General features: G+C 36.7%; 50 protein-coding genes and 1 riboswitch (2 of these 51 cut by a window edge). Of the genes, 21 read left to right on the top strand and 29 right to left on the bottom strand.

Features of this window, described 5'->3' with window-relative positions:
* Positions 1 to 1,034, top strand: the 3' end of a protein-coding gene (gene carB, locus K1I41_RS11820) for a carbamoyl-phosphate synthase large subunit (protein WP_220640542.1). Its footprint begins 1,819 nt before the window's first position; only the last 1,034 of its 2,853 coding nucleotides appear in the window; the start codon falls outside the window, past its left edge; the stop codon is at positions 1,032 to 1,034.
* 54 nt (positions 1,035 to 1,088) lie between these two features.
* Here carB and K1I41_RS11815 read toward each other — a convergent pair whose 3' ends face one another.
* The gene (locus K1I41_RS11815) at positions 1,089 to 2,294 is read right to left on the bottom strand and encodes a T9SS type A sorting domain-containing protein (RefSeq protein WP_220640541.1); all 1,206 of its coding nucleotides are present in this window, start codon (positions 2,292 to 2,294) and stop codon (positions 1,089 to 1,091) included.
* A 132-nt stretch (positions 2,295 to 2,426) separates the two neighbouring features.
* Here K1I41_RS11815 and K1I41_RS11810 point away from each other — a divergent pair, with 132 nt between their 5' ends.
* Positions 2,427 to 3,392, top strand: a complete 966-nt coding sequence (locus tag K1I41_RS11810; RefSeq protein WP_220640540.1) for an ion channel — start codon at positions 2,427 to 2,429, stop codon at positions 3,390 to 3,392.
* Between the two features lie 73 nt (positions 3,393 to 3,465).
* Here the strand turns inward: K1I41_RS11810 and K1I41_RS11805 are convergent, their stop codons facing one another.
* From K1I41_RS11805 to rmuC, 5 genes are all read right to left on the bottom strand, one after another.
* Entirely contained in the window at positions 3,466 to 5,481 is a 2,016-nt protein-coding gene (locus tag K1I41_RS11805) for an FG-GAP-like repeat-containing protein (protein ID WP_220640539.1), read from the bottom strand.
* A gap of 36 nt (positions 5,482 to 5,517) precedes the next feature.
* Positions 5,518 to 6,621 (bottom strand): hypothetical protein, encoded by a 1,104-nt coding sequence (locus K1I41_RS11800; RefSeq protein WP_220640538.1) that lies wholly within the window; start codon positions 6,619 to 6,621, stop codon positions 5,518 to 5,520.
* Between the two features lie 134 nt (positions 6,622 to 6,755).
* Positions 6,756 to 7,847 carry a hypothetical protein gene (locus tag K1I41_RS11795; RefSeq protein WP_220640537.1) on the bottom strand — a complete coding sequence of 364 codons (1,092 nt, stop codon included), beginning with the start codon at positions 7,845 to 7,847 and terminating at the stop codon, positions 6,756 to 6,758.
* A gap of 65 nt (positions 7,848 to 7,912) precedes the next feature.
* A complete protein-coding gene (locus K1I41_RS11790; RefSeq protein ID WP_220640536.1) occupies positions 7,913 to 8,458 on the bottom strand; it encodes an acyl-CoA thioesterase in 546 nt (181 codons plus the stop codon).
* Between the two features lie 6 nt (positions 8,459 to 8,464).
* On the bottom strand, positions 8,465 to 9,850 hold the full coding sequence (gene rmuC, locus K1I41_RS11785; RefSeq protein ID WP_220640535.1) for a DNA recombination protein RmuC: 1,386 nt from the start codon (positions 9,848 to 9,850) through the stop codon (positions 8,465 to 8,467).
* 116 nt (positions 9,851 to 9,966) lie between these two features.
* Here rmuC and K1I41_RS11780 point away from each other — a divergent pair, with 116 nt between their 5' ends.
* The 3 genes from K1I41_RS11780 (at position 9,967) to K1I41_RS11770 (ending at position 11,892) form a co-directional block, all read left to right on the top strand.
* Positions 9,967 to 10,614, top strand: a complete 648-nt coding sequence (locus K1I41_RS11780) for a hypothetical protein (RefSeq protein WP_220640534.1) — start codon at positions 9,967 to 9,969, stop codon at positions 10,612 to 10,614.
* A 109-nt stretch (positions 10,615 to 10,723) separates the two neighbouring features.
* A complete protein-coding gene (locus tag K1I41_RS11775; protein WP_220640533.1) occupies positions 10,724 to 11,422 on the top strand; it encodes an HAD family hydrolase in 699 nt (232 codons plus the stop codon).
* Between the two features lie 32 nt (positions 11,423 to 11,454).
* On the top strand, positions 11,455 to 11,892 hold the full coding sequence (locus tag K1I41_RS11770; RefSeq protein ID WP_220640532.1) for a DUF6526 family protein: 438 nt from the start codon (positions 11,455 to 11,457) through the stop codon (positions 11,890 to 11,892).
* A gap of 3 nt (positions 11,893 to 11,895) precedes the next feature.
* Here the strand turns inward: K1I41_RS11770 and K1I41_RS11765 are convergent, their stop codons facing one another.
* From K1I41_RS11765 to K1I41_RS11755, 3 genes are read right to left on the bottom strand one after another with little or no spacing between them, the layout of a single operon-like run.
* Positions 11,896 to 12,681, bottom strand: a complete 786-nt coding sequence (locus K1I41_RS11765) for an ABC transporter ATP-binding protein (RefSeq protein WP_255566934.1) — start codon at positions 12,679 to 12,681, stop codon at positions 11,896 to 11,898.
* Positions 12,682 to 12,691: 10 nt separating this feature from the next.
* Positions 12,692 to 13,726 carry an iron chelate uptake ABC transporter family permease subunit gene (locus K1I41_RS11760; protein WP_220640530.1) on the bottom strand — a complete coding sequence of 345 codons (1,035 nt, stop codon included), beginning with the start codon at positions 13,724 to 13,726 and terminating at the stop codon, positions 12,692 to 12,694.
* 6 nt (positions 13,727 to 13,732) lie between these two features.
* Complete coding sequence (locus K1I41_RS11755) at positions 13,733 to 14,872, bottom strand: ABC transporter substrate-binding protein (protein WP_220640529.1); 1,140 nt, start codon at positions 14,870 to 14,872, stop codon at positions 13,733 to 13,735.
* A 54-nt stretch (positions 14,873 to 14,926) separates the two neighbouring features.
* A riboswitch (cobalamin riboswitch) is annotated at positions 14,927 to 15,139 on the top strand.
* A 31-nt stretch (positions 15,140 to 15,170) separates the two neighbouring features.
* On the opposite strand from K1I41_RS11755, the gene K1I41_RS11750 reads away from it, so the two are divergent.
* Positions 15,171 to 16,997: a TonB-dependent receptor plug domain-containing protein gene (locus K1I41_RS11750; protein ID WP_220640528.1), complete on the top strand. Its 1,827-nt coding sequence runs from the start codon at positions 15,171 to 15,173 to the stop codon at positions 16,995 to 16,997.
* Between the two features lie 7 nt (positions 16,998 to 17,004).
* Positions 17,005 to 18,078, top strand: a complete 1,074-nt coding sequence (locus K1I41_RS11745) for a YncE family protein (protein WP_220640527.1) — start codon at positions 17,005 to 17,007, stop codon at positions 18,076 to 18,078.
* A gap of 101 nt (positions 18,079 to 18,179) precedes the next feature.
* Here the strand turns inward: K1I41_RS11745 and K1I41_RS11740 are convergent, their stop codons facing one another.
* Positions 18,180 to 19,625, bottom strand: a complete 1,446-nt coding sequence (locus K1I41_RS11740; protein WP_220640526.1) for a GFO_1087 family putative carboxy terminal peptidase — start codon at positions 19,623 to 19,625, stop codon at positions 18,180 to 18,182.
* Positions 19,626 to 19,743: 118 nt separating this feature from the next.
* Here K1I41_RS11740 and K1I41_RS11735 point away from each other — a divergent pair, with 118 nt between their 5' ends.
* The 5 genes from K1I41_RS11735 to K1I41_RS11715 are packed head-to-tail and all read left to right on the top strand — an operon-like array spanning position 19,744 to position 22,244.
* Entirely contained in the window at positions 19,744 to 20,259 is a 516-nt protein-coding gene (locus tag K1I41_RS11735) for a GFO_1088 family ECF-type sigma factor (protein ID WP_220640525.1), read from the top strand.
* Complete coding sequence (locus K1I41_RS11730; RefSeq protein ID WP_220640524.1) at positions 20,240 to 20,692, top strand: PG0215 family putative anti-sigma factor; 453 nt, start codon at positions 20,240 to 20,242, stop codon at positions 20,690 to 20,692. The genes K1I41_RS11735 and K1I41_RS11730 overlap by 20 nt, the downstream gene beginning before the upstream one ends.
* Positions 20,689 to 21,159: a DUF4252 domain-containing protein gene (locus tag K1I41_RS11725; protein ID WP_220640523.1), complete on the top strand. Its 471-nt coding sequence runs from the start codon at positions 20,689 to 20,691 to the stop codon at positions 21,157 to 21,159. The genes K1I41_RS11730 and K1I41_RS11725 overlap by 4 nt, the downstream gene beginning before the upstream one ends.
* Before the next feature lie 21 nt (positions 21,160 to 21,180).
* Positions 21,181 to 21,702: a GFO_1090 family protein gene (locus K1I41_RS11720; protein ID WP_220640522.1), complete on the top strand. Its 522-nt coding sequence runs from the start codon at positions 21,181 to 21,183 to the stop codon at positions 21,700 to 21,702.
* Between the two features lie 5 nt (positions 21,703 to 21,707).
* On the top strand, positions 21,708 to 22,244 hold the full coding sequence (locus K1I41_RS11715) for a GFO_1091 family lipoprotein (RefSeq protein WP_220640521.1): 537 nt from the start codon (positions 21,708 to 21,710) through the stop codon (positions 22,242 to 22,244).
* A 170-nt stretch (positions 22,245 to 22,414) separates the two neighbouring features.
* On the opposite strand, the gene K1I41_RS11710 is transcribed toward K1I41_RS11715, so the two are convergent.
* From K1I41_RS11710 to K1I41_RS11695, 4 genes are read right to left on the bottom strand one after another with little or no spacing between them, the layout of a single operon-like run.
* Positions 22,415 to 22,864 carry a sterol desaturase family protein gene (locus K1I41_RS11710; protein WP_220640520.1) on the bottom strand — a complete coding sequence of 150 codons (450 nt, stop codon included), beginning with the start codon at positions 22,862 to 22,864 and terminating at the stop codon, positions 22,415 to 22,417.
* Between the two features lie 12 nt (positions 22,865 to 22,876).
* Complete coding sequence (locus tag K1I41_RS11705) at positions 22,877 to 23,716, bottom strand: phytoene/squalene synthase family protein (RefSeq protein WP_220640519.1); 840 nt, start codon at positions 23,714 to 23,716, stop codon at positions 22,877 to 22,879.
* An 11-nt stretch (positions 23,717 to 23,727) separates the two neighbouring features.
* Positions 23,728 to 25,212 carry a bifunctional phytoene desaturase/3,4-desaturase gene (gene crtID / locus K1I41_RS11700; RefSeq protein ID WP_220640518.1) on the bottom strand — a complete coding sequence of 495 codons (1,485 nt, stop codon included), beginning with the start codon at positions 25,210 to 25,212 and terminating at the stop codon, positions 23,728 to 23,730.
* A 55-nt stretch (positions 25,213 to 25,267) separates the two neighbouring features.
* Positions 25,268 to 26,167 (bottom strand): MerR family transcriptional regulator, encoded by a 900-nt coding sequence (locus K1I41_RS11695; RefSeq protein ID WP_220640517.1) that lies wholly within the window; start codon positions 26,165 to 26,167, stop codon positions 25,268 to 25,270.
* Positions 26,168 to 26,399: 232 nt separating this feature from the next.
* Here K1I41_RS11695 and typA point away from each other — a divergent pair, with 232 nt between their 5' ends.
* Complete coding sequence (gene typA, locus K1I41_RS11690) at positions 26,400 to 28,199, top strand: translational GTPase TypA (protein WP_220640516.1); 1,800 nt, start codon at positions 26,400 to 26,402, stop codon at positions 28,197 to 28,199.
* A gap of 90 nt (positions 28,200 to 28,289) precedes the next feature.
* On the opposite strand, the gene K1I41_RS11685 is transcribed toward typA, so the two are convergent.
* The 9 genes from K1I41_RS11685 to K1I41_RS11645 form a co-directional block, all read right to left on the bottom strand.
* On the bottom strand, positions 28,290 to 29,081 hold the full coding sequence (locus K1I41_RS11685) for a hypothetical protein (protein ID WP_220640515.1): 792 nt from the start codon (positions 29,079 to 29,081) through the stop codon (positions 28,290 to 28,292).
* 61 nt (positions 29,082 to 29,142) lie between these two features.
* On the bottom strand, positions 29,143 to 32,505 hold the full coding sequence (locus K1I41_RS12495) for an FIDD domain-containing protein (RefSeq protein ID WP_220640514.1): 3,363 nt from the start codon (positions 32,503 to 32,505) through the stop codon (positions 29,143 to 29,145).
* A 35-nt stretch (positions 32,506 to 32,540) separates the two neighbouring features.
* Positions 32,541 to 36,740 carry a T9SS type B sorting domain-containing protein gene (locus K1I41_RS11675; RefSeq protein WP_220640513.1) on the bottom strand — a complete coding sequence of 1,400 codons (4,200 nt, stop codon included), beginning with the start codon at positions 36,738 to 36,740 and terminating at the stop codon, positions 32,541 to 32,543.
* A gap of 38 nt (positions 36,741 to 36,778) precedes the next feature.
* Positions 36,779 to 39,076: a T9SS type B sorting domain-containing protein gene (locus K1I41_RS11670; protein ID WP_220640512.1), complete on the bottom strand. Its 2,298-nt coding sequence runs from the start codon at positions 39,074 to 39,076 to the stop codon at positions 36,779 to 36,781.
* Between the two features lie 16 nt (positions 39,077 to 39,092).
* Positions 39,093 to 39,935, bottom strand: a complete 843-nt coding sequence (locus K1I41_RS11665; protein ID WP_220640511.1) for an ABC transporter permease — start codon at positions 39,933 to 39,935, stop codon at positions 39,093 to 39,095.
* A 17-nt stretch (positions 39,936 to 39,952) separates the two neighbouring features.
* The gene (locus tag K1I41_RS11660; RefSeq protein ID WP_220641883.1) at positions 39,953 to 40,858 is read right to left on the bottom strand and encodes an ABC transporter ATP-binding protein; all 906 of its coding nucleotides are present in this window, start codon (positions 40,856 to 40,858) and stop codon (positions 39,953 to 39,955) included.
* A gap of 96 nt (positions 40,859 to 40,954) precedes the next feature.
* Positions 40,955 to 42,814 carry a hypothetical protein gene (locus tag K1I41_RS11655; RefSeq protein WP_220640510.1) on the bottom strand — a complete coding sequence of 620 codons (1,860 nt, stop codon included), beginning with the start codon at positions 42,812 to 42,814 and terminating at the stop codon, positions 40,955 to 40,957.
* A 143-nt stretch (positions 42,815 to 42,957) separates the two neighbouring features.
* A complete protein-coding gene (locus tag K1I41_RS11650) occupies positions 42,958 to 44,016 on the bottom strand; it encodes a nucleoid-associated protein (RefSeq protein WP_220640509.1) in 1,059 nt (352 codons plus the stop codon).
* 51 nt (positions 44,017 to 44,067) lie between these two features.
* Complete coding sequence (locus K1I41_RS11645) at positions 44,068 to 44,586, bottom strand: IS1096 element passenger TnpR family protein (RefSeq protein ID WP_220640508.1); 519 nt, start codon at positions 44,584 to 44,586, stop codon at positions 44,068 to 44,070.
* A 191-nt stretch (positions 44,587 to 44,777) separates the two neighbouring features.
* Here K1I41_RS11645 and K1I41_RS11640 point away from each other — a divergent pair, with 191 nt between their 5' ends.
* On the top strand, positions 44,778 to 46,025 hold the full coding sequence (locus K1I41_RS11640; protein WP_220640507.1) for a T9SS type A sorting domain-containing protein: 1,248 nt from the start codon (positions 44,778 to 44,780) through the stop codon (positions 46,023 to 46,025).
* Here the strand turns inward: K1I41_RS11640 and K1I41_RS11635 are convergent.
* Positions 46,015 to 46,584: a DUF1543 domain-containing protein gene (locus K1I41_RS11635; RefSeq protein ID WP_220640506.1), complete on the bottom strand. Its 570-nt coding sequence runs from the start codon at positions 46,582 to 46,584 to the stop codon at positions 46,015 to 46,017. The genes K1I41_RS11640 and K1I41_RS11635 overlap by 11 nt on opposite strands.
* 102 nt (positions 46,585 to 46,686) lie before the next feature.
* Here K1I41_RS11635 and K1I41_RS11630 point away from each other — a divergent pair, with 102 nt between their 5' ends.
* Positions 46,687 to 47,184: a hypothetical protein gene (locus tag K1I41_RS11630; protein WP_220640505.1), complete on the top strand. Its 498-nt coding sequence runs from the start codon at positions 46,687 to 46,689 to the stop codon at positions 47,182 to 47,184.
* A 98-nt stretch (positions 47,185 to 47,282) separates the two neighbouring features.
* Here K1I41_RS11630 and K1I41_RS11625 read toward each other — a convergent pair whose 3' ends face one another.
* The gene (locus tag K1I41_RS11625) at positions 47,283 to 47,543 is read right to left on the bottom strand and encodes a hypothetical protein (protein WP_220640504.1); all 261 of its coding nucleotides are present in this window, start codon (positions 47,541 to 47,543) and stop codon (positions 47,283 to 47,285) included.
* Positions 47,544 to 47,936: 393 nt separating this feature from the next.
* On the opposite strand from K1I41_RS11625, the gene K1I41_RS11620 reads away from it, so the two are divergent.
* The 6 genes from K1I41_RS11620 to K1I41_RS11595 all read left to right on the top strand — a co-directional run bounded on the left by K1I41_RS11620 (position 47,937) and on the right by K1I41_RS11595 (position 54,485).
* The gene (locus tag K1I41_RS11620; protein ID WP_220640503.1) at positions 47,937 to 50,126 is read left to right on the top strand and encodes a glutamine synthetase III family protein; all 2,190 of its coding nucleotides are present in this window, start codon (positions 47,937 to 47,939) and stop codon (positions 50,124 to 50,126) included.
* A 96-nt stretch (positions 50,127 to 50,222) separates the two neighbouring features.
* Positions 50,223 to 50,984, top strand: a complete 762-nt coding sequence (locus K1I41_RS11615) for an OmpA family protein (RefSeq protein WP_220640502.1) — start codon at positions 50,223 to 50,225, stop codon at positions 50,982 to 50,984.
* Positions 50,985 to 50,996: 12 nt separating this feature from the next.
* Positions 50,997 to 51,530: an OmpA family protein gene (locus K1I41_RS11610; protein WP_220640501.1), complete on the top strand. Its 534-nt coding sequence runs from the start codon at positions 50,997 to 50,999 to the stop codon at positions 51,528 to 51,530.
* Between the two features lie 65 nt (positions 51,531 to 51,595).
* Complete coding sequence (locus K1I41_RS11605; protein WP_220640500.1) at positions 51,596 to 52,498, top strand: OmpA family protein; 903 nt, start codon at positions 51,596 to 51,598, stop codon at positions 52,496 to 52,498.
* Between the two features lie 297 nt (positions 52,499 to 52,795).
* A complete protein-coding gene (locus K1I41_RS11600) occupies positions 52,796 to 53,974 on the top strand; it encodes an AIR synthase related protein (RefSeq protein WP_220640499.1) in 1,179 nt (392 codons plus the stop codon).
* A 73-nt stretch (positions 53,975 to 54,047) separates the two neighbouring features.
* Positions 54,048 to 54,485 (top strand): hypothetical protein, encoded by a 438-nt coding sequence (locus tag K1I41_RS11595; protein ID WP_220640498.1) that lies wholly within the window; start codon positions 54,048 to 54,050, stop codon positions 54,483 to 54,485.
* Between the two features lie 64 nt (positions 54,486 to 54,549).
* Here the strand turns inward: K1I41_RS11595 and K1I41_RS11590 are convergent, their stop codons facing one another.
* The 4 genes from K1I41_RS11590 to gldI all read right to left on the bottom strand — a co-directional run.
* On the bottom strand, positions 54,550 to 55,101 hold the full coding sequence (locus tag K1I41_RS11590) for a carboxymuconolactone decarboxylase family protein (RefSeq protein ID WP_220640497.1): 552 nt from the start codon (positions 55,099 to 55,101) through the stop codon (positions 54,550 to 54,552).
* 107 nt (positions 55,102 to 55,208) lie between these two features.
* Positions 55,209 to 56,066, bottom strand: coding sequence for a helix-turn-helix domain-containing protein (locus K1I41_RS11585; protein WP_220640496.1), 858 nt, complete (start codon positions 56,064 to 56,066; stop codon positions 55,209 to 55,211).
* Positions 56,067 to 56,182: 116 nt separating this feature from the next.
* On the bottom strand, positions 56,183 to 57,280 hold the full coding sequence (locus tag K1I41_RS11580; protein WP_220640495.1) for a peptidylprolyl isomerase: 1,098 nt from the start codon (positions 57,278 to 57,280) through the stop codon (positions 56,183 to 56,185).
* A protein-coding gene (gene gldI, locus K1I41_RS11575; RefSeq protein WP_220640494.1) for a gliding motility-associated peptidyl-prolyl isomerase GldI crosses the window boundary here: on the bottom strand, positions 57,281 to 57,671 show its 3' portion. Its footprint extends 188 nt past the window's final position; 391 of the gene's 579 nt are visible here — the last part of the coding sequence; its start codon lies off the right edge, out of view — the gene reads right to left on this strand; the stop codon is at positions 57,281 to 57,283.

The following is a 57,671-nucleotide window of genomic DNA, read 5'->3' as shown; positions in this document are numbered from 1 at the left end:
TGATAAACTGTAACCCTGAAACTGTTTCTACTGATTTTGATACGGCTGATAAGTTGTATTTTGAACCTGTTTTTTGGGAACACATCTATGATATCATTCGCCACGAGAAGCCCGAAGGTGTTATAGTACAGCTTGGTGGACAAACGGCACTAAAATTAGCCGAAAAACTAGATCGTTACGGGATTAAAATTTTAGGTACCAGTTACGAAGCACTTGACCTTGCAGAAGACAGAGGACGTTTCTCGGAGCTGCTTTCTGAGTTAGGAATACCATTCCCTAAATTTGGTGTAGCCGAAAGTGCCGAAGAAGCTGTAAAACTTTCGGATGAGCTTGATTTTCCGTTGTTAGTACGTCCGTCGTATGTATTAGGAGGGCAGGGAATGAAAATTGTTATTAACAAGCAAGAGCTTGAAGAGCATGTTATTGATTTACTTAAAAATATACCAGGTAACAAACTGTTGCTAGACCATTACCTTGATGGTGCTATAGAGGCAGAAGCCGATGCAATATGTGATGGCGAAGATGTGTACATTATAGGTATTATGGAACATATAGAGCCTTGCGGTGTACACTCGGGCGACAGTAACGCTACATTACCACCCTTTAACCTTGGTGAGTTTGTAATGCAGCAAATAAAAGACCATACTAAAAAAATTGCACTCGCACTTAAAACAGTAGGGCTTATAAACATACAATTTGCCGTTAAAGATGATACGGTTTACATTATAGAGGCAAACCCAAGAGCATCGCGTACTGTACCGTTTATAGCTAAAGCGTATGGTGAGCCGTATGTAAACTATGCTACTAAAGTGATGTTGGGCGAGAAAAAGGTAAAAGACTTTACATTTAACCCTCAGCTAAAAGGATATGCTATAAAGCAACCCGTATTCTCGTTCAATAAATTCCCAGGTGTAAATAAAAAACTCGGACCTGAAATGAAGAGCACTGGTGAAAGTATTTTGTTTATAGAGGATTTAAAGGATGACCAGTTTTACGAACTCTACTCGCGCAGGAAAATGTACTTAAGCCGATAAATAAAAAAAGCCCCTTTTATAGAAAAGGGGCTTTTTTTATTATAACAATATATTTTATTCTTTAATAAATTTTATAGCTTTTCTGTTATCAATTTGCAATAAGTACACTCCCTTAGCAAGTTTACTTATATTAATAGTTCTATCTGTAATAGTCCCCTCTATAATAGTTTTTCCCGTGAAATCTACTATTTGATATTTGCTATTTTGTAATTCTTCAACGTTATTAATATTGAGCACATTCTTAGCTGGTATAGGATAAATAGCAACTGTATTGTTGGTAATATCTTCAATTCCAGCAGCTACATCAAGCTTATAAATGTATCCGTCTGATGCAATGGCATAGCCTGTTGTAGAATCGGGAAAATTGAAATCAATAATATACTCAATATTTCCAGGATTATCTACAGTATGCATAGCCTGCCAATTATCACCACCATCAAGTGTTTTTAAAATGGTATCATTTGGATGATTTTGCATAAAGTTCCTAGAAATAACAAAGCCAATATTTTCATTTATAAAATATAATTCTGTTCCACCCAATACGTACGTATTTTGCCATGTCTCCCCACCATTAACTGTTTTATAAATCCCGCCGCCTCCACTGTGATATCCAACTTCTTCGTCTACAAAGAATATTGAAGGTGCTCCAGAAGATTCGTAGGTTGCTAATAACCATGTCCATGTTTCTCCGTTATTGATAGTTTTAAATATTCCCCAATCCTTAATCATGTACCCTATAGCTCCTTGGTTATTAATAAAATAGATGTCGTGTATACCAAGACCACCATATTCAAAATTAGCAGGACTCCAAGTAGCACCTTCATCGTCTGATCGTGTCAAATCATAAGTATAGTAAAAGCCAGTACCATCATTTTTAAAGTAGGCTTTTCCCTGAGCTCCTTCGATACCACAATATATTACATTCCAGTTTTCGCCACCATCAGTAGTTTTTAAACTAGTATTAGGATCATCAGTAGTAAGAAATCCTTTATTTTCATCGAAAAAATGAATAGAGGTAATTTTTGTATAATTTCCAGTTTCTGGTACTATTATCTCAGTCCAATTTACACCACCATTTGTAGTTTTAAATAGTTTAGGTAAATCATCATCTATGCTTTTGGTTCCTATATAGCCTATATTAACATCAATAAAATAAATTGAATTCATATTAGGTATTTCCTGTGGCAACTGTACCCACTGTGCATCTGTTTTAAAACTTATCAGTAGTAAAAAAATGTATAGTATATATAATCTCTTCATAACTGTTTTGTAATTAAGCATATTTCAAAAATAAGTCTTTTCTATAAAATTGCTACTTTCTAATTGTTATTTTAATTATCACTTTAAAATACGTTATTTTTGCTATTAACTCATTTTAAAAGCAATCATACTGTGGCTTTATTTAAGCAGATAAACTCTAAGGCAAAGGCAAATAACAATACAGGATTTGGTACTAATCCATCTAGCTATGGTGGTAGGTTTGTTAATAAGGATGGTACAGCCAACATTCAAAAGCAAGGAGCTTCGTTTTTAAGCCGTATCAGCTGGTATCATGTTATGAAAGTAATGCCAACATGGAAGTTTATACTTATACTTTTTGGTTTTTATATTGCATTCAATCTTTTCTTTGCAATGCTGTACTATGCTATAGGGCTAGAATACGTAAACGGTATTGATGTTTATGGCGTTACGGAGTTGGAAAAGTTTGGAAAAGCTTATTTTTTTAGTGCTCAAACATTTACTACGGTTGGTTATGGTAACATGAGCCCCGAAGGTTTTGCTACGAGTGCCTTAGCAGCTACTGAGGCTATGATTGGCTTATTGTATTTTGCCATTGCAACGGGTTTATTTTACGGCAGATTTAGTCGCCCCAAAGCCTTCATCAAGTTTTCTCATAATGCCGTTATTGCTCCCTACCAAGATGGTAGCGCACTTATGATTAGACTTGCTCCTCATAAAAACACTAACCTAATTGATGCTGAGGCGCGTATGACTTTAGGTATGAGTATTAAAGAAAGCGGCAAAATGGTAAACAAGTTTTACTCGTTAGATATGGAAATGACCAAAATAAATGCCTTAACATTGAGTTGGACTTTGGTACACCCTATAACCGAAGATAGCCCATTATTTGGGTTTACAAAAGAAGATTTTGAAACTACAGAAGGTGAAGTTATAGTTTACTTGAATGCTTTTGATGATATTTTTAGTAACACCGTAGCTACGGGTACATCGTACACTTTTGATGAGATATTATATGGTGCAAAATTTAATATTATGTATACTGAGAATGAAGACAATACCAAAACATTACTTCATTTGGATAAGATTAATTCGATTACGAAAGTGTCTTTGCATTAATAACTCTATAATAATGTAATGAAAAAGCAGCCTGTTATTACAGGCTGCTTTTTTAATTAAGATATCCAGTAATTTATTCTTTTATAATTTTTGTAGTATAATGTTTACCGCTTTCTCCTTTAATGATTAGTATGTAAGTTCCTTTTGAAAGTTGTTGTACAGGCATACTATTATTTGTAAGTTTTTCGCTCATTACTAACCTTCCAGATAGGTCGTATACATAAGCCTTATCTGCAGTAATGTTTTCGTTAGTAGTAAATTGCAATACATCTCCCACAGGGTTAGGATATACTGTAAATGCATTACTGTTATTATCAAATCGTCCTAAAGTACTTCCTTCTACTACCATTAATGCTTCGTTAATTGTAGGATTATTAATAATATCAATAATACCCGATGGCCATCTTATAACTAATTGGTCAATCTCGCTTGTTTGACCGAGACCAAAATGGGTGTTTAACGAACTCATATAGCGGAAACCATCGCCACTGCGTACATCACGGATTTGTTTCTCCCAAGTACTACCAGCCTCGTTACTATAAATCTCGATACGTGCACCAATACCATTTTTATTGCTACTTGTTCCTTCTAAATTAATTTTTAACCAGTTGTTATCGTTTCCAGTATTCATTCGTATTCTATTGCCATTTAAAATGTCAAGGAAACCATCGTTATTTAAGTCACCTATAGCCCCAACTGTTGCATCACCTATATCAAGCGGGCTAAAAGTCATGTCTCCGTTATTAATGAGGATGTAGTTACCACCTCCCATAACATCGAGGAAACCATCGTTATTAAAATCGTGGGTAATATGCTCCCTGTTTAATGGTGTAAAGGTGTCAATACCCGATCCTTCGGTAGTATCGGTAAAGGTACCATCGTTATTATTAACCATTAGTTTATGGCTACCATGCGAGGTAGAGTTAGCTCCTACCATAGCATCCATATCGCCATCGTTATCAAAATCGCCAAAAGCTGTAGACCATGTTTGTATAATATCTGCCATACCGGCTTCGTTACTTACATCAGTAAATGTACCATCACCATTGTTTCGATGTAACTCATTAATACCTGCATCGCTACCACCACCTCTACATTTTGCAATAAATAAATCGGGGTCGTCATCATTATCGTAATCTACCCATATAGAGCCATAATTACCGCCTGCTGGGTGGTCTCCAATACCTCCCTGTACGTAGTTAAATCCGCTATTACCATCGTTTAAAAAGTAAACATTAGGCTCTACATCGTGGCAAACAAAAGCATCTAGGTTGCCATCGTTATTAATATCTATAAAGTTGGTACGCTGCGAAAATATAAAATCGTCAGAAACCATGGGCATATAGGCTGTACCATCGCTGTTTGCAAGCATTATTGTTGCTCCGTTGCCCGATCCATACAATAAATCGTTAAAACCATTCCCATCATAATCACCTGCTGCTAGGCTCCATCCAGGCATGTAATTGGTTGCTCCTGCTGTTGGGGTTGCTTCTGTAAATGTACCATCGGTATTTTGGTATAGCATAGTAATACTGTTTTCATTCGGAATTACTATATCATCTAAGTAATCGCCATTCATATCCACAACACACATTATGTACGGACCATTCGCGTTTATGTTTACATTTTCGAAGAAAGGAGTAGTGTGTTCAGATTCGCTTACCTCGAAAACAAAATCATCTGAAGTCCAGTTATTATCAAAAACAATATAATATGTTTCATTGGCTTGTGCGGTAAATGTTACTAACGATGTATACTGATCGCCGCTATCGTCATCCCCTGCTACACAGTTAAAATCGCCACAGCTTCCTGAGTATATGTGTACGCGTGTATCTGTATTTGGGTAGCCTTCCAAACTGGTACTTACAGTAACATTAATTATAGTGGCTGAGGTGTAGGTATACCACAAACCTGATGTAAGTTCGTTATTAGTGCCTAATGTACAAATGAGTGTTGGGACTTCGCTAGTATCAGCATAAGATGCATTGTTGATTCCTATTGTAACAGCCTCGGCTGTAGCACATGTGTCTTGCGCGTTAAGGCTTATTATGCCGACGCTTGTAAGTAATAAAGTAAGAATTTTTTTCATAGAGATTGTTTTTATAATGGTTGTTTATTTTATGTTTTACGGACAAGGTTCATCCATAGCATTTATCCATTCTGCAAATAATTCTAATCCTTCTTCATGTACGAGACTTCTGCCTAGCATTGGCATACGTTCCGATTCGTCTGTAGTACTAAGTCTGTAGTACATAGTAGACCTTCCTGTGTTCTTTTTTGCTACAATGTGTGATAATGAGGTGTTAATAAACTCATTAGGTTCTACGCAAACTCCCATATTGGTGGCACTGGTAGTTTCGGTAAAAGCTAATCGTATTGGCATATAATCGCAATGTGCCCCCTCTGCATGGCAGTGCGCACAGTTAATATCCATGTATGAGCGTACTCGAAGTTCCAACGGTTGTGAAGCGTCTGCCCAGTTTACGGTACTATTAATACTAGCGGGTAAATTATCTTGTAAATAGCCTTCGGTTATCCAACGGCTAAGTTGGTTAGCAGCACCATCCGTGTACGTAAACATTTTGTTTAAGTTTTGTGGTTTCGGACCAATGGGTATAGGGTTATCGTCTGTTTTATGGCATGTAAGGCATTCTGTTTCTGATGGAACTCTGTAGTTGGCACTTTTTTCTGTACCATTTTCCATCCAGCTTATATCGGTATAACTACCATCAAGGTCTAGATAGGCCTCTGTTTGTTCGTCATTCCAAACATATTCGGCAAAAATCCAACCATCAGCTTTTTTTATAAGTAATCGGGTTTCAATAATTCGTGTACTGTTATCGGGCAGTACATTTTCATAGTAAAAGTTTTTTATGATTGCTGTACCTGTTGGGAAATCCAATATTTGTCCGTCTGCTATATATGTTGCTTTTGAGCCTTCGGGCATCCATATAAAACGTTTTTTGTGTGCGTAGTCAGTAAATAGTTTACTATTTAAGTCGTACGGGAGTACTTTATATGCAGGTTGCATATTTTGTAAATCGCCTTCGTAAAATTTATAGTCCGATAATTTGTTATACGGTACGGTAGCCAAATCCATAACTACAGGCGATACTGGTGCAGGATCGGGTACATCAGTATAATCATCATTGTCATCTGATCCGCAAAACGTAAATAAAGTAAAAAGGCTTAAAAAAAATATACTTCGTAAAAAATAGTGCTTTTTCATGGACTTATCATAGAAATTTGTTTAAATCAATGACAAATATAAAATAAAAAACTAAACTTTATTTTTTTTAACATAAAAAGTTTAGTTTAGTTATTATTAACACTAAAAATGGGAAGTCGTTCATTTTTATAACATTACGGGCACGTAGTCTCTAAACTGTTAATCCAATCTTCAACTAGCAATATTGCTTGTTCGTCAACAACAGTACGCCCTAAATTAGGCATCATCTCGCTTCTTACAACGGTACTCATTCTGTAATGCATTAATGATTCGTTTACATCTTGCCCTGCCACAATATAATCTTGTCCGCGTATTGCAAAATCAATAGGTTGCACACAAATACCAAGATTTTCTGCTACATCTGAGGCTTGGAAAGATAGTTCCATAGGCGTATAATCGCACGATGTTCCTGCGCTATGGCAGTGCGCACAATTAATATCGAGGTACGATCGTACTCTTAACTCCAATGGTTGGGTGGTATCCGTCCAATCTATAGTAGTATTTATAGTGTTGGGTTTGCTGTTAAGGTAGCCCTCTGCTATCCATTTGTCCAACTGGTTTTGGCTACCATTGGCATACGGATATGTTTTGTTTAGGTTTTGTGGCTTTACTCCAATGGGTGTATGGTTATCATTTAGGGTATGGCACTCGGCACAATCTATAGTACTTGGTGTCGTGTAGCCCGTGCTCATTGTGGTACCGTTTTGGTTCCAGCTAATATTAATTACGTGTCTTTCAGTAGTTAAAACAGCATCAGTTTGTTCTTCATTCCACACATATTCAGCAAAAATCCATCCTTCTGCCTTTTTTATCATTATACGTGTTTCCATTACTTTAGTGCTATTATCTGGCAGTACTGTATTGTAATAAAAGTTTTTTATTAGTGCTGTACCTACTGGAAATGTGGGTATATGTCCGTCAGTAGTATAGGTTGCAGTTGTGTTTTTTGGCATCCATATAAATCTTTTTTTGAGTGCGTAATCGGTAAAAAGGCTACTGTTTATATCGTATGGTAAAACTTTATAAACAGGTTCTAGGTTTTTTAGCTCCCCCTCAAAAAAATTGTATTCCGATAAGTTTGTATAAGGCACCGCTTCCAGATTTAATACTACGGGAGATTCTTTTTCGGCTATGGGTGTATAATCATCACTATCGTCTGTACCGCAGGAGTACAAACCAAAAACAACTATATACGTTAGTGCTATCTTTAATAAAGTGCTTTTCATAAAAAAGTTTTTTAATAATAGCAAATATAAAATAATTTAACGTTTATTTTGCTTTTGTGCTAAAATCAAAACTTAATTTTTACATCGAACTTTTCTAGTTTCTTAAATGCTTCGGGAGTTGTATGGTCAAACTCTTCTTTAATTTGATAATGTTTCTTTTTCGAATCAATACGTTTTATGGCGTTATGAAAACGTCTTGCCTCCTTTAACGATGTTATAATGGGGCGGGGTACAGTTACACCAACTCCTACATCGTTTTTAGCTACCATAGTAAAATAGGAGGAGTTGCAGTGTTTTACGGCTCCTGTTTGTATGTTTTCGGCCTCTACGCGCATACCTACTACCATAGAGCTATTGCCTACGTAGTTAACTGATGCTTTTAAGGTAACGAGTTCGCCAACTTCTATGGGGTTTAGGAAATCTACTTTATCTACCGATGCGGTAACGCAGTATTTGCCTGAATATTTGGATGCTGATGCAAATGCAATCTGGTCCATCAATCTCAAAATATACCCACCATGTATTTTACCACTAAAGTTGGTATGCGATGGCAGCATTAATTCGGATATTGTTATTTGCGATTCCGTAAGTTTTTTATAGTAAGTTTCCATAATCTTTTAGTTTAAAGAGGTATCCGTGTTATCCTCTGTTTCGTTTTGTAAAGCACGGTTGGTAATGTTTTCGGGTAACGCTTTTTTTGCCTTAGCACCCATTTTTTTAAGTTTACCAATACTTGTTATAATATTACCACGACCGCTAACAAGCTTGTTCATAGCGCCTTCGTAGGCTTTTTTACCCTCGTCCATGCGTTTGCCCACCATAATAAGGTCGTCTGTAAAGCCAACAAACTTATCGTATAATGCTCCTGCTTGTCGGGCTATCTCGTAAGCGTTTTCTTGCTGTTTTTGGTTTGTCCACATACTATCAATAGTGCGTAGCGTTGCCAGTAGGGTACTAGGGGTTACAATAACAATATTTTTCTCGAAAGCTTTGTTGTATAACGTGGTATCTTCATTTAAAGCACTTGCAAAAGCCGACTCTATGGGTACAAACAACAAAACAAAATCAGGACTTTCCATTTTATACAAGTCATGGTAATTTTTGGCACTCAACTGTTCTACATGCCTCTTAATAGAGTTTACGTGCTCTTTTAAGTGATTGGGTTGTAGTGCAGTATCCGCCTCGTTTACATAACGCTCGTAGGCTACTAATGATACCTTACTATCTACCACCATTTTTTTACCATCGGGTAAATTAATTACAACATCTGGCAGTACGCGCAAGCCATCTTCATTAGTATGGTTTTGCTGTACAAAATATTCGCGGTCTTTTTCCAGCCCCGATTTTTCCAATACACGTTCCAGTATTAATTCGCCCCAGTTTCCTTGCATTTTACTATCGCCTTTTAATGCCTTGGTAAGGTTAATAGTTTCCTTACTCATTTGCTCATTCATCTCACGTAATCCTAGTATCTGTTGGCGTAGTGCTGCATGATAGTCAATACTTTCCTTGTGCGTATTCTCTACTTTCTGCTCAAAAAGTTGTATTTTTTCTTGTAGTGGCGATAGTATGTTTTTTATGTTTTCACGATTTTGCTCCGTAAACTTGGTCGATTTCTCTTCTAGTATTTTATTAGCAAGATTTTCAAACTCTTTCGTAAACTTTTCACGCAATTCTTCAGTTTCCTGCCGTTGTTCCTTAACGCGTTCCATCAAGTTATCAAAGTCCGTTTCCTTTTTGGTAAGCTGTATGGCAAGTGCATCTTTTTCGGTACGCAAACTATCGCGTTCCCCCTGCAATTGTGTTAGTTGTTTCTCTAAAGGCTGTTTTTCGGTTATAGCCTGTTGTTTTACTTGTTCTACTTGGTTTATTAGGCTATTGTTACGCTCTTCTAGTACTTTTTTATCAGCTACTGATTTTGAAGAGAAAATAATTTTTCCAATAAAAATACCAATAGCAAGTGCTATTATAAAGGCAAGTAATAATGTTATCGTTTCGGGCATTGGTGAAGTATTTTACGTATTGGTAAAAATAAGTAAAATATGTCAGGATTGTACTTACTCCTGTATTACCTTGAAATCTATTTTTATATATTTGAGCTATACTCAAATATAAATTAATGAACGATACTTTTACCAGCTTCAGAAAATTTCCTGATGCTTCGCAAGCTAAAGGGTTAGAGCAATTTTTAAAAGAAAACAATATCGAATCTCTTTTTATTGATAATTCGCCCCGCTTGGGTAGTGCTTTTGGTGGCGAAATGCAAAAGGAATATGAGATACAGTTAAAACAGCGTGATTTTGAAAAAGCGACATTACTGCTTGAAGAGTTAGCTAAGGAAGAAGTTAACCAGCTCCCTGATGATTATTATTTGCTGGAATTTACTGATGATGAATTAATTGATGTAATAGTAAAAAAAGATGAGTGGAATGAGTTTGATTATTTGCTGGCTATACGACTACTTAAAGAGCGAGGGAAAACTATTGATGAAGAACTCATAAACTCATTAAATAAGAAACGTATTGAAGATCTTGCTAAACCTGAAAGCGACCAGACCGCTTGGATAATTGCAGGGTATGCATTTGCTATTATGGGTGGGCTTTTAGGTTTAATAACAGGCTATGTAATTTGGACTGCTGATAAAACACTACCCAACGGTGAAAAAGTGTATACCTATACCAAACGGGATAGAAAACATGGTAAAAGAATAGTAATACTATCATTAATTGTGTTACCCGTTTTAGTAGCCTACAGAATATTTGGATAAGTTGCTCATGGCTTTTCATGATACTTTAAAACATTATGTATCTATTAACAATTATAGATAATACTCTATAAGTATTGTTTCTTAAATTTGTAAATAAAGTCTTAAATTTATGAGCCTAAAAGTAATAGCGTTTGATGCTGATGATACCTTATTTATAAACGAACCCTATTTTGAAGAAACCGAAAAGAAGTTTTGCGGTATTATGGAGAGCTACCTGTCGCACCAGAGTATATCGCAGGAGTTATTTACTACACAAATAAATAATTTACCATTGTACGGTTATGGTATAAAAGGGTATACGCTTAGTATGATGGAAGCCGCTATAAATATTTCGCAAGGGACGTTGAGCCTGAGTTGTATTCAGAAAATTATTGATTTGGGTAAAGAGTTGATACAAAAGCCTATTGTTTTGTTGGATGGTGTAGAGGAAACCCTTAAGGCACTACAGGGGCACTATAAGTTGGTGGTTGCCACGAAAGGCGATTTGAAAGACCAACACCGTAAACTGCACAACTCTGGTTTGGGGCATTATTTTCATCATATTGAAGTAATGTCGGATAAGAAACCCATTGATTACCAAAAGCTATTAAAACGTTTGGAAATAGAACCCGACGAGTTTTTTATGATAGGCAATTCATTACGATCGGATGTTTTACCTGTTTTAGAAGTTGGTGGGTATGCCTGCCATGTGCCTTTTCATACTACATGGGCGCACGAAATGATAGACCACAATGTAAAGCACGATAATTTTAGCGAAATAGAAAAAATAACAGATGTACTACCGTTTTTACTGCCTAAGGCTGTATAGTGTGCAGTATCAATTTATAAATTCAGTAAATCATGGCACAACAGAGTAATAAAAATCATTTACGGTTTTACGCACCCCACCATTTTGTATTTTACCCGTTTATGCTTGCAGTATTGTCAGGTACAATTTATTATGCTTGGAGTAGTGAAAAAAATCAAATGCTATGGTTGTTTATGGCACTAATTGCAGGTGCAATTATATGGCTATCGTTTATGACTCGCCAGCACTATGCGCTAACCTTACAAGACCGCATTATAATGCAAGAAATGCGTTATCGTTATTTTGTAGTTACGGGAAACCGTTTTGAACCTTTGGAAGAAGAATTATCTAAAGCTCAAATTTTTGCTTTACGATTTGCTTCTGATAATGAATTGGAAACACTTGCTACAAAAGCTGTACAAGAAAAACTTTCTGCGGGTGCTATTAAAAAAGAGATAAGTAACTGGCGTGCCGATAATAATAGGGTTTAGTTACTACAGCACTACAAAACTATTTTTTTCTTTATCAAAAATAATACTGCTATCTGTAAATAAAGTATCAAATGTATTGTTTGCTATTAGCGTTTTAGGTTCGCCCTGTACTGTTTTTTCGGGTGTCATAACAATTAATTCATCACTAAGTTGCAATGCAAGATCCAAATCGTGCGTAGAGTAAAGGATGCTCTTACCCGTTTTTTCAGTAAGTTCCTTTAACAAACGCAGTAAACTTACTTTGTGTACTAAGTCCAAATGGGTAGTAGGTTCATCCAATATTATCACAGGGGTATCTTGCGCCAGCGCTCTTGCTATAAGTACCCGTTGTAACTGCCCATCGCTAATTTCGTAGTGTTTTTTATCGGCTAAATGCTTTAGCTGCGTTAACGCTAATGCCTCGTTTACTTTCTCAATATCTTCAGGCGCTAATGTACCCAACCAATTGGTATAAGGTTGCCTGCCCAATGCTACAAGCTCGTAAACGCTGAGGTTACTCGGCGGTAAGCCTTCCGTAAGTACAATGCTTAGGTTTTGCGCTAATTCCTTACTGCTAAACCGTGTTATATTTTTGTCATTGAGCAGAATTTCTCCCTTTAGTAGTGGTTGTATCCCTGTAAGCGTTCGTAAAAGAGTAGATTTACCAATACCGTTTGCACCAATAAGTGCTACAAAACGTCCTTGTTGTAATGTAACGGTTACATTTTTACCAATAACAGTTGCGCTTTGCTTGTTAGTATAACCAATGCTTATCTTGTTTGCCGATAGTACTACCTTTTCTTTTTCCATAGTCATAACATTAATGGTACACTCCCTTTCTTTTTCGTAAAAGTAGCCAAATAACTATGGGCGCACCTATTGCCGATGTTACTGCATTAATAGGCAACGTTAAATCGCTGCCTGGTAATTGGGTTATAATATCGCATAGTAATACTATTATTGCTCCGCACAACAAGGTAGCCCAAAATAACACAAAATGGTTTCCTGTTTTAAAAATGAGTTTTGCCATATGGGGCACGGCAAGCCCAATAAAGGCTATAGGTCCTGCAAAAGCCGTTATACTACCTGCTAGTATACTGGTGGCTATTATAATAAGTAGTCTCGTTTTGTTAAAATTAATACCCAAGCTCTTAGCATAGCGTTCCCCCAAGAGTAAAGCATCTAAAGGTTTAATGCACAATGCTGCAAGTATAATTCCTATGGTGCAAACTATACCTAAAATACTAATGTTTTGCCATGATATACTGCCCAAACTGCCCATAGCCCAAAAGGTAAATTTTTGGAGTTGTTGCGCCGTACTAAAATACGTTAATACGCTAACTATAGCACTGGTAAAGCTGCCAAACATTAGCCCTACAATAAGTATAGCCATAGTGTCTTTTAAGCGTTGTGCAACCAATAAAACAGCTAATAATACCACAAAACTACCAAGCGTAGCCGCTATAATTATGCCATAGGACGATAAAAAAAGGCTACCTAAAACACTAGGTAAAATGCCAGCCCCAAGTAGTATAAAGGCTACTCCTAAACTTGCCCCCGAACTTAACCCTAAAACATAAGGTCCTGCCAACGGATTCCTGAATAAGGTTTGCATTAATAAACCACTAAGCGACAAACCCATACCTACTATAATTGCTGTTATAGCTTTGGGTAACCTGTAGTTGAGTATAATATACTCCCAACTGCTTTTTGTTACATTACCACCTGTTAAGCTCGCTACTACCTCGTTAAAAGGAATGCTAACTGACCCTAAACTGAGGTTGACTAAAAAAAGCACAACCAAGCCAATAGCCAGTACAGGAAATAGTAGTTTATGTTGCTTTGTGTGGTGCAATTGGGTTTATTTTAGTTGCTCAAAAAAATGAAGTTCATAATCAGGTAACATTTCAGGGTGAAGTATTTTTACGAGGTCTTTTAAAACCAAGTCGGGGCGATTGGGAGCTAATTCGTAATAAATTACGCCACCTGTAGCGCCTGTTTTACTTGCAAAAGAATAAACTTCTTTATTTTGGAAGGCTTTAAATTGTGCGTAATGCGGGTTGCTATCGGTCATTTCCTGTAACGAGGCAAACTGCGCAGGACCAATCCAATACTCTGCATTTTGCGCTTTATCCAAAACGGTTTCGTATGATAGGGTATGGCTGCCCGTTCCATCAGAATCGTTCCATAAATAGTTACCGTGCGCATCTTTTATAAACAGAGCACCCCAGCTACCACCTTGTGGCAAATACCAATGGTCTTGGTACATGGCTCCGCTTAATACGGTAGGGTTCGTAGTTGTATTTTTGGCTAAGCTTTTTACGCTATTATAATCCGTTTCAATTTTCTTAAAAACACTATCAGCTTTTTCCTGTAATCCGTAAAGCTCCCCAAAAAACTTAATCCATTCCGCTTTGCCTAACGGCGATTGTTCTGTCCAGTCCCCGTTATACAGCACTTTAGCACCACTTTTTTCTAAGGTTGTCATAGCGTTGTTATCGCCACTAATACTAAAACCAACAACAGCATCGGGCGATAAATCTATCATAACCTCCTCGTTAAGCTTTTCGTTAGCACCTACTTCGCGTATCTCTCCCGCATCAATTCGTGCTCTTGTCTTTTCAGACGATATATACCGTGTTCCAGGAAAGCCTACTAACGAGTTTTCTACCCCTAACATTTCTAACGAGGGTATGTGCGTGGTAGAGGTTACTACTACCGTTTGTATAGGTACTTGCAGGGTTGTATAGTTGCGTAAACTATCGGGTATAACTGCATTTTCTTGCTGTAATACATAGGTAAAACCTGCCTCGGCGTTGGGCCACGGGTTAGTGACTTTTACTACAGAGTAGCCCTTGTAACGGTATATTTTTAGTCCGTTGGCATACTTTACCGTATTGTTAACCTTGGCAGAAGCTGTAGTTTGTTGTTTTGCCTCTTGTTTACAGCAAACAAAGGCAAGTACTATGGTAAATAATAATAGCGTGTTTAATTTCTTCATAAAAAATATTCAACAGTTGCAAATGTATAAATTAAATATTTCAATATAAATCCTATATTTGCGCCAACTTTAGGTTGTAGCGGTTTTTTACTATCGTTACATTAAAAGGGAATCAGGTTTAATGCCTGAGCTGTTCCCGCAACTGTATGCTTATCTCTTTACTAGGAGAGGCTGTTGTTAACTGCATGCCACTGTGATGAAACATAATCATGGGAAGGTAAACAACAGTACGCGAGCCAGGAGACCTGCCTTGAGTATAACGAATATCGAGCCTTCGGGAAAAAAGGTTCTGGTGCATATGACTTTAAAACAATTTTTATTCATTACGTCGCTATTGTTGTGCCAATACATTTGTGCGCAAAACGATACTATTACCCTGTTGGAGGAAGTAATAATATCCGACACACAGTTGCGCGATTTCTCTAATTCGCAATCCGTACTAAAACTAAACGATTCGGTTATTGCCCGCAACCCAGCATCATTAGGCGCATTGCTTACCTACAATAGCGTAATTTATTTTAAAGAGAATGGTTTGGGCATGGTTTCGTCGCCATCGTTTCGTGGTACTACTGCACAACAAACGGCTGTGGTATGGAATGGTATCAATATCAACTCGCAACTTAACGGGCAAACCGATTTTAATATACTCAATGCGCGCGATTTTAATTCGGTTAGCGTTAGGGCAGGAGGCGGTAGCGTTATATACGGTAGTAGTGCTATTGGCGGGAGTATTCATTTGAATAACGATTTATCATTCGCTAAAAAATTAGAAAATACACTATTACTCAATTACGGTAGTTATAACACTTTTAATGGGAATTACAATGTAAAAGCAGCTACAGACACGTTTAGTGCCGATGTAAGCATTAGCCGAAATAGCTCGGATAACGATTATGAATTTCCTGATACGGATGTAGTAAACGAGAACGGACAGTATTATAATGCAAGCTATAACGCTGCTTTTAGTTATAAATTAAACAACAAAAATATAGTTAGGCTTTATAGTTTTGCCTACGATGGCGAAAGGCATTTTTCGCGTACGCTGTTTGCGCCTTCCAGAAGTAAGTACCGTGACACCAATTCTCGGAATGTATTAGAATGGTTGGGTATATACGGTAAATTCACTTCCAAATTAAAAGCAGGATTACTAACAGAATATTATGAATATTATGCCCGTGCCAGCAATCCTAATTATACCTTTGGCAAAGTAAACACGTGGCTTACCCGTTACGATTTGGCTTACAAAGCTACCAACGCCATTAAGTTAAACACTTTACTAGAATATACGGTTAATGATGGCGATGGTTCTGATATTTTGAACGAGAAACGCAGAATAGGGGCGGGGAGTTTGCTTATGCAACACGCTGTAACCCCTGAATTACAATATGAATTAGGAATACGTAAAGAAGTTACTGATGCCTACGATAGCCCAGTATTGTTCTCCTTTGGAGGTAGTTATGCCCTTGCAAAATTCTATACAATAAAACTCAATGCATCGCGTAATTTTAGAATACCTACCTATAATGATTTGTATTGGCAAGATGGCGGAAATCCTAATTTGAATCCTGAAACATCGTACCAAGCTGAAATTGGTAATGAATTTACTACCAAAAATCTAACTTTTACACTTACGGGGTATTACATAAAACTGCGCGATATGTTACGTTGGGTACCTACTAACACTATATGGCGCCCCGAAAATGTAGATGAGGTGGATACTTACGGAATAGAATTTATACTAAACTGGCAAAAAACCATAGGAGAACACCGTTTTGTATTTGATGGTACGTACGCCTATACCGTATCGCAGAGGGATGGGAGCAGTAACCAGTTAATTTATGTGCCTTTCCACAAAGCTACGGCTTCGTTAGCCTACTCGCATAAAAAAATATCGGCATACTATCGCCACTTGTACAATGGTAAAGTATTTTATACTTCCGATAACCGTTCGGAAATCGAAGCCTACCACGTTGCTACACTTGGTACGGAATACCATTTTAAATTGCTACAAGGGCTAGATGTAGGTATGCAAGTACACAATTTGTGGGATGCTACTTACCAAAACGTTGCAACACGCCCAATGCCAGGCAGAAATTACACGATGTATCTTAACCTTAAATTTTAATATAATAATGAAACTCAACAAACTTATTTTAACAGCCATAGCAGGAAGCTTCTTTTTTGTTTCCTGTAGTAGCGATGACGATTCGACAACTAATGAGCCACGAGGTGCTTACGATAATGGTTTACTAATACTAAACGAAGGGGGTTATAATGCGGGTAATGCATCGGTATCATTCCTTTCAGAAGAAAATATTTTAGAAAATAATGTTTTTGCTACCATTAATAGTGGGGCAACGTTAGGCGATACGGGGCAAGATATGGGCATGCATGGCGAAACGGCTTACATTGTAGTAAACAACTCGCATAAAATAGAAGTAGTAAACCGTTTTACTTTTGAACGTATTACAACCATTACTACCGATTTAGATAATCCGCGTTACATCGCTTTTTCGGGTAATGATGCTTACGTTACCAACTGGGGCGATCCTAACGATACCGAGGATGATTATGTAGCGGTTATTGATTTGGCTACCAATGCAGTTACCAACAAAATTAGTGTTGTAGAGGGACCTGAAGCTATTGTTGAAAATAACGGTAAACTATACGTAGCACATAAAGGTGGCTTTGGTTATGGTAACACAGTGAGTGTAATTAATGCAAGTAATGGTAGCGTTGTAAAAAGTATTGCTGTGGGCGATGTACCAAACAGTTTAGAAATTGATGGCAATAATTTATATGTATTGAGCGAAGGCTTACCCTCATGGTCGGGTACAGAAACGCCAGGAGAATTAAGCGTGATTAATATGAGTAACGATAGCGTAGAGGAGATTTATCCGTTTACAGGTACAACGCACCCTAGTAATTTTGTAGTTTCGGATAATACAGCCTATTATACTATAAACGATGGTATTTATGCTATGAATACTTCGGATACCTCGTTACCAGCTAACCCTTTATTTACCACTACACCGCAAGAGGTGTATGGTGTTTACGAGCTTGCAGTAAAAAACGATGCTATTTATGTAGCCGATGCTGGAGATTACAACTCCGATGGTAAAATATACATTTACTCGCTTACAGGTACATTACAACAAACATTTACTGTAGGTGTAATACCAGCTGGTTTTTATTTTAACGATTAATTGTTTTGTTAAGTGTTTTATACTGTATGATACATCCGCATACAGGTAAAAGAAAAAGAGTGGCAATTGCCACTCTTTTTTATGCTATTAAGTTTATAGTATTATTGTAATTCTTTTATTAAGGTAAAACCACCTTCGGATACATCCTCTACATACATTTCTGTACCAAAACGGCGTATGTTTTTAGAGTCTTTAAAAAACGGGTGGTTATTACCTGTAGGTAGGCTAAACCTGCCATTCCCTACTATATCTGCAATAGCTGCTGCCAGTAAAGGTTCGTTAGCATCGCCTAGTACACCAAGCTCATCAAAATCCTCTCTAAGTTCAATATCAGGAGCAATACCCTGCTCATACTCACCAAAACCATCTACATTTACAATGCGCAATACAATAGGCTGCATGGCATAAGTATGTGAACCGCTACGATTGTTTCTAGTAAAATTTTGTGAATCGTATAACGTAACCGATCCTACATTTTTACCCGTAGTAACATCGCCTATAACAGTAACATCAATATAGGGCTGTAAACAGTTAATAATTAATTCGCTAGCCGATGCCGTACTGCGTGTGGTTAAAATATATACGCTGTTAAGGTTTAACGAGTTTATGGCTGCACCATTGGATAGCTGTGTAGGGAAGTTATCGTTTAAGGTTTCGGGGTTATTACTTTCGTAAAAATCCTGTAGTTTACTATTCCATTGCTCACGTGCAAACAACTGCCCATTAAACTGCCCAGTAATCATACTAGCCAAGTACGTTGCGGTTCTTACCGAGCCTCCCGAGTTATAACGTAAATCTAAAACCAGTTCGTTAACGCCCTGTCCTGCCAATTGCCCAAAAGCAGCATTAAGTTCCTCATCATAATTACTAAAAAAACCGTTGTACATAAGGTAGCCTATAGTACGGTCGTCTTCGGTAATAACATTAGTTCTAAATACGGGGTTTTCGGCGTATTCCGTTTTTGTAAGCGTAACTTCCTCGCCATTTGGTGTAATTGTACCATCGTTATAATCAGCAAGGTTTAACGTATACGTTTCATTATTTAGTAATCCTCTAAAGTTATCATCGGTTAACGGCGTACCGTTTATGGCATAAAAAACATCGCCGCGTTGTATGTTTTTTGTCGAAGCATCCGAGTTAGGCAGTATATAACGTACATAACCAAAAATGTTGGTTTGCGTATCGTCTGTATATACAAGTCCAAATTCTACACCATTATTAGTAGTAACACCTTGTAAGGAGTTTTCCAGCACCCTATAATCAGATACCAATACACTAAAACGGTCTATAACACCAGGTTCATAAAGTAAACTCTGAAATAGCGATTCTGGACTCGAAAAACCTTCCAAATAGCTGTTAAGCGCACCTTGGTTGCCAAAGCGGTCGTCGGCAAGTTGTGGTACATCTTCCTGCCATAGGTAATATAAGTTTAGCCCTTTCCATATAAAATCGTTAACAGGTACAGCATTATCATCCATGTCTTCACAACTTTGGAAAGCTAATGCGGTAACCATCAAAGTAGTTAGAAATAATCCTATCTTTTTCATTCGTGGCAATTGTTAGTTTTATTAAAACGTAAATTTAATATATTTAATATAATATGTAACAAAAAAATGTGTTGTTCGTCTTCATTTTAATAGCGGTAAACAAAACCAAACCCAATAAATGAATCAATCTGAGTTCATAAAAATAACGAACCCTTTTAAAGACCGTATGTTTCGGTTGGCAAAACGACTGTTGGTAAGTACCGAGGAAGCAGAGGATGCCACACAAGAAGTATTGGTACGGCTTTGGAAGAACAGGAAGAAGTTAGAAACGTATGCTAGCGTAGAGGCACTAGCAATAACCATAACTAAAAATTATTGTTTGGACCAATTAAAATCCAAACGTGCCACTGAGCTACGGATAGTACATACTAATTTTACTGATGGGCAGGCAGGGGTTGATAAACAGGCGGAAGACCGCGATAGCTGGAAATGGGTTGAGAAAATTATGGATACCCTGCCAGAACAACAAAAGATTATAATACAAATGCGCGATGTAGAGCAGTATGATTTTGAAGAAATTGCTAAAATGATGGACATGAACGAAACGGCAGTACGAGTAGCCCTTTCTAGAGCCAGAAAAACAATTAGAGAAGCGCTTATTAAAAAACACAGCTATGGAATTAAGAGAAATTGAAAAATTACTGGAAAAATATTTTGACGCAGCAACCAATACTGCCGAAGAGAATGTGCTAAAAGCCTACTTTTCAGCTCCAGATGTGGCGCCCCATTTGGAACAGTACCGACCTATGTTTGGATATTTTACCCAACAGGCAACAGAGAAGTTTGAGAAAACCGTACCACTAAAACCCAGAAAACGAAATGTAGTGTGGCTCTCGGTAGCAGCAAGCTTTGTAGTAATGCTTGGTCTATATGCAATTCTAGTACCATCCTTTACCACCCCACAAGGTGAGTTGGGTACTTACGAAGACCCTGAAGTAGCTTTCCAAGAAACCCAAAAAGCACTTAATATGCTTTCCAGTCAGGTAAACGTAGGTGTATCAGGAGCTGCCTATTTAGGCGAATACGAAAAATCTAAAAACAAAATCTTTAAAGACACAAAAAAATGAAAAAATTCATAATCACAGCACTATTAGCAGCTATGCCGTTTATTACCTTTGCGCAAGCAGCTTTTGATAAATTTCAGGATCAAGAAGGTATTGACGGAATTGTTCTTAACGAAAATGTAGTTAATATTCTTAATTATATTAAATTATCCCAAGGATCAAAACAAGTACAACCCTACCTACAAAATTTAAAGGATGTAGAGAGTTTAAGGATATTTACAACATCTGAAAAGAAGTATGCTAAGGATATGAAAAAAACAGTAGCTACCTACCTAAGAAAACACAACATGGAGGAGCTTGTTACATTGAATAGCGATGGCACTAAAGTAAAAGTATACATGGTAGCAGGTACCGATCCGTCGGAAATAAACGAACTACTTGTTTTTACTGAGAACAAAAAAGATAATAATACAACATTGATATCTTTTATAGGAAACATAGACCTTGACCAAGAACAAAAAACAAAATAACACAATTTAAAGTAAAACAAAATGAAAAAGATAGTAACCGCACTATTACTAGTGCTAATGCCAGCCGTGTTTTTTGCACAGTCAGCATTTGATAAATTTGATGGGAAAGATGGTGTAACTGCCATTATAGTGAGCAAGAAAATGTTTGCACTAATGAGTAATGTAGATGTAGATACGAGTAATGCAGAGGCTAAACAATATTTGGATTTAATTAAAAAGCTAGATAATTTAAGAGTGTTTACAACCTCGGATAAGAAAGCCATAGCTGATATGAAAACGACCATGACGAGTTACCTTAAAAAATATCCGTTGGATGAGTTAATGCGTATTAACGATAGTGGTAAAAACATTAAGATATATGTTAAAACGGGTAAAACAGAAACGGAAATTAGAGAGCTGTTAATGTTTATTGAGGGCGGAAACGAGGAAACGGTACTAATGACGCTTACGGGTAATTTTGATTTAAGTGAACTATCAGTACTAACAGATAAAATGAATTTACCTGGTGGTACCCAGTTAAAAAGTGCCTCTAAAAAACAGTAACTATAATGAAAAAGATATTTTTTACAGCAGGGATATTATTACTACTATTGGCATCGTGTACCAACGAACCATCGTTGCAGAAGTATTTTGTAGAAAAATCCAAAACCAAAAACTTTGTAGCATTAGATATAGCTCCTAATTTTGTGAATACTGATAGTTTAACGTTAACGGATGGTGAAAAGGAAGCATTACAATCGCTTGAAAAGCTAAACATCTTGATTTTTAAAACCGATTCGTTAGATAATGGCATGTATGCTACCGAACGTAGTAATATAAATACCTTACTTAAAGATGAACGTTATGAGCAGCTAATGCGTTTTGGCTCTAACAAAGATGGAGTGGCCATATATGCTGTAGGTGAGGATGATGCTATTGATGAGTTTGTACTTTTTGCACACCAACAAAACAATGGTTTTGGCGTAGTACGCTTATTGGGCGACGATATGGATATTGGCAATGTTATGGACATGGTGATGCTGATACAAAAAGGTAATTTAAACCTCGATCAGTTAAAGCCGCTCCAAACCATGATTAAAAAATAATAGTATATTAAGGTTAATTATGATAAACCCTCTAAGGAACGAAATTTTCTTAGAGGGTTATTTTTTACTTATTTTTTCGTAATAGTTTTAACGTGCAAAGGCGTAACATAAAAATAGCCTCATTTATGTTTTTAGGACTATTTTATTTGATGATTAAATGCAAAAGTAGATTATTTCTTGAAATATTTAAAAGGTACAATTAACATCCCAAAACATTCGCCTTTGTCTTTACCCAAATGTTTGTGGTGCATTTTGTGGGCTCTCCGTACTGCTTTAGCATATCGGTTATTGGCTTTCCTAAACATTTTAAAACGCTGATGTATAAAAATATCATGCACTAAAAAGTAAGTTAGCCCGTATGCAAAAATACCCAAGCCAATTGCCAAGCCGATTTCCAAGATGTTGTTTTGCCATAGTACAAAGAAACCTATACTTACAACAGCATAAAATATAAAAAAGGCATCGTTACGCTCAAACCAGGAGTCGTGGTCTTTACGATGGTGGTCTTTATGCAAACTCCATAAAAAACCGTGCATTACATATTTGTGTGTAAACCATGCCATAAATTCCATCATGAAAAATGTAAGTATAAAAACCAATATATGGATATAAAGTGCCATAAAACGCGTAAATTATATAATATTAAACCTGTAGTTTATGTAACATTTTGCCAATAGCCCCACTTTTTGATAATCGGGTACACGAATACGTGCCGATTTTATCTTCATAGGTGGTGTTTTTTTCAATTTCGTTAAAAGCTTTTTATAGTACACATAGGCGGTGTATACACCAAACTTAGCCTCGGCAGGTAATTGTACAATACCTTTATAACCTTCTGCCAAATCTGCTTCTATTTCTGCTACAATTTGTCTTTTAACGCTATCGTCCATTTCTTGCAAATTTAATGCAGGAAAGTAGTTTCTGTCAAGTGCTTCCGTGTCATCTTTCAAGTCGCGTAAAAAATTTACTTTTTGCAATGCCGATCCTAATCGCATAGCGGGGGCTTTTAATGCCTCGTATTTAGCATCATCATTACCTGTAAATACCTTTAAACACATTAGCCCTACTACATCTGCCGAGCCATAAATATATTCGTTGTATTCCGAAACACTTGTATAGTCTTTTTTATACAAATCCATTTTCATACTTTTCATAAAGCTATCAATAAGCTCCTTGGGTATGTTGTATTTGTTTACCGTATGCTGGAAAGCATTTAGTACTGGATTAAGACTGATGCCATCTTTTAACGCGTTGTCCATATCGTTTTCAAACAACGTAAACAGTCGTTCCTTATCATAATCATGAAAAGTATCCACTATTTCATCCGCAAAACGAACAAAACCGTATATATTATAAATATCTTGGCGTATGCGTGGCGATAGCATTTTTACTGCAGAAGAAAAAGAGGTACTGTACGCATTGGTTACATTACGACTGCATTGGTAGGAAATTTGATCGAAAATTGACTTCATAGTTATTTTCTTTACACGGTTACTTTTGTTGCTTTATTTAACTGTTTTGATATTAATCCTGCGGTTAATTTACCCGAAATAAGTGCAGGGGGTACTCCTGGTCCTGGTACGGTTAACTGCCCCGTAAAATACAGGTTTTTTACCTTTGCACTTTTTAGTTTTGGACGTAAAAATGCAGTTTGTAGCAGTGTATTGGCTAACCCGTAAGCATTACCTTTGTAGGAGTTATAATCTTTTATAAAATCGTTTACACAATACGATTCTTTAAACAGTATATGCGATTTTAATTCCTGCCCTGTTAATTGCTCTACACGGTGTATTACTTTTTCAAAGTACTCATCACGCAGCTCTGGTGTATCTTTTATACCAGGGGCAAGGGGTATTAAAAACGTTCCTGCTTCCATGTTTGGAGGGGCACTGTGCCCATCGGATTTAGACGGGAATCGGACGTAAAAAAGAGGGTCTTTAGGCCACTTAGGATTATCGTAAATAGCTATAGCGTGTGCATCAAAATCAGTATCAAAAAATAAATTATGATGCTCTACGTTTTTAATTGTTGTATCAAAACCTACATAAAACAATAAGGAAGATGGTGCAAAAGTGCGTTTTTCCCAGTATTGCTCGCTGTAACCTCTGTAGGCTTTATCAAGTAAGGTTTCGGTATGGTGGTAATCGGCACCACTCATAATAATATCACCTTTAACTTTAGTGCCGTTAACCAACATCCACGATGCCGTACCATTTTCTACACCTATTTTCTCTATGGCAGCGTTGGTATGTATGGTTACACCCAAACTGCGTGCAAGGGTTTCCATAGCACTAATTACACTAAACATACCACCTTCGGGGTGCCATGTGCCCAAACCAAAATCGGCATAATTCATAAAGCTGTAGAATGATGGCGTATCGGATGGTTTTGCGCCTAAAAACAGTACAGGAAACTCTAGTATTTGTATTAATTTATTGTTTTTGAATTTTTTGCGTACATCGCGTGATATATTGCTAAAAAACTGTCCTAATTTTTTTACTGTTTGTGGTGTTACCAACTCCAAAGGCGATTCGCCAGGGCGGTACACCAAATCTTTTATGGCAATATCATAATTGCTTTTAGCCTCATCTATAAACTCCTGTAACATGGCTGCACTGCCAGGCTCAATGGTTTCAAAAGTTGCTTTTATGTCCTCTAATTTGCTATCAATATCAACATAATCATTCTTGCCAAAATACACACGGTAGCCAGGCGATAGTTGCGTTAACTTATAATAGTCTTGTGGTGTTTTGCCAAAATCGGCAAAAAAGCGCTCAAAAACATCGGGCATCCAGTACCAAGTTGGTCCCATATCAAAGGTAAAGCCATCTCTTTGGTACTGTCGGGCTCTTCCGCCTACAGTAGTATTCTTCTCAAATATAGTTACGCTATGCCCATCTTGAGCCAGATAACATGCTGCTGCTAATGAAGAGAAACCAGAGCCGATTATTTTTATTTCTTTACGCATTTGTTTATTTAAAATATAAAATAATTAAACATGTTTAATTACAAGGTAGTAGGGTTTACAATGAATTCCCGAAATCGCTGATAGACTGGAATAATGTTACATTATTATTTAGCAATTCTGATTTTATAAATTGAATGTTATGCCCAAATATGTATAAGTTGGTGGTATCATCGTTAACCAACTCCGTCATTAAACTCTTAATATAATCATTTATTTGATCCATTGCGGGTTCTACCGTAACGTAAGTTACAAAAGTTACCTTATCAAAATAGTTTTTTACTTGCTTTAAACTGTCCAAAGGCACACTTTCTCCAAGAAATATAGATTTATACCCATTTAATGCCAACTCGTAGTTAATAAACATTAGTCCCAAATCGTGTATTTCTCCGTGCGGCAAATACAGTATGTAGGTTCTGTCGGTTTTTTTAGGAGGATCTAATAGTAGCTTCTCAAGGTTAGAGGCTAATTTTTGTTTGATAAGAAAACTTATAAAATGCTCATGAGCAGGTGTTATGGTATTTGTTTGCCATAACACGCCTATTTCTGTAAGCAATGGTATAAAGAAATCGTAAAATATTTCTCTAAACGACTTTTCTTGCAGTATGGCATTGTAGGTATTAAGGAAAAGTACCTGATCGAAATTCATCATCGACAACTTAAAGTTGTTTAGCACATGGTTGGACATACTTTTGTTAGAAAGTATCTCTTTTACCATTACAGGCAGTTTTTCCTCTGGCATTTTGGATATTGCAGATATTTTGTACCCAAAATTGTGTAATGTGGATATATTTAGTAACTTCTGCAAGTTTTCTATGTCGTAGAAGCGGATATTCGTTTCAGTACGCATAGGCTCAAGAATATTATATCTTTTCTCCCATATGCGTATCGTATGTGCTTTAATCCCCGAAAGGTTTTCTAGGTCACGAATATTAAACTTTGTCTTTACGTTGTTCATAGTTTTGCTAAAAAGGTTAAACAAATATAATTTAATTAACTGTACTTGCTTTCTTTTTTTAGAAAAAGTTATGATTATTGCCATTCTAAACCCTTGTTTATAATCATTTTTAGTATCAAAGCCTTTATTTGTTACTAAATTGTGTTTTGGTGTTAATAAAAGCTAAACCCTTAATAACTAATGTTTTTTTTGTCGAAATAAAGTGTATTTTTGCAGCTTCAAAAAAACAGAGATGACGTCTATTAGAAACATTGCGATTATTGCCCACGTTGACCACGGTAAGACTACATTGGTTGACAAAATTATGTACCATTGCCAATTGTTCCGTGAAAACGAAAACACTGGTGATCTTATTTTGGATAACAACGACTTGGAGCGTGAGCGTGGTATTACCATTACCTCCAAAAACGTTTCGGTAACGTATAAAGGAACTAAGATTAATATTATTGATACTCCTGGTCACGCCGATTTTGGAGGAGAAGTAGAGCGTGTATTAAACATGGCCGATGGTGTTTGCCTTTTGGTTGATGCTTTTGAAGGACCTATGCCGCAAACACGTTTTGTATTACAAAAAGCTATAGACCTTGGTTTAAAGCCATGTGTTGTTATTAATAAGGTTGATAAAGAAAACTGTACGCCAGAAGAAGTGCATGAAAAAGTATTTGACCTTATGTTTGAGCTAGGTGCAGAGGAGTGGCAGTTGGATTTCCCGTCAGTTTATGGTTCAGCAAAACAAAACTGGATGTCTACCGACTGGCGTAACAAAACAGAAAACATAGAGCCATTGCTTGATATGGTTATAGAGCACGTACCAGCACCAAAAGTATCAGAAGGTACACCACAAATGCTGATTACATCGTTAGACTTTTCGAGCTTTACAGGACGTATTGCTATAGGACGTTTACAACGTGGTGTATTAAAAGAAGGCATGAATATATCGTTAGTAAAGCGTGATGGCAAAATAACGAAATCAAAAATAAAAGAGTTGCATACTTTTGAGGGGCTTGGTCGTTTAAAAGTAGCTGAAGTTGTAGCAGGTGATATTTGTGCTGTGGTAGGATTAGAGGGCTTTGAGATTGGCGATACTATTGCTGATTTTGAAAACCCAGAAGCACTTAAATCCATAGCTATAGATGAGCCTACTATGAGCATGCTGTTTACCATTAACGATTCGCCATTTTTTGGTAAAGAGGGTAAATATGTTACCTCACGCCACATTAAAGATAGGTTAGCTAAAGAGCTTGAAAAAAACCTTGCACTTAGGGTAGCAGAAACGGATAGTGCCGATAAATTTATGGTATTTGGTCGCGGTGTACTGCACTTATCTGTACTTATTGAAACCATGCGTAGAGAAGGGTATGAGCTACAAATTGGGCAACCACAGGTTATTATAAAAGAAATTGATGGCGTTAAATGTGAGCCTGTAGAGGAACTTACTATTGATTTACCAGAAAACCTTTCGGGGCGTGCCGTAGAGTTTGTAACCTTACGAAAAGGAGAGATGCTAAGCATGGAGCCAAAGGGCGAACGTATGGTAGTAAAATTCCTTATCCCATCGCGTGGTATAATCGGATTGAGAAATCAGTTGCTTACCGCTACTGCTGGCGAGGCTATAATGACGCACCGCTTTTTGGAATACCAACCGTTTAAAGGCGACATTCCAGGACGTATTAGTGGTTCGTTAATTTCAATGGAAAATGGTAAAGCAATACCTTATTCTATTGATAAACTTCAGGACAGAGGTAAATTCTTTGTAGATCCTAATGAGGATATTTATGAGGGACAGGTTATTGGCGAGAACTCTCGTGGTGACGATATGACGGTAAACGTAACTAAAACTAAAAAGTTGAGTAACGTACGTTCGTCTGGAGCAGATGACAAAGCCAAAATTATTCCTGCAATTAAATTCTCGTTGGAGGAAGCCCTAGAGTATATCCAAAAAGACGAATACGTAGAGGTAACACCTAAAAGTATTAGATTGCGTAAAATATACTTAAACGAAACGGATAGAAAGCGTTTTAAAATTGCTTAAGCTTTAGTTACGTATTACAGATAGATTTAAAAAAGCCCTATACGAAAGTATAGGGCTTTTATTATTTGGCTAACCTTATTTCTTACCTCACTAATATTCGTATTTGAACTCGTCTGTTAAATTATCATTTTTGTAATCAAGCCTTATAATAGGTCTACCATTACCATCAAAAGTATATTCATGTTTAAAAGTATCATTACCAATTTCTTTTATTAAATATTTATTTGCTGATGCAGTTTCGTTACCATATAGGCTGTTATACATTAATACTCCGTTTGATGCATATCCGCCCGTAAAGTAATCAGTATTAAACTGTAAATCTGTATCACTATACTCAAAAGATCTACTAATAAACGTACCATAACTACCCGAAATGGCATTGTATCCATCAAATATAACTTCGTAAGTAGTACCTTCACTAACTTCTTTGTATATTAAGTTATTACTGTTAAGGTAATACGTTTTTACGCCTTGGGTGGTGCCAAAACTTTCGGCTGTAATAGTGTTGTCATTATTGTACGTGTAATTAACATAATACGCTTCGTCTAGTTGGCTGTTTTCATATTTCATATGCATAATTCGCTCTTGATTATCGTATATAAAAGAATGTAAGTAACCTCCATTAGACTTTGTTATGTTATGTAATAGCCCATTGGAAAAGTATTCGTAATTAATACTTCCTTTAAAAAAATCGCTTGAGTTATAAAATTTTATCGATTCTAATTTGCCATTAGAGAATAGATAACGTTGTATAACTTCATTAGGATTTCCAGTATAACTTCTTCGAACTATCTTTTTAGGTTGTGTATTTGTACTACCATCATCACTAGAGCATCCAAAGATTAACAAAGAGGTTATTGTTAAGAGAAATAATTTTTTCAAGACTATAAATTTTAAAAATTAAAGCCGCGAAATTAGATATTTAAATCTGCATATCAAATATTTATCGTACCAAACTAAAATGCCCTTTTACAGTTCTGCCATCTTCCAAGCGTATAACGTACCAATAATCGGTAGCAGGTAATTTATCGCCATTATAGTAGCCGTCCCAGCCTATACCTCTTGGGCTTACTCCTGTAATTAATTTACCATAACGGTCGTAAACATAAATTTTGCTTTTAGCATAAATTTCGCTGTTGATACCAACTATCTGCCAAGTTTCGTTAACGCCATCGCCATTGGGTGTAAAAAATTTGGGTATGGATAGTACCGCTATATCTCGTGATACTATTCCGCAACCATTTGTATCGTAAACATATACCGTATGCAATCCAGGCGTTACATTTTCAAAAATATTAGATGTTTGAAAAGGACCTTCTGGTAAATCTAGGCTGTATTTGTAAATAGTGTTTACACCGCCTGTAGGCGATGTTAATACGGTTACTGTATTGTTATCAACAAGGTCGGTTACAATAACATCATTAATAATCGCAACGTCCGATGCGGCTACTGTTATTGTTCGTGCTTTTTCGCACCCATTACTATTTGTTACGGTTACGCTATAAATTCCAGGTTCGTTAACTAATATTGAGCTTGTTGTTGCTCCTGTAGACCATAGGTAGGATGTATTTGCTGGATTGCCTGTTACACCACTATCAAGCCGTATAAATGCTCCTGTATTATTACATACAATTGCTTCTTCTTCGGTAACAATATCGGGTAACTCATATACCACAAGTTGAATTTCTTGCAGTAGTGTACAATCGTTATCATTTTCTACACGGGCATATACACTCTGCTCGTAAGGGTCTGTATTTGTATAATCCAACCCTATAGCATTTTGCTCTAATAAGGCATCGGTGGCATTGGCATAGTATACTATACTATCAACTTCATTTTCTAAACCCGCATCCTCAAGGTTAAAAGCATATAAGCCATCCTCTGTGCCATCATCATCACAATGGGTTAGCACAATAGGGGTAGACCCATTGGTGTTTACCGCTAACGTTAATGGTAATATCCTAAAGCAACCCGTTGTAGTATTTGTAACCTTGGCACTTACAATTTGCGGATTCTCTGTATTGGTAAATACTCCTGTTATAATATTTGTTTCTGTAGTTGCATTTGCATCATTTTCATAGTAGGTTACTAAAATATCAGGGTTATCATTGGTGAAAAAATTGTTTGCTTCTTCAAGGTTAAACTGTGTAATTCCATCAGGGGTAACTCCTAAATCGCATTGTACCAATACTGCATCAGTTATTAATGTTGGTAATGGGTTTACAATTAGTGTTATAGGTTCTATAGCAAAACATTCGGCAAAAGTAGTATTAACTACACGAATAAAAACAACCTGTTCATTAGCTGTAGTATTATAAAATTCTTCGGGTAAAGCATCATCTTCATCCTCTGCATTAGCCTCTGTACGGTAGTAGGTTGCCGTAAAGTTTTCAGTATCTTGTACCAATGCTGTTGTAACTTCTGTAAGATTAAACGTAGCCTGACCGTTAGCATCATTACCATCAATAGCATCATCGCATATACTAAAGCGGGTATCGTTTAGCACTGGAGTATTGGATGTGTTTATTTGAAAAGACGATGTAGCATAACAAGCCGTATTGCTCCTGTTTTGTATTCTTACATATAGTGTTTGCGGAGTGGTAGTGTTGGTAAATGCTGTGGCATTTACAGCACTAGTATCATTATCTGCATTTTCTTGCGATTCGTAGTATCGTACTTCAAATTGTGTATCCAACTGTCCGCCTAACACATTAGCATTGTTATTGGTTAGGTTAAAGGTTGTAACACCATCATTATCAGGGTCACATTCTGTTAGGGTAGTAGGTTGGTTAGCTATGGGAACGCTAGAAATAGTTACCGTACTGGTTACGTTAAAAATTTCGGCTTCGCTTGTTACATCTGCAGTTACGGTATAGGCACCTGGAGCTGTATAGTTATGTGTAGGGTTTAATTCTGTAGACTCAGTACCGTCGCCAAAATTCCATGTTATACTATCAATTTCACCTACAATCGTATTAATTTCAAATTCGGTTGCATCGCCAAAACAAGTACTTTCAGTTATTATTTCTGCAGAGAATAAGGATGTAATAAAGGGTGGTAGCCCAAAAGTAGCTAATGTTCCAGCAGGCAATGCTACGGCATTAAGTTGAAAATCGCAGGCTAAACCATCTTCTTCTGGACTATTAATAACATCCAGAAATCCTGTGCTTATTACAGAACGGTATATTTTGCCGTTAGGACCTAATTGTAGTGCTGTTGAGTTATTTATGACGGATGATATAACGGTTTCTGAGGCTGGTATATCGTCAGCCTCCAAGTTATACTGTCGTAATTCGCTTATATCTGCTGCATTTCGCGCGGTAACATATAATTTCTTGGATTGTGCCGAAAATTCAATACCATACGTTGTTACATTATCACTCATGAGCGTAATAGGATTGCTTACTATACCTGTTTCGTTATCAAAATCGTACAGGTACGCATTTCCGTTTATTTGAGTAGTACCTTCTACGGTTGCGTTTTGGTTGTGTGCAACAGCAATTTTGCTACCATTTGGCGATGCTTTTATATATCCAATTGCATTTCGTCGGTATCCGTCAATAGTAATAACAGGGTTTATGGTTGTAATAACGGGGTCTTCGGTTACACCATTTTCATCCACAAAAAAGGCATAAAAGTTATTTATAAAGTGGGTTATTATCCAAAAACCACTACCAGAGGCATTTTTTACGGCTGTTATTTTTTCTGAGCATTGGTATTTTATTTCATCTTCGTTATCGGGATTGTACGTTACTAAATGTACGTTACGTGTGGTAACATCGCCAATGCTACCGTTTACACCTGTTACCGATAGATCTACTATAGAGTAGTTAAGTCCGTTATTAAAACCGTCGTCTGCTTGTGGTACGGTTTGTCCAGGGTCACCATCGTAATTACCTGCAAATTGTGCAGGAAATACCGCCGCATTTTGATGGTGTGGTTCATCAACCGTAAATACATAGTATATATTTGGGTCGCCCTTTTTAGGAACTATTATACCCGATTGTGCACTAGAAGGATCGCCCAGAAGCCCTGTTCCTATGCTATAATTTCCGTTTGGCATTATAACATGATTTCTGTCCCATACATTTCTACCGTCCGTATAAAACAACAAATTTCCTTCGGCGTCGGATATTGTACTGCAACCTTCATTAGTATCCATTGCGCTGCCTGATAATGCTATTACAGAGCCATCTTCAAGAAATTGGATACCTGCATTTTGTCCGAAAAACCAGTTATCAGCTTCACCCTGTGCGGTTACGGTTATTGATAATAGTAGAAGTATAATTGGGATTAAGCGTTTCATATAGCGTTAATTTGCATCCAAAAATAGGGATTTTTTTACCTTACCATTGCAAAATGTCCATTAATTGTTCTGCCGCTATTAAACTCTATTTTAAACCAATAGTCTGTAGCAGGGAGGTTATGCCCATTGTATGTACCGTCCCATCCTTGTTGGTTTCCTGCGTAGCTTGTTAGTACTTTTCCGTAACGGTCAAAAATAAAAACTCGGGCATCTGGAAAGTAATATAAGTATTTTACATTCCATAGCTCGTTCGTACCATCGCCGTTAGGGGTAAAAAATTTAGGATAGTTTAGTATTGGGATTTCAATCTCTATGGTTTTACAATTGTTTTTAGCACGTACATATATAGTGTATATGCCTGGTGTTAGATTATCGAAAACGTTATTTTCCGAGAAAAGTACATTATCTATAGAAAACTCGTAATCTCCAGGATTAGTAGCAATATTAACTGTTATCCTATTTCTTGCTACTGTAAAATCAGTAACATCTATCGTATATTCTATTTCAGGTAAGGGTAGTATTGCTATTGTAAACGATGTTATGCCATAGCCAACACAACCCGATGCGTACTCGAGCCTAGCCCATATGGTTTGATTGGTGTAGGGAGTGTTGTTGGTGTAAAAACGATTGAGTTTGTTTGTACCATTTTCGGCATCTTGTGCGCTTGCGTAATAGGTAACCACAGTATTTGGCTCGCCATTTTTAATAAGGCTGTCGTTTTTATGCAAATCAAATAATTGGTAACCGTTTTCTTCAGAATCGCACGATAGTATATCTTCAGGTATACCTGTCTGGACTGTATTATCTATGTTTAAAATAAATTGCGTTTGGGTATAACAATCTGCCAAAGTATTCATTCTAACATATATTGTTTGCGGCATAGTTATGTTTCGGTATTCCTCTGGATTTGTAATGGCATTTTCACCACTAGCAGTATCTTCTGCTGATGTATGGTAGGTAATGGTTATACCGTTTTGGGTGCCTATAAACATTGCGCTGTGTTGCGTAAGGTTAAAGGTTGTAACTCCATCATCTACATTATCATCATCGCACTTGGTAAGGTTTACATTAATATTGTTGTGGTTGTTAACCGTAGGTTCGGGTACTATGTTTATAGTGAACGATGTAACATCGTAACAGCCATCATTTAGTACATCGGTGCGAACCCATATTTGTTCGCTTTCGTAGGGGGTGGTGTTTTCGTACAATGTTCCAATATCGTTTGTACCGTTTAGGGCATCATCTTCGGTAAGGTAATAAGTAATTGCAGCATCGTCATTTCCATTAGCAACTGCTTCGTTGTTTAGCGTTAAATCAAATTCAGCAAAACCATTATCACTACATAAGTAGAGGTTTTCGGGTTCTCCTGCACCAGGTAGTACAGCAAGTGTAAAAGTGTTAGTAGCACTACAGCCTGTTACAGAATTGGTAATGGTTACATGAATTACCTGCGGATTCGCTATATTATAATAATTTTCAGGATTTAGTATAGGCGTATCTTTTGGGGTACCGTCCTCATCTTCGTAATATGTAAATAGCATATTTTCTTGGCTGCCCTGCATTGCTGCTTCGTTACTTGTTAGATTAAAGCTAATTATTCCATCATCAATAGCATCGTTATCGCACGATATGATATTAGGAGGCATATTGTCCTCACTTTCAAATGTTGGAATGTTGTATACACCTATGGTAAAGCTCACATAATCGGTACAACTTTCGGTTGTTTTATCCAACCGTGCCCATAAGGTTTCTGTACTATATGGTGTTTGGTTTTGGTACGTATAACCTATATCATTCTCGTTATTTTCGGCATCTTCCTCTGTGCGGTAATACGTTACTATAGTATCTTCGTTACCGTTTGCTACTAAATTATTATTAATCGCCAAATTAAAGGTGGCAATACCGTCTTCATCTTCGCAAATTGCCAAATCGTCAGGTAGTCCAGCTCCTGGTGTAACGGTTAACGTGAATGTGCCTAGTGTAAAGCACCCCGTAATTGTATTTAACGTCCTGTAATGAATAAGCTGTGGGTTGCCCACGTTGCTATATGCCTCGGGCGATGCAAGGGGGTTGGGTGCGGGTTGCCCCCCAATATCTTCGTAATAGTAAAAAATAATATTTTCAGAACTGCCTGCTAGTAAATTCTCGTTACTTGTTAAGTCAAATTCAATCGACTCATCCGCTATCCCATCATTATCGCAACGTATCATATCAGGTAGTAAACCGTTGGGCGTATTAAAACTGGGTATGGGGTGTACGTTAATAGTAAACGAAGTAAAAGCAATGCACTCTTCGTTTTCTTTTTCCATTCTAACCCATATTTGCTCGCTTGTATAGGCAGTTTGGTTTTGGTATAACGAACCCACGGCATCAATAGCATTTTCTGCATCTTCTTCCGAAGTATAGTAGGTTATACTAGCGTTAGTAGCCGTGTTGGCTATAACATCGTCATTATTAGCTAGGTTGAATTCGAAGAAACCATCATCATCACAAACCGAAAAATCATTGGGTACCCCTATACCTGGTGTTACAGTAATTTGAAATGCCCAGCTTGAAAAACATTCTGTTAACAAGTTGGTCATTCTCAGGTATATCCATTGGCTGTCCGATGTATTGTTGTAGGCCTCTGGCTCATCAATACGATCTTCGCCATTTACTGCACCACTAAACGATGTATGGTAAGTAATAGCTATATCAGTTTGGTCAGCAATAAACATTGTTTCGTACTGTGTAAGATCAAAAGTAGTCACCATATCATCCACACCATCGTTATCACATTTGGTAATGCTTAAACTAATGCTATCAGGATTATTAAATATAGGATTCGGTTGTGCCTCTACAATAAAAGATACTACATCGTAACATTCGCCATCCATTAATTCACGGCGTGCCCACAACTGGTCACTCTCGTAAGGAGTGGTGTTTTGGTACCAAGTTCCTATATGATTTTCACCACTCTCGGCATCTTCTTCACTTATATGGTAAGTAATAACGGCATCGGTACTACCGTTGGCTATAGCGGCTGTATTTTCTGTTAAATCGAATATACCAATGCCATTACCGCTACATACGTACAGGTTTTGCGGTGTGCCTGCAACAGGCGATACTACGCTTAAATTAAACGTACCTGTTGCGCTACAGCCCGTTACTGTATTGGTAACTATTACGTGTATTATCTGTGGGTTTTCTGTATTTGTATAGTTTTCAATATTGGTTATAGGGTCTTCATGCGGGATACCGTCATTATCTTCATAGTAATCAATTTCAATATTGTCGGGATTGCCCAATACAATTTCGTTCTCTGTTAAATCAAACGCTGTAATTCCGTCATTAATACCATCGTTATCGCATGCTACCAAATTAACAACTTCATCTATATGGGGTGTTACAACAATTTCGAACGTTTCGTTAGAAAAACAGCCTGTTACTACATCCGTCATTTTCATGTAAATGGTTTGTGTAGTACTGGTGTTCTGAAAGGTACTTGGCGATTCTATTGGGTTTTCGCCCGTCATCATATCATTTATGCTTACGTGGTAGGTGAGCGATACGCCTGTTTGGTCGCCAATAAACATGGCAGCGTGCTGCTCTAGGTTAAAGGTTGTTATACCATCGTATACCTCGCCATCATCACATTCTGATAGGTCGATTGGGATGTTATTGGGGTTGTTAAAAACAGGAATATCATGAAAGGTAGCAGTACCCGTCCATTCTATAGAAAAGTTAGATGAACCATGAGGGCGGTCTATAATCAAATAATATATATCGCCATCTTCCGCTTCAATCCATTGTATAAACGAGTTTCCATCGGGTCCAGGTCCTTCCGATACATCTGTTTCCGTATCGTTCATTCCCGTAGTATTATAGTCTTGCCCTGCTGCAAGCGGATTGGTTGTGGAGCAGCGTATGGCTTCGTCGAGTTCATCACATTCCACATTAGGACCAAATAACCAAAAATCGAAATCGACAACAAGGTCGTCTATTTCTTCGGGTGTAATTGTAAAGCCAAGCGTACCACCGTCTTTTATAATTATTTTAAGCCAAATACTGTTATTTTCTTGGCTGCTACAAACATTTTCGGCGGAGTTGAGCTCCTGTATGCCTACGCCTGTAGCATCGAGACCATAATAGTCGTCGTTGCCACATACTACTATAGCATCAGGACAATCGTTTTGTGCATACAGCCCTGACGAATATAATATGAATAGTAATATTACCCTGAAAATCTTTTTCACGGAATTATAGCGTTAATTTTTTTATAAATATATAAAAATTAGCGCACTAGGGCAAAATGTCCTCGAATAGTTTTTCCGTTTTCTAGAGTTATTAAAAACCAATAATCGGTAGCAGGTAGCTTTTTTCCGTCAAGATTGCCATCCCAACCGTTGCTAGCCCCTTTAAAGCCTGAAACTATTTTTCCGTAACGGTCAAAAATAGTTACCCGTATTTCGGGTCGGCTGTTCATAAACGGTATACGCCATGTCTCGTTTGTACCATCGCCGTTTGGCGTAAAGAATTTTGGGTAATCGAGTACAAAAACACTATCGGTGTATACGGGGTTACAGCCGTTTTTATCTCGTATATAAACCGTATACTCTCCCGATGGTAGTCTATTAAAGGTATTTGTATCCTGATATGTAATACCGTTTAATGAGTATTCGTAATTGCCCAAACCTTCGGGGGTTATGGTAATACTGTTGTTATTGCCTGTAAAATCGTTTATAGTAATAGTAGCATCTGTTGCAATGCCCGACTGTAATACGGTAAATGTTTTACTGCCTTCGCATCCAAAATTGTTGGTAATGGTAACGGTATATGTTCCTGTTTCGATTACTGTTATGGATTGCGAATCTTGCTCAAGCTCGGTGTCCCATTTGTACGATGCAAATCCTGCACCTGCATTAAGTACTACGCTATTGTTATCGCACAGGTAAACTTCTTCGTCCGTTCCGTTTTCACCAAACGAGTATATAATCAGTTCCAACTCCGCAATGCCGTAACAGGCACTACCACCAAAAATACGTGCGTATACGGTTTGCCCACCTGCAACGGTATTGGTAAAGTTTTCGGGGTTGGGTATAGGGTTTGTAGCTTCCAGCGCATCTTCTGCGGTAAGATAATATTGTAGCTCTAGGTTATCGGGTAGTCCAGCTAATATTTCGTCGTTTCGTTGGTTTAAGTTGAGTGCAAAAAAACCATCATCCGTATCATCCTCGTCGCAACTTGCAATAGGGGTAGGTGTGGTAACACCATTGGCAGATGTTGCCAGTACAACAGTACTAATGCTGTAGCATCCGTGTTGGTTTTGTACCCTTGCATATATTTCTTGGTCGGGTTCCGTATTTTCGTAAAGTGTGGTATTGGTAATTACATCAATACCATTTTCGGCATTCTCGATGCTTTCGTAATAATTCACACCTAAATTAGGGTTTTCGTTGGTAACCAATGGCGTAGCCAAATTAAGGTTAAACGTGGTCAGCCCATCGTTATTATCATCACATTGTATAAGCGTGCGGGTTACTATTTCGGGATTGGTAGCATATTCAATGGTTACCTCACCATACGAGAAACAATCGGCGGTTATGGCTACGGCTACATTATACGTACCTGCTTCTGTAACTTCGTACGTAGCACTATCATTAGCTTCGTTAATAGGTGCACCGTCTTTAAACCATTCGTACCCTGTAGCAAACGGATAAGTAGCATCTAGCAGTAGTGTTTCGTCCTCACATAACGGGTTATTTAACGATAATAGCCTGTTATTCCCCAAATCGGTAGTGGCTGTAAAACTCCCGCCTCCTAAAAATATAGCCGAATCGTATAGGTTGTTACCTTGGTCGGCAACCACCAATTTTATATGGTAGGTAGTACCAGCAGTAACGTTTGCCTGTGCTTTTAGTATTACGGTTTGCCCGTTATAGTTGGTATTATGCTCTACGGGGTTAAATGCATCAAAATATTGTTCGTTGGCTGCAGGGCATACACCTGTGCCACGTACGGTATTTACCCTAACGGGTATATTGGTATTGGGTATTACCGCTAAGTTTTGGTACGTATCGCTGTCTACTTCTTTTAATAAAAAGGCAAAACCGTCGGTAAAATTGCATTGCGCATTAGAGGTTATACTGGTTAAGTATTGTTCTGACGAAAAGATATAGTCAAAACTAATTACATTGGTTAGCGGAACAAAATCGAACTCCAGTACAGTGGCATTTATGGTATTGTTTACCCCCAACGCTGTTTGGAGGTCTACATCGCCAGGCCAGTCTGTGCCGCCTTCGCTTAGCAAAGTGCTGTTGGGTCCAGGTGCCGATGATGCCAACCCTGTACTTAATACAATACCGTTTTCAAACGGGAAATCGGAGGTGCCTCGTTCAAAATACCCGTAACTTATACCATCTTGCCAACCGTTTACAGATACATTGGATACTGATGCACACGAATTGCTTACCAGTGCCTCTACCATTTGTTGTGCTGTGTAGGTATCGTCTACCTCTATATATTGTGCTGAAGCTGATGTTGTTACTATCAGCAATAAAAAAGTATAATAATGCAATAACCGTATTTTCATAGCGGTTGCAAAGGTACTACAAATCCCTCTTTTTTAGTATCTTATATGACATAAAAATGAAGAAAGCAGTCCATGCCAATACTATAACAACCTCATACCAGTGAATTCCGTAAAACTTTGGTTTAACAGCACCAGCCGTGTTCATACTCTCTAGTGCTTGATAGGCTTGAAAACGCGTAACAGGTTCTTTAACTAGGTTACTCATCGATTCTAGTGGAAAAAACTGTACTATATTTTCACTAATCGTATCATCTTTTACAATTTGCCAACGCAGTAGCCCATGCATAATTTTCTCTATAATGTACCATACAAATATAAACCCGATGGCAAATGCCGAACGTTTTACAAGTATACCTGCAAATAAACAAAAAGAGAAAAAAGCGATAAGTTTTAGTAGGTAACCCCCAATGTATTCCATTTCTGAGAATACTATAGCGGTTTCTGTGTACGATGAAAAGCTGTACCCTAATGTAAGGGACATTAAAAATATGAATAGGGTAGAACCTACTGCAAATAGTATTACCGTTAAAAATTTAGATTGTATAAATTCACGTTTACTAAGCCCATCTATAAGGTTTTGTTTTAGCGTACCGTAGGTATATTCGTTGGACATCATGGAAACAATTACCAATGCCAAAAAGAATTTTAGTATGGCAGCTATGTAGGTGTTAAAATGCCAGATGTACGGGAAGTTAAAAATACCTTGGTCTGCCAATCTAAAATCGATACCAATAATTTTAAAGTTTACCGACGCTAATAAGGCTATAAAGGATAATAACACGAAGTAGCTTATTATTAATACCTTACTCGATGTATTTTTCCACAATTTTTGGAGTTCTATATTTAAAAGACGTTTCATAATAAATAGGGGGGAGATTAGTTAGATGTTTTTTTAGCAGTTAGCTCAATAAATTGCTCCTCTAGGCTGTTTTTACGTAATACCATATGGTTAACACAAATACCTTTTTCAAACAAATAGCGGTTTAAATCGCCACCGTTTAAATGAGCATTGAGGTATACAAACAATTTATCGTCGTTAACCTCCGTTTTTGTTATGGCAGGATGCCCTGATAATGCTTCCTCTAATTGCTTGTTGTTTTCTGCCTGTAGCTCAAAAAAGCCTTCGTTAGCCGTCATTCCATTAACGCTACCCGTATATAATACTTCGCCTTTGCGTAATACTACAACGTGGCTACATACTTTTTCTACCTCGTCCAGTAAATGCGATGCTAACAGTATAGTAGTACCCAAAGTAGCTATTTTTCGGATTATCTCTCTAATTTGTCGTATACCCTGTGGGTCAAGCCCATTAGTAGGTTCATCTAATATTAATATCTCAGGATCGTTAAGTAAGGCAGAGGCTATGGCAAGGCGTTGTTTCATTCCTAACGAATAGGTTTTAAACTTACTGTGCTTTCTTTCCAGTAGTCCAACCAACTCTAATTTTTCGTCTATTTTGCTATAGTTAATTCCTTTTATATCGCATACCAGTTTTAAGTTTTGGTACGATGTCATGTAAGGGTAAAAGTTAGGACGCTCTATAATTGCACCTACCTTTTTTAGTGCTGCGTGAGTAGTGTTAGTACCTCCAAACCAACTGTAACTACCAGAGGTTTTGTTTACAACGTTGAGTATAATACCAAGTGTAGTCGACTTTCCGCTACCGTTAGGACCTAATATACCGTATACGTTACCTTTTTTTATTTCGAAAGAAACGTTTTTAACAGCGTGTATTTTCCCATACCTCTTATCGAGGTTATTAATAGTTAATATGGTTTCCAGTATGTGAAGGAATTATGGTTTGTTACTTATTTTGACGATAATATACCTTTATTGTTACTAAAAACAGCAATAAATTTTAACTTTTATTGTTCAGTATTATTCGTAAGGTACTATTGTAGGTTTACTAATGCGGAAGTTAGGTAGTGTAATATCGTCGTTTTTAAAAGTATTCGTTTTTAAAAGGTTATTCCCTTCACCCGGTATGGTAGGGTAAAATGCCATAGAAATTTGAAAGCTGTTAAAAACAAGGTAATCATTGTAAATAAGTAATCCGACGCCAAATTTTGTATATGCTTTACTTTGGTAGAGTTTGTTGAATTTATCGCCAATCATGCCCATGGTAAAGTTTACAAACGGATTAATACGAAATCCCCAAAGGTTCCAAGGGGAGTAGGATTGTGTTTGCATGGTAAGCAGGAACTTTTTTGTACCTACAAGCGTTCTGTTATTAAACCCCTGTATACCGTTTTGCTCATTAATATTAATTTGGTCGGTTATAATTTGTTGACGTTTACTACCTATTACCAGTACGGGCTTTATAAAATTCCTAAAACGCCAATTACCCAATTGTTTTACGTTACTAAAATATAGCATATCCAGACGGAATACGGTTTGGGCTGATCTTCCTTTGTAGAAAAATGACCCTATTTGGGCGTTGGCACTAAAAAAGCCAAAATTGTAGTAGTGTCCGTAGGCATAACGTCCGCTAAGGTACAGCCTTTGCTGGTTGTTTTTTTCTTGTAAACCAAAGGTGCTAGAGTATGCGCGGCCTATAGGAATATCTTCTATAATGTCATAATTGAACAGGAATTTATCTTGTGTAAATTTTCGGGATGTAACCCCTATACTTGCAAGATACATTCGTTCGTTGCTATAGTAATTAATGGAGTCGTAAGCTATGGCAGGCGACTCCTCAAAATCTTTTTGTAAAAAGCCCAGTGTAGTTACAAAATTGGTAGTACGTTCGGCTGTATCGTCTTTGTTTGGTATGCCATGTGCATACCCTGCCCAATAATCTTGTGTTACTGATTTTTGATTTTGTATTTCCCATTTACCTTGTGCATCGGGTAACGAGTCGCGTACCAACTCTTCGGCAACATAAACACCCCCTGCCCATCGGGTAACAGGCGAAAAGAATATACGCTGAAAGCCAATACTTTTTAAAGAACTTTCGTCTTCTAGTACAGCATAATTAATCTCGCTGTCAATATAAGTATTTTTAATATTGGCTACTTGGTAGCGTGCAAGATAGGCAGTTTGTCCAGTATTAAAATCAGTATCTACACGGTTTTCAAACTCATGTCCCCAGCCCATAAAGTTACGTTCAGTAATTTCGATATTTGTACTGGAGCTGGATATTGAGCCATTTGGGGTTAAACTCCAAGAGTCTAATACTCTTACGCAAACATCTACAGAGTCTTTGCTGTTGGCTATGGGTACGGGCTTTATAACTACCCTACGCACAAACCTATCAGCACGAAGTAAACGTTCTGATTCCTGTAGTAGTAACGAATCGAGCCGTTGGTGTTTTTTAAATAGCAGCCTGTTTTTTACTGCAAATTGTTTTGTTTTTATATGGGCATGATTACCCGTGCGCTCAATCCACTTTTTTGGTTTTCGGGTAGTGTCTGATACCGAATAACCAAATGGGTCGAGTGTTACAATTTTTATATTTCTAATAATTTTGCCCTCGCCCTCTCTGTACAATTGGTGTATTTCTTCTTGGCTGTTATGGCTGGTTGTTTTTGTTTTTCTTCTGGAAGGTGACTTGAAAAGTAGTTTGTGTAGTAGTTTTGTAAATTTACTTTTTTTAGAGTATTGCTCTATGTCTTTATACATGGCTTGTTGTTGTTGCTGTTTTTTAACCGTGTCGTTTTTAGTATCCTTGTTTTGTGCAACAACAGGGGCGTTTGCTAAAAAAAGCAATATTAACAGCAATTTTATTCTACTATGCATTTTTATTCTCCTTCGTTCTGCGCTAAAATTATAGTTTTAATGGCTAAGTAATGCTAAATATACTACTTTACAGTAAGGTTTATATTACGTTTAATAAAAAAGAGGCTATAAAAACCTCTTTTTAAATTTATGTTGTATACTAGTTATACTTTTTGCTCCTTGTTAAAGTATACCAGGTAATAATACATTTGCTTTTCCTCGTCCCATCCTTTTTCTACAAACTTTTCAGCACTTTTGGGGTTTACAAAATCCATTTTTATTTGGATGTTGGTATCCAGATTAATTACATTCTTTATCTTTTTACGTGCATCGTTTACTGCTGCATTGGCAATCGGGAAGTTGGTAACGTCCTCTATACTGTACTTAGGGGCTTTTTCTGTTTTGTAATGTTTAAATTCAGGAATTAGCTCAGGATTATCCAATACTTCGTTTAAAAAGTTGGTTTCTTCAAAATCGTCATTCTTTGCAAAGTAATTTACAGAACGGTTCATAAACATTACTTCTTCCTTTTTATCCTCGGCGGGTAGTACTACATCCTTAGCAAAATCTTGTACAAACTTCATGTATTTTTTAGTCATAAAGTTTTCGTCCTGAAAGGCATCTACTGATAAAAAGTGCTCCAACCAATAGCGTGCATCGTAGCGGTTACTATCTATAGTTAATATTTTATAGCCCTCCTCTTTTTTATAATTAAATATAAGGCAGCCTTTATCCAGCTTGTTCAGGTTAATACCTTGCTGTAATAATACCTCAAGGTTGCTTCCTTTTTCTTCAAATTGAAGAAAATCTGTTTTTATTTCGCTTTTAAAAATACCTATGGCATCAGTAACGTTATTATCTATAGTAACATTGCTTAGGTAGGCTACATATACCTCTCCGTTTTTAATGTGCGGATGGTTGGATTGTTCGTATAAATGTTTTGTTATTTTTTTAGATACTTCGTGCGCATCGCTAGGGTTATTAAATAACTCCGTTGCCAATTTGTACATATCATGATAATCTAAATCTACCTCGTGTACAAACTGAAAGTAATTTTCTTCTTTATCCCTAAAAGGTTTAAAAAAGTACTCTTTTAATAACGGTACAATTTCGTCGTTAAGCCCATACGGCTGCTCCGATAAAAATATTGCTTCGTTACGGCTTTTATTACCTACCCTGTGTATGGATAGGTTTTCGATATGTGTATTAAATAGATTAATCATTTATTTACTGTATAATTAGGTGCTTAGTTTTTTAACCCTTAGAGTTCCTTTTTAATTCCAAGTTCCTTCTTCAAAACCAAGATCCTCAAAACCTTCTTCATCTAACATGTCTAAATCATCTTCTTCGTCAAAATAGCCAGATTCATCACCACTAAAGTCCATATTAGGAGCATCGGTAGGCATCTCACCATGCGAGAATAATAAGTCGGGGTAATTAACACCACTTTCAGGCTCCTCTATAGCACCAAGCTCAATCAAAAACGTCCACATGTTTAAAAAATCGTACACGTAAATTATTTTCGTATTCTCTTTGTCTAAAATATTATTTAGTACATAATCTGCCATTGTTTTTTGTTCGCCAGGTACATCTCCAGTATCAAAAAATGGAATTTCGTCTTCCTGAGTCCACTCATCGTCACAGGTATAAAACGATGCTATTTCTAGTCCGTCAAAACCAAAAGCGTTTACAATAGCATTGTGCAAATCTTCCAGTGTATCCTCTTGTCTAATAGCAATATCTCTAAAAATATCCTCTTCTGCATCAAGTATAACTCTGAATTTGTAAATCATAAGTATGTGTATTTTTATGGGTCAAAGGTAAATCATTAATTTGGAAATATGCTTTTTGGATTTTTAGAATTTTCTGATATGCAACTTCAATGTTGTTTGCGTAACAGTATTTTAAAAAGCATTGTTTTATAAAATATATGCGTAGCTTTATAAGATAAACATGTTTATACTACACTATTAAATTGCATTATATGAAACATTATTATCTTTTTTTAACAATTCTATTTAGTTGCATCTTTCCTGTATTTTTTGTTACTGCACAGGTACAAGGTTGCACAGATCCTTTATCTGAAAATTATAATCCTGATGCTACCATTAACGATGGTAGTTGTACATACGCCTCCACAACAATAACATCCAAATCATTGCTAGTGCTACCAAATGATGTTGACGAAACCTCGGGGCTTATATATTGGGGTGACTACGTGTATACGCATAATGATAGTAATGATATAAACCTGTATGGTATTGATACTACTAACGGAAATATAGAAGTTACACACGCGATTACGGGTGCAACAAATACTGATTGGGAAGAATTAGCACAAGATGAAGATTACATTTATATAGGTGACTTTGGGAATAATGCTAACGGTAACCGAACCAATTTGAGTATACTTAAAATAAGTAAGCAAAGTATATTAGATAATAATCCTGACGTAGTATACATTAATTTTAGTTACGAAAATCAAACTGATTTTAGCGCAACTGGGGGTAACAGTACCGATTTTGATTGTGAGGCTTTTATTGTTGGGCAGAATAATATTTACCTGTTTACCAAGCAGTGGGTTAGCCAAGAAACGAGTGTTTATAAGTTACCTAAAACTGCTGGAAACCATACTGCAGAGCTAGAGGCTACTTACGATGTTGATGGGCTTATAACAGGAGCAACGTATTTAGAGGACGAAAAACTAATAGCCCTTTCGGGGTATAGCGTTACACTACAACCTTTTATTTATTTGTTGTATGACTATAATGAAACGGACTTTTTTAGCGGCAACAAACGAAAATTGTTAATAGCAGCACCATTTAACCAAATAGAGGGTATTACTACCCAAAATGGGAACGAGTATTTTGTAAGCAACGAAAATTTTAACCAAGCACCCATACCCGAAGTAAAGCAGGGTTTGCATTATTACGACCTTTCGGAGTATTTGGACGATTATTTGCAGAGCGTACTTTTAAAAGACGAGTTGTTTAGTAACGCATCGGTTTCGGTATATCCCAACCCTATAACAGATATTATACATATACAGTTACCTAACGGTTTACAAGCTAAAACCAATTATACAATTACAGATGTTACGGGTAAGGTTATTTATAGTGGCATACTTGCTTTAAATGATACCACTATTAACGTAAGCCAGTTGCAAGCAGGTATGTATATTGTTACATTACAACAAACGACTGTACAGCCCTTTAAAATTATTAAGAATTAAAAAGCCTAGATTCTTTAAGTTTTAGGTAACCAATATGCAGTATGTCTTCTACAACTGCTGTAGTTGGTGTAATTTTTATGTTGTACTGCTTTTTTATATGGGGTGGCAGCACATCCTGCACATTATGTAAATCGTCCGCATCCAGCGCATATTTATCATCAATGTGCGATACAGCACCTTCAAAACCGTAATGTTTATAAAATGCAGATGCTTTAGCCTCCTTTACTGCCTCGCCCATTGTGTTAGCAACGGTAAGTATTTTGTAGTGGTATTCCTCAAAATCCCCTTGCTTATAACCTCCCATGTTAATAAAAAAGAGTTTGTCTTTTTGCACCAATTTATTTTTAGGTACCATACTAATGTTGTAGTTACCTACTTGGGTTACCTCACGCCACGCATCTATATGTATTGTGCCACTATCTGCCCAAAAAGCATACATATCGGGTATAAGTGCCTCTAAAGAGGTTGCTACACCAAAAAAAATGTCGTGTTGCTCTGTAAGCCTACCTTTGGGCGTACAGCCCAGTAAAACCATATATAATTTGAGTTCTTTTTCCATACACTACAAATATAGCTCAAAAAAAAAGTAATAAATTTTATACAAAAACGTTTTTTGGTTCAGTTTTTGAAAACCATATACCAAACAATAAAATCTTAAAACATGAAAAGGATATTTTTACTTTTATCTGTAGTTAGTACACTCGTTTTTACATCGTGCAACAACGATGATGATATCATTGATACTGACACGATAAGTGAGGTATTTGAAGTACCCAACGTAAACTTTATTGCCGATGGCGATTTTACGGTAACAATACCGCTAGAACCACAAATTTTTACATCTGATGTAGTATTGGTATACCGATTGAGCGGTACAGACCCACTTGGTGATGATATTTGGGAACAAATTCCTACAACATATTTTTTAGATGAAGGAACATTGGATTATTTTACAGATTTCTCAAGGAATAGTGTTTCTATTTACCTTGATGCTGAGTTTGATCCGCTTTTAAGACAGGATTTTTCATTAAATCAAGTATTCAGAATAGTTATTGTTCCAGGATTCTTCTCTAATAGTGTAGATGTAAGCGATTATGATGCTGTAATGAATGCACTAAACACTTCGGGTAACGGAGTTCAGGTTATCGAAACACGATAGTTAGCTATCACTAAATTATATACAAAAGAAAGGTTCTCTATTTTAGAGAACCTTTCTTTTGTATAGTTGTATTGCTTTATTGTGGCTAATAGTACGTTTTACGCATTGGCTGTTTTAGCCCACTCATTCGCTCTTTCTTTTGCAACATTCATAGTTACATCGTCGCCAGTAGTGCTTTTAACTTCTTTTTCCGCTTTTTTGTGCAATTCATTAAGTTTACCCTCCATGTTTTCTTTAGCCTCTTCTACACGCTCTTCAAAAGCTTGTTCTTTAGCTTTCTTTCTAAATAAAAATATGGCTGCCGTTGCTAAGGCTGCTGCTCCAGCAGCAATACCTACTATTAATTTCTTATTACTCATAATTACTTGTTTTATAGTTAAAATTACAATGTAAAATTAGTTATTCTTCAGCCCGAAGTCAATTTAATTATATAATCTTTAACGTATTGTGTTATATTACGATTATTTTTATTTTTAATTAACATTTTTAAGCTGTTTGTTAACAAATCTGTAATTGCAGTAGTTTAAGCATACATCCAAAAAAATACAACTGGTTACAGTATATACATGGCAAAAACAGTTAAAACAATTAGTTTGCAAGTTAAAACGTAATTATTTAAAGGGGTTATTTAATTAAAAGTAAGTTTTGAATTATAATAACCCCTAAAAAAATAGGGGTATGTGTTTTTTTAATGATATATTTTATATATTTGCTTCGTATTCAAATAAGCATTAATTAAAATATATAGTTTCATGTCAACATTACGTTTTCAAGCATTAAAAGAAACCGCCAGCAGACAGTTGGTTGAGGTTGAAGAACTTGATAGAAAGTCAGTTATTTTTGGTAGTAACGTGTTCAACGATAAAGCAATGCGTCAGTTTTTAACGCCAGAAGCATACAAGGCAGTAACAAACGCAGTAAAGCATGGAACAAAAATAGACCGTAAGTTAGCAGATTACATTGCTATGGGTATGAAAGAGTGGGCACTCTCTAAAGGCGTTACCCATTATACCCACTGGTTTCAGCCATTAACAGGAGCTACTGCCGAGAAGCATGATGCTTTTTTTGAAACGGCACCAGATGGTAGCGATCCTGTTGAGAAGTTTGATGGAGGTCAGTTAGTACAACAAGAGCCCGATGCATCCAGTTTCCCGAATGGAGGAATACGAAACACATTTGAAGCTAGAGGGTATACAGCATGGGACCCTACATCGCCAGCTTTTATATTTGGTACAACATTGTGCGTGCCTACCGTATTTGTATCGTATACAGGTGAGGCACTCGATTATAAAACGCCACTATTACGTGCACTAGCTGCTGTAGACACTGCTGCAACAGATGTGTGTCGTTATTTTGATAAAAACGTTAAAAAAGTTACTGCTACACTAGGGTGGGAACAGGAGTATTTTTTAATCGATTCCTCGTTAGCTAATTCCAGACCTGATATTACGCTTACAGGGCGTACGCTTTTAGGGCATACATCGGCAAAAGGGCAGCAGTTGGACGACCATTATTTTGGTTCTATACCAACGCGAGTACTTAACTACATGCGCGACTTAGAGAATGAGTGTATGCTATTGGGTATACCTGTAAAAACACGCCATAACGAGGTAGCACCAAACCAGTTTGAGTTAGCACCAATATTTGAGGAAGCTAACCTTGCGGTAGACCATAACTCGCTACTTATGGATGTGATGGGTAAAATAGCCGAACGTCATTACTTTAAAGTATTATTACACGAAAAACCTTTTAAAGGTGTAAACGGTTCGGGTAAACACAACAACTGGTCGTTAGCTACCGATACTGGAGTAAATCTTTTAGGTCCAGGCAAAACACCAATGAGCAACCTACAATTCCTTACCTTTTTTATTAATACTATTAAAGCAGTTCAGGATAACGAGGAATTAATGCGAGCAGCTATTGCAACAGCATCAAACGACCATAGGCTAGGTGCTAATGAGGCACCACCAGCTATTATATCGGTATTTATAGGAGAGCAACTTACCAAAGTATTACAGGAATTAGAGGGGGTATCGTCAGGTAAGCTTTCTCCAAAAGAAAAGACAGACCTTAAGTTAAATGTGGTAGGTAAAATTCCAGATGTATTGCTAGATAATACGGACAGAAACAGAACATCGCCATTTGCCTTTACAGGAAATAAATTTGAGTTTAGGGCAGTAGGCTCAACAGCCAACTGTGCCAATGCAATGACTATAGTTAATGCTATTGTTGCAAAACAGCTTAAAGACTTTAAAAAAGAAGTTGATGCGCTTATTGCTGATAAGGGCATGAAAAAAGACGATGCCGTTTTTAATGTACTTAGAGAATACATTAAAGAAACCAAAGCCATACTTTTTGAAGGTGACGGGTATAGCGAAGAGTGGGAACAAGAAGCGGCAAAACGAGGATTAAGTAACAACAAAACTACGCCAAAAGCACTTAAAGCTAAAGTATCTGAGAAAACATTAGCATTATTTGAAGATCTTAAAATAATGAACCATGTAGAAATGGAAGCGCGTTATGAGATTGAACTTGAGGAGTACGCTAAAAAAATCCAGATTGAGGGCAGAGTACTTGGCGATATTGCACGTAACCATGTAGTGCCAACAGCTATTCGTTACCAAAACATACTTATAGAAAACGTAAAAGGGCTAAAAGATATATTTGGTAAGGACCACGAAACGGTGGGCAGACAACAAATAAAACTCATTAAAGAAATTTCGGAGCACATTGCAGGTATTAACATGAAAGTTGAAGCAATGACTGAAGAGCGTAAAAAAGCAAATGAGCTAGAAACAGGCGAAGAAATGGCAATTGCTTACTGCGATAACGTTAAACCATATTTTGATACCATTAGAAATCATTGCGATAAATTAGAGCTCTTGGTTGACGATGAAATTTGGACACTTACAAAATATAGGGAGTTACTATTTACCAAATAGTAGTTACTACCACTATAAAAAGCCTACCATTTTTGGTAGGCTTTTTTTATACTAAAACGAATGGCTTTAACGTTTAAGAGGTACTAAAACCACTCCATGAAAAAAATACTAACACTCCTGTTTTTATTTACAATAAGTATATTACAATCGCAAAATACCTTTACTGTTTACTTTGATTTTAATATCGATACTATAAATAGCAAATCAGCTCAAGAATTATCAAATTGGATAGCAAAAAACCAAAATGCTCAAATTATTAAAATATACGGCTATGCCGACCCTGTAGGTACCGATGCGTACAATGTTAATCTTTCTGAAAGGCGTGCTAAAAATGTGTTAAATTCATTACAGCAAAAAGGAGTAGCTATTAGCGAAAATTTGGTGCTAAAGGCGTATGGCGAAAATTTTAATTTATCAGATAACAATACCCTTAATCGTAAAGTAACACTTTATTTTACTAGCCCCGATAAGCAAGAAGATACTTTTATTACAGCCGTTAACAAAGCCAAAAAGGGTGATGTATTGCGTATACCAAATCTTAATTTTTATAATAATTCGGATATTATATTGCCAGAATCAAAACCTGTACTTGCAAAACTTTTACGTATCTTACAGGAAAATAGTGCTTTACAAATAGATATTCAGGGGCATATTTGCTGTCAGGAAGTAGAACAAGATCAGGTTTCATTGCGCAGGGCATTAGCAACCTACAACTATTTGGTACGCAATGGTATTGCAAAAAATAGACTTTCGTACCAGAGTTTTGGCAGTAGTAAACCCATACATAAATTGCCCGAAAAAAATGAACAAGAGCGTAAAGCCAACCGTCGTGTAGAGATAGAAATTATAGATAATTAAATCCTTACTGTTATGAAACAACTATTTACTATTGTATTTGTTTTTTGCTCAGTAGTAGTATTGGCACAAAACGAAACTGAATCTACAGAAATGTCCTTCGAACTTGACAACTTAAGTATTGAACGTGAGTTGGAAGAAGACGATTCTATAGATATGATGTTACGGCTTAGGAACTTGAGTATAAATCGTAAGTTAAAAGTAGGTGACAAAATAAGGTTAGATAACGTTAATTTTGAGCCTGGTACCACAATGCTCGTTCCAAGTTCGAATATTTCATTATTGAGGTTATTAAAACTGATGAAAGAGCGACAAAATATAAATATTGTTATTTTAGGGCATACTTGCTGTGGTTTGTGGGACCAATCTGATTTATCTGCCCGAAGAGCACGAACGGTATATAAGTATTTGATAGATAATGGTGTAGAAACATATCGTATGACGTATGTAGGCTTAGGAAGCTCCAAACCAATACATACCATACCAGAATCTACTAGTTGGCAACGAAAAGCTAATCGAAGAGTGGAAATTATGATAACAAAGGCATAACAGGCACTAAGTTTGCAGTTTAGTAGCATAAATTATACATTTACCATTATTCCATTGCCACATTTATGATACACACTTTTAAAAAGCTGCTATACTTTATTACATTATTGTTTCCTATTGTATTGGTAGCACAAGAGCAATTCTCTGTTTATTTTGATACTAATAAGCACCAACTTACCCCAACCCAAAACGAACGGTTAGAAAAATGGATGGCAGCCAATGCCAAATCAAAAATATTAGCCATAAACGGTTATACTGATGAAGATGGTACAACAGGCTTAAACGATACTTTGGCACAACGCAGGGTAAGCCACGTATTTCGTAAAATTAACGGCAAAGTAAAAACACGCGAAGATTTTAAAACCCGCAGTTTTGGCGAGTTACATAAAATGTCGCCAGTAAAAGCCGAAAATCGGAAAGTAACGTTATACTATTTACCAGAAAAAGATTTACATAGAGAAAACGAAGTATTGGGCATAAAAGAACCTACAAAACCCGTAGTACAAAAGAAGCCTATAATAAAGTTTCCCGATAAAATAGTAGTACGCGACCCACGTGGCGGCAGGCAAGAAATACCACTTGATACCGTATTTATGCAAAAGGTAAGTGCTGCCAAATCAGGCGATAAACTAGAGATAAGTAACCTTAACTTTCGTCTTAATACGTTTGCTATAGTACCAGAATCGCGCCCACGTTTATTTGAGTTATTAGAAATTATGCGTGCCAATCCTAAAATGAAAATAAAGTTATTAGGGCATATTTGTTGCATAGAGGGCGACCCACGAAAACTATCGTACCAACGCGCTAAAGCGGTAGCCATGTTTTTAAGGCAAAATGGTATTGAAAGAGAACGTACTTCGTTTGAAGGACTTGGTACTACTAGCCCCATATACCCACTACCTGAAAATAATGAAGAAGAACGCGCCGCCAACCGTAGGGTAGAAGTATTAATAGTTGAGAATCCTTAATAGTATATCAATACTTTTAATGTAGCAATTTACCAAATTGCCAAGCACTGTCATTGCGAGGAGGTACGACGAAGCAATCTGTAAAGTATACTTATAATAAACATTATTTTACGAATGTTATAACGTGTTTTTAAAAGCAATTATATAGTAGAATACTACGCTTCATTGTATTTCGTTTACAATGACACGCTCTAACATTGTGATAAAACAATCTTTAATTCAATTGTTCCCTTATCGCATTGCCACATTATTACATTAGTCTTATCTTTGTGGCTACAACACAACAAACAAAACTACATGAGTTCTGATACCAGCCAACGCTACAGTCAAAGAGGCGTTTCTGCTTCTAAGGAAGATGTGCACAATGCCATAAAAAATATAGACAAAGGGCTGTTTCCTAAAGCCTTTTGTAAAATTGTTCCCGATTATTTAACCAATGATGATGATTACTGCCTTATTATGCATGCCGATGGCGCAGGAACAAAATCGTCGTTAGCCTATATGTATTGGAAAGAAACAGGCGATATATCGGTATGGAAAGGTATTGCACAAGATGCTTTGATTATGAATATAGACGACCTACTTTGTGTGGGAGCTACCGATAATATTATGTTATCATCCACCATTGGGAGGAATAAAAACCTAGTACCAGGCGAAGTAATATCGGCAATTATAAACGGTACAGAAGAACTCATTGAAGAATTAAGAAATTTTGGGGTTACCATACACGCAACAGGTGGCGAAACTGCCGATGTTGGCGATTTGGTGCGCACTATAATTGTAGACTCTACGGTTACAGCACGTATAAAGCGTAGCAATGTAATAGATAATGCCAATATTAAAGCAGGCGATGTTATTGTAGGCTTGGCATCGTACGGGCAGGCAACTTACGAGAAAAGCTATAACGGCGGTATGGGTAGCAACGGGCTTACTTCGGCACGCCACGATGTTTTTAGTAAATACCTAGCCGAAAAATACCCTGAAAGTTTTGATGCTGCTGTACCCGAAGATTTGGTGTATTCGGGTAATGTAAAACTAACCGACGCTGTTGAAGATAGCCCAATAGATGCAGGGCAACTCGTACTATCGCCTACGCGTACCTATGCACCTATTATTAAAAAAATCTTAGAAAAATTTACCTCAACTGATATTCATGGTATGGTACACTGTAGTGGTGGGGCACAAACCAAAGTATTACATTTTGTAGAGGGTGTACATGTTATAAAAGATAATCTTTTCCCGATACCTCCTTTGTTCAAGCTCATACAAGAGCAAAGCAGTACCGATTGGAAAGAGATGTACCAGGTATTTAACTGCGGGCACCGAATGGAATTGTATGTACCCGAAGCCATAGCAAATGATATTATTGCCATATCAGAATCCTTTAACGTAGCTGCCCAAATAGTGGGTAGGGTAGAAGCCTCTGATAAAAAAGAGCTTACCATTAAAAGTGAGTATGGTACTTTTAACTATTAATAACTTATAATCCGCTTTTATAGCGGATTTTTATTTTTAATATCCATTGTTTAACCATTAAATAATTACAATTATGAAATTACATGTAAAAAAAGGAGTAGACCAGTTGCTTTTTGGAATGAAACAAAAAGATGTAGAAGCCTTGTATGGTGAACCTGACAGAACTTATGAGGACGACGAGGACAACATTATTTATTTGTATAATGATAAAAAATTAGCCCTTACGTTTTACGAGGACGAAGATTTTAAATTAGGCTATATGTCAGTGTCGCACGCTGGAGCAAGCGTTAATGGTATTTCGGTAATCGGTAAAAATTGGGACGACGTAGAACCTCAGTTAAAAGAAAGCGGTATTAAAGCATTTGATAACGAAGCGGTAGATACTTTGGAACACTATTTTAACGAAGATAACTGGGTTATTTTTGTAGTAGAGTTTAACGAAATAGTAAAAGTTGAACTAGGGGCTATTATTAACGATGATGATGAATTTGAATGGCAATTTAATGGTTAATAAATAAAAAAGGGTATCATAACGATACCCTTTTTTATTTTCGTTTTCATTTTTTTGTATTCCATTATACAGCCTCTACGCCATATAGTGCCGGAGCAGCAGGAAAATCAACAGGAAATTGTGCCGCGCCATAAATAAAGTTGGATATTGTTTTATCGCCAATTAATAAAATAATATCTACAAGGCTTGTTTCAGTATAGCCAGCCTCAAGTAATGCTTCTGTATTTGCTTGCGATGCTCTCCCTCTGTTAACAGCAATATCTTTAGTAAACTTAGCCAATGCATCTAATTTACTGTTAAAACCTGCCGTACCTTTTCGTATTTCTAGTATTTCCTCATCTGTAAAACCATTCATTTTACCAATTGTAGTATGTGCAGCCAAACAATAGTCGCAAGCATTTACTTGGCTCACTACAAGGTTAACTACCTCTTTCTCTTTTGGTCGTAACGATGTTTTTCTGTTTTGTAAGGTAAGATAATCCTGTAATGCTGTTTCACTTTTAGTAAAGTAAGCATAAAGGTTAGGCACCATACCGATACCTTTTTTAAGGTTATCGAAAATAGCTTGGTTGTTTTCAGAAACGTCTTCTCTTGTTGGTACTGTGAAATTTTTCATAACTGTATGTCTTTAAAATTTTGTTTGTCATTATTGACAGTACAAAGATGCGACAGACAGTAGCTGTGAGAAATAGATATAGTTCCCGACGTGTGGTCGATTTTTCCTTATTGCGTGTTTTTTATGCTATTTTTAAATTCGGTAGGGGTAAGAGAAGTCTGCTTTTTAAAAAAGCGACTAAAGTGAGAAGTATCTTCAAAACCTATTTCGGCAGCAATTTCCTTTACTGATTTATCGGTGTAATACAACAATCGTTTTGCTTCGCTAGCTAAACGTTCCTGAATTATTTGTAAAGGTGTTTTTTTACCATATAAAGCAAAAACATTAGCCAATGTTTTTGGCGATTTGTTTAATGCCGATGCGTAATACTGTACCTCGTGGTGGGTACGGTAATTTTTCTCGACCATTATATTATATTCCCGATATAGATTGAATTTAGTGTTTTCTTCTTCATTTTGAGTACCTATGTATTGCTTTTTAGCTAGTCGAGTAATGGTAATAATAAGCCGTACCAATAACATTCTGAGCATTTCGCCCTGTATTGCATCCGATGTTTCAAACTCATCTTTAAAAACTTTCAATAGCATGTTTATTTTATCTTCCTCTTTTTTATCGGGTAGTATAAACATGGCTTGTGACGAACCGTAAAACAAGAACCCAACGCAGCTTACTTCTTCGTCATGATCGATAATACAATAAAAGTCACGATTAAACTGCCACGCAACAATAGCTTCGGCATTCTCAAATCGGAATGTTTGGTTGGCTACTAATGGTAAAATAGCATTTGCAGGAAAATCGTATGTTACTTCGTCAACAACTACTTTTTGTGTATCTCCTTTATTCCAAGCTATGGTAAGGAGTTGGTCGTTTTTATTTTGGGTAAAATATTTGCGATTAAAACCATCACTCCCATATATAATTTGAAAGTGAGCGTTTATTTTAGAATCTTTAAAAGTTAATGTCATAAGCTCAAAAAAATAAAAATATGCTATTTTATTTTAGTATGTAATCTTAATAAAAACAACAAAAGGACTTATTGCTAAATCCTTTTATTGTTATGCGGTGTATTATTACGAGTTAGTTATTTCTCTAACATCTCAAGCTCGAATATAATAGGTGCATTTGGTGGTATTTTACCTCTCGGGTTTCCACGCTCACCATATCCTAAGTGCGATGGAATGTATATAATAATTTTATCGCCTATACTCATCTGCTCTATACCCTCTATAAAACCAGGAATCATTCCCGATTTTGTGCCTATTTTAAAAGGTATGGGTTTGTATTGCTTTGCGGCATCTTTTTGTGGTATGTAGTTACCAAATGTTTTAGCTACTTCGGGTATACTGGAGTCAAATAAAAATCCATTTTCTAAAAATCCAGAATACTCTATATCTACCTTAGTGCCAATAGCTGGTTTTTTACCATTACCTTTTTTAACCACGGTGTATTTTAGTCCAGAATCGAGTGTAACACTTTTTGCTTTTTCAGCTTTAAAGTAGGCTACTTTTTCGGCTTTTGCTTTTGCAATAGCTTCTTCTTTTTCCTTTTGTTCTTTTATGGATTCCTCAACGCCTTTTTTAAATGTTTTAGCGGCTTTAAACTTTTTAGCGGCACGACCTACACGGATTATCTTTACCGATTTCATTTCGTCGCCTTGCTCTATTTTGTTTACAACATCCATTCCTTCTACAATATAACCAAATACGGTATGGATGCCATCTAGGTGTGGTGTAGCCCTGTGTGTAATAAAAAACTGGCTACCGTTGGTTGCAGGTCCTGCATTTGCCATAGATAGTGTACCTGGCTTATCGTGCTTTAAATCCGTAATTTCATCAGCAAACTTATATCCTGGACCTCCAGAGCCATCGCCTTTAGGATCGCCTGTTTGTATCATAAAGTTTTTTATAACACGGTGGAATTTAAGTCCATCGTAATATTTTTTTCCTTGTAAAGCCTCGTCAACCATTTTATTATCGCCTTCGGCAAGACTAATAAAGTTGGCTACTGTAAGTGGTGCTTTTTCGGGTTCTAGTTTTAGGAGTATATTTCCTTTGTTAGTTTCTATTTTGGCATAAAGCCCATCATCCATTTGTCCGCCGTATCTTTGCGGACTCTCTGTATTGTTGCACGAAAACAGAATAGCAACTAAACTTAAAAAAAGACTTGTCATTGGTTTCATTTATAGTTTATTATTATTTTCTTTTACTTCAGCTTCGGGTTTTATTTTATTTAATGTAACAGTACATACTAAAGGTTGGTTTACACCAATTTTATTATTATCGCCATGATAACCATACCCCATATTGGATGGGAATAAAAAGGTAACTGTTTCGCCTTCTTTCATGAGTTTAATACCACTACGAAGCCCCATCATTATGTTTTCTTTATCTACATAATATACTTGTGGTTTTAGCTCTGCTTTGGTATATATTACGTTCCCCTCAAGGTCTTTCACATCATAATCAAAATAAGTAACATCGCCTCTTTTGGGTGTTATTGTAGCACCTTTATTCTCTATTTCGTAATGGTACCAATAGCCTTTATCTGATGCGATGTAATTAATATCAGGA

Origin of the sequence: Flavobacterium litorale, from assembly GCF_019613795.1 — a bacterium.
Taxonomy (GTDB): Bacteria; Bacteroidota; Bacteroidia; order Flavobacteriales; family Flavobacteriaceae; genus Flavobacterium; species Flavobacterium litorale.
Note: the sequence above shows the minus strand (reverse complement) of the source record. Positions and strands in the feature narration are given on the sequence as shown.

Coding starts and splice junctions, on each gene's coding strand:
- K1I41_RS11665 (WP_220640511.1), bottom strand. CDS start 39,935: ATGAAACGTCTTTTAAATATAGAACTCCAAAAATTGTGGAAAAATACA.
- typA (WP_220640516.1), top strand. CDS start 26,400: ATGACGTCTATTAGAAACATTGCGATTATTGCCCACGTTGACCACGGT.
- K1I41_RS11790 (WP_220640536.1), bottom strand. CDS start 8,458: ATGGAAACTTACTATAAAAAACTTACGGAATCGCAAATAACAATATCC.
- K1I41_RS11635 (WP_220640506.1), bottom strand. CDS start 46,584: ATGGAAAAAGAACTCAAATTATATATGGTTTTACTGGGCTGTACGCCC.
- K1I41_RS11775 (WP_220640533.1), top strand. CDS start 10,724: ATGAGCCTAAAAGTAATAGCGTTTGATGCTGATGATACCTTATTTATA.
- K1I41_RS11695 (WP_220640517.1), bottom strand. CDS start 26,167: ATGAACAACGTAAAGACAAAGTTTAATATTCGTGACCTAGAAAACCTT.
- K1I41_RS11805 (WP_220640539.1), bottom strand. CDS start 5,481: ATGAAAAAAATTCTTACTTTATTACTTACAAGCGTCGGCATAATAAGC.
- K1I41_RS11630 (WP_220640505.1), top strand. CDS start 46,687: ATGAAAAGGATATTTTTACTTTTATCTGTAGTTAGTACACTCGTTTTT.
- K1I41_RS11595 (WP_220640498.1), top strand. CDS start 54,048: ATGAAATTACATGTAAAAAAAGGAGTAGACCAGTTGCTTTTTGGAATG.
- K1I41_RS11655 (WP_220640510.1), bottom strand. CDS start 42,814: ATGCATAGTAGAATAAAATTGCTGTTAATATTGCTTTTTTTAGCAAAC.
- K1I41_RS11710 (WP_220640520.1), bottom strand. CDS start 22,864: ATGGCACTTTATATCCATATATTGGTTTTTATACTTACATTTTTCATG.
- K1I41_RS11770 (WP_220640532.1), top strand. CDS start 11,455: ATGGCACAACAGAGTAATAAAAATCATTTACGGTTTTACGCACCCCAC.
- K1I41_RS11800 (WP_220640538.1), bottom strand. CDS start 6,621: ATGAAAAAGCACTATTTTTTACGAAGTATATTTTTTTTAAGCCTTTTT.
- rmuC (WP_220640535.1), bottom strand. CDS start 9,850: ATGCCCGAAACGATAACATTATTACTTGCCTTTATAATAGCACTTGCT.
- K1I41_RS11585 (WP_220640496.1), bottom strand. CDS start 56,066: ATGACATTAACTTTTAAAGATTCTAAAATAAACGCTCACTTTCAAATT.
- K1I41_RS11755 (WP_220640529.1), bottom strand. CDS start 14,872: ATGAAGAAATTAAACACGCTATTATTATTTACCATAGTACTTGCCTTT.
- K1I41_RS11580 (WP_220640495.1), bottom strand. CDS start 57,280: ATGAAACCAATGACAAGTCTTTTTTTAAGTTTAGTTGCTATTCTGTTT.
- K1I41_RS11740 (WP_220640526.1), bottom strand. CDS start 19,625: ATGAAAAAGATAGGATTATTTCTAACTACTTTGATGGTTACCGCATTA.
- K1I41_RS11615 (WP_220640502.1), top strand. CDS start 50,223: ATGAAAAAAATACTAACACTCCTGTTTTTATTTACAATAAGTATATTA.
- K1I41_RS11725 (WP_220640523.1), top strand. CDS start 20,689: ATGAAAAAATTCATAATCACAGCACTATTAGCAGCTATGCCGTTTATT.
- K1I41_RS11625 (WP_220640504.1), bottom strand. CDS start 47,543: ATGAGTAATAAGAAATTAATAGTAGGTATTGCTGCTGGAGCAGCAGCC.
- K1I41_RS11735 (WP_220640525.1), top strand. CDS start 19,744: ATGAATCAATCTGAGTTCATAAAAATAACGAACCCTTTTAAAGACCGT.
- K1I41_RS11750 (WP_220640528.1), top strand. CDS start 15,171: ATGACTTTAAAACAATTTTTATTCATTACGTCGCTATTGTTGTGCCAA.
- K1I41_RS11780 (WP_220640534.1), top strand. CDS start 9,967: ATGAACGATACTTTTACCAGCTTCAGAAAATTTCCTGATGCTTCGCAA.
- K1I41_RS11815 (WP_220640541.1), bottom strand. CDS start 2,294: ATGAAGAGATTATATATACTATACATTTTTTTACTACTGATAAGTTTT.
- K1I41_RS11795 (WP_220640537.1), bottom strand. CDS start 7,847: ATGAAAAGCACTTTATTAAAGATAGCACTAACGTATATAGTTGTTTTT.
- K1I41_RS11745 (WP_220640527.1), top strand. CDS start 17,005: ATGAAACTCAACAAACTTATTTTAACAGCCATAGCAGGAAGCTTCTTT.
- K1I41_RS11645 (WP_220640508.1), bottom strand. CDS start 44,586: ATGATTTACAAATTCAGAGTTATACTTGATGCAGAAGAGGATATTTTT.
- K1I41_RS11720 (WP_220640522.1), top strand. CDS start 21,181: ATGAAAAAGATAGTAACCGCACTATTACTAGTGCTAATGCCAGCCGTG.
- K1I41_RS11765 (WP_255566934.1), bottom strand. CDS start 12,681: ATGGAAAAAGAAAAGGTAGTACTATCGGCAAACAAGATAAGCATTGGT.
- K1I41_RS11705 (WP_220640519.1), bottom strand. CDS start 23,716: ATGAAGTCAATTTTCGATCAAATTTCCTACCAATGCAGTCGTAATGTA.
- K1I41_RS11620 (WP_220640503.1), top strand. CDS start 47,937: ATGTCAACATTACGTTTTCAAGCATTAAAAGAAACCGCCAGCAGACAG.
- K1I41_RS11610 (WP_220640501.1), top strand. CDS start 50,997: ATGAAACAACTATTTACTATTGTATTTGTTTTTTGCTCAGTAGTAGTA.
- K1I41_RS11640 (WP_220640507.1), top strand. CDS start 44,778: ATGAAACATTATTATCTTTTTTTAACAATTCTATTTAGTTGCATCTTT.
- K1I41_RS11730 (WP_220640524.1), top strand. CDS start 20,240: ATGGAATTAAGAGAAATTGAAAAATTACTGGAAAAATATTTTGACGCA.
- K1I41_RS11600 (WP_220640499.1), top strand. CDS start 52,796: ATGAGTTCTGATACCAGCCAACGCTACAGTCAAAGAGGCGTTTCTGCT.
- K1I41_RS11605 (WP_220640500.1), top strand. CDS start 51,596: ATGATACACACTTTTAAAAAGCTGCTATACTTTATTACATTATTGTTT.
- K1I41_RS11650 (WP_220640509.1), bottom strand. CDS start 44,016: ATGATTAATCTATTTAATACACATATCGAAAACCTATCCATACACAGG.
- K1I41_RS11670 (WP_220640512.1), bottom strand. CDS start 39,076: ATGAAAATACGGTTATTGCATTATTATACTTTTTTATTGCTGATAGTA.
- K1I41_RS12495 (WP_220640514.1), bottom strand. CDS start 32,505: ATGAAACGCTTAATCCCAATTATACTTCTACTATTATCAATAACCGTA.
- K1I41_RS11715 (WP_220640521.1), top strand. CDS start 21,708: ATGAAAAAGATATTTTTTACAGCAGGGATATTATTACTACTATTGGCA.
- K1I41_RS11590 (WP_220640497.1), bottom strand. CDS start 55,101: ATGAAAAATTTCACAGTACCAACAAGAGAAGACGTTTCTGAAAACAAC.
- crtID (WP_220640518.1), bottom strand. CDS start 25,212: ATGCGTAAAGAAATAAAAATAATCGGCTCTGGTTTCTCTTCATTAGCA.